General features: G+C 63.0%; 54 protein-coding genes (1 of these 54 cut by a window edge). 19 read left to right on the top strand and 35 right to left on the bottom strand.

The genetic code is table 11. The annotated features are described in order from the left end of the window. The first annotated feature begins 9 nt into the window (after positions 1–9). The 4 genes from LRP30_RS15140 (at position 10) to LRP30_RS15125 (ending at position 3580) form a co-directional block, all read left to right on the top strand. Complete coding sequence (locus LRP30_RS15140; RefSeq protein ID WP_249760845.1) at positions 10–1290, top strand: FGGY-family carbohydrate kinase; 1281 nt, start codon at positions 10–12, stop codon at positions 1288–1290. Beyond that, positions 1287–2141, top strand: a complete 855-nt coding sequence (locus LRP30_RS15135) for a TIGR01459 family HAD-type hydrolase (RefSeq protein WP_128945418.1) — start codon at positions 1287–1289, stop codon at positions 2139–2141. Before LRP30_RS15140 ends, LRP30_RS15135 begins: the two co-directional genes overlap by 4 nt. 10 nt (positions 2142–2151) lie before the next feature. Continuing rightward, a complete protein-coding gene (locus LRP30_RS15130) occupies positions 2152–3183 on the top strand; it encodes a class II aldolase/adducin family protein (RefSeq protein ID WP_249760844.1) in 1032 nt (343 codons plus the stop codon). Positions 3184–3379: 196 nt separating this feature from the next. Further along, positions 3380–3580: a hypothetical protein gene (locus tag LRP30_RS15125; RefSeq protein ID WP_249760843.1), complete on the top strand. Its 201-nt coding sequence runs from the start codon at positions 3380–3382 to the stop codon at positions 3578–3580. Between the two features lie 29 nt (positions 3581–3609). Here LRP30_RS15125 and LRP30_RS15120 read toward each other — a convergent pair whose 3' ends face one another. From LRP30_RS15120 to LRP30_RS15075, 10 genes are all read right to left on the bottom strand, one after another. Then, complete coding sequence (locus LRP30_RS15120; RefSeq protein WP_128938377.1) at positions 3610–4617, bottom strand: formate dehydrogenase subunit gamma; 1008 nt, start codon at positions 4615–4617, stop codon at positions 3610–3612. A 31-nt stretch (positions 4618–4648) separates the two neighbouring features. Continuing rightward, entirely contained in the window at positions 4649–5245 is a 597-nt protein-coding gene (gene fdh3B, locus LRP30_RS15115) for a formate dehydrogenase FDH3 subunit beta (protein WP_091887497.1), read from the bottom strand. Between the two features lie 11 nt (positions 5246–5256). Beyond that, on the bottom strand, positions 5257–8199 hold the full coding sequence (locus tag LRP30_RS15110; RefSeq protein ID WP_249760842.1) for a formate dehydrogenase subunit alpha: 2943 nt from the start codon (positions 8197–8199) through the stop codon (positions 5257–5259). A gap of 2 nt (positions 8200–8201) precedes the next feature. Further along, on the bottom strand, positions 8202–8420 hold the full coding sequence (locus LRP30_RS15105; RefSeq protein WP_091887502.1) for a twin-arginine translocation signal domain-containing protein: 219 nt from the start codon (positions 8418–8420) through the stop codon (positions 8202–8204). Between the two features lie 29 nt (positions 8421–8449). After that, the gene (locus tag LRP30_RS15100) at positions 8450–9229 is read right to left on the bottom strand and encodes a molecular chaperone TorD family protein (RefSeq protein ID WP_249760841.1); all 780 of its coding nucleotides are present in this window, start codon (positions 9227–9229) and stop codon (positions 8450–8452) included. A gap of 121 nt (positions 9230–9350) precedes the next feature. Continuing rightward, positions 9351–9977 (bottom strand): DUF3306 domain-containing protein, encoded by a 627-nt coding sequence (locus LRP30_RS15095; protein ID WP_249760840.1) that lies wholly within the window; start codon positions 9975–9977, stop codon positions 9351–9353. Continuing rightward, entirely contained in the window at positions 9974–10489 is a 516-nt protein-coding gene (locus LRP30_RS15090; protein ID WP_249760839.1) for a DUF3305 domain-containing protein, read from the bottom strand. The genes LRP30_RS15095 and LRP30_RS15090 overlap by 4 nt, the downstream gene beginning before the upstream one ends. Beyond that, positions 10486–11493 (bottom strand): DUF6352 family protein, encoded by a 1008-nt coding sequence (locus LRP30_RS15085; RefSeq protein ID WP_249760838.1) that lies wholly within the window; start codon positions 11491–11493, stop codon positions 10486–10488. Before LRP30_RS15085 ends, LRP30_RS15090 begins: the two co-directional genes overlap by 4 nt. Next, the gene (locus LRP30_RS15080) at positions 11490–12029 is read right to left on the bottom strand and encodes a DUF6505 family protein (RefSeq protein WP_128938372.1); all 540 of its coding nucleotides are present in this window, start codon (positions 12027–12029) and stop codon (positions 11490–11492) included. The genes LRP30_RS15085 and LRP30_RS15080 overlap by 4 nt, the downstream gene beginning before the upstream one ends. Continuing rightward, on the bottom strand, positions 12026–12748 hold the full coding sequence (locus tag LRP30_RS15075) for a biotin/lipoate--protein ligase family protein (RefSeq protein WP_249760837.1): 723 nt from the start codon (positions 12746–12748) through the stop codon (positions 12026–12028). Before LRP30_RS15075 ends, LRP30_RS15080 begins: the two co-directional genes overlap by 4 nt. A 183-nt stretch (positions 12749–12931) precedes the next feature. On the opposite strand from LRP30_RS15075, the gene LRP30_RS15070 reads away from it, so the two are divergent. Further along, positions 12932–14902: a 4Fe-4S binding protein gene (locus LRP30_RS15070; RefSeq protein WP_249760836.1), complete on the top strand. Its 1971-nt coding sequence runs from the start codon at positions 12932–12934 to the stop codon at positions 14900–14902. Positions 14903–14938: 36 nt separating this feature from the next. Here LRP30_RS15070 and LRP30_RS15065 read toward each other — a convergent pair whose 3' ends face one another. Further along, a complete protein-coding gene (locus tag LRP30_RS15065; RefSeq protein ID WP_249760835.1) occupies positions 14939–16228 on the bottom strand; it encodes a c-type cytochrome in 1290 nt (429 codons plus the stop codon). A gap of 485 nt (positions 16229–16713) precedes the next feature. Between LRP30_RS15065 and LRP30_RS15060 the strand changes: the two genes are divergently transcribed. The 3 genes from LRP30_RS15060 to LRP30_RS15055 all read left to right on the top strand — a co-directional run bounded on the left by LRP30_RS15060 (position 16714) and on the right by LRP30_RS15055 (position 17655). Continuing rightward, positions 16714–16950, top strand: coding sequence for a hypothetical protein (locus tag LRP30_RS15060; RefSeq protein WP_245473173.1), 237 nt, complete (start codon positions 16714–16716; stop codon positions 16948–16950). 90 nt (positions 16951–17040) lie between these two features. Beyond that, positions 17041–17163, top strand: coding sequence for a hypothetical protein (locus LRP30_RS44950; protein ID WP_256477661.1), 123 nt, complete (start codon positions 17041–17043; stop codon positions 17161–17163). A 285-nt stretch (positions 17164–17448) separates the two neighbouring features. Next, positions 17449–17655: a hypothetical protein gene (locus LRP30_RS15055; protein ID WP_128934697.1), complete on the top strand. Its 207-nt coding sequence runs from the start codon at positions 17449–17451 to the stop codon at positions 17653–17655. Between the two features lie 53 nt (positions 17656–17708). Here LRP30_RS15055 and LRP30_RS15050 read toward each other — a convergent pair whose 3' ends face one another. Beyond that, positions 17709–18512 carry a dienelactone hydrolase family protein gene (locus LRP30_RS15050; RefSeq protein ID WP_249761758.1) on the bottom strand — a complete coding sequence of 268 codons (804 nt, stop codon included), beginning with the start codon at positions 18510–18512 and terminating at the stop codon, positions 17709–17711. On the opposite strand from LRP30_RS15050, the gene LRP30_RS15045 reads away from it, so the two are divergent. Next, a complete protein-coding gene (locus LRP30_RS15045) occupies positions 18396–18767 on the top strand; it encodes a helix-turn-helix domain-containing protein (RefSeq protein WP_346016236.1) in 372 nt (123 codons plus the stop codon). The genes LRP30_RS15050 and LRP30_RS15045 overlap by 117 nt on opposite strands. A gap of 37 nt (positions 18768–18804) precedes the next feature. On the opposite strand, the gene LRP30_RS15040 is transcribed toward LRP30_RS15045, so the two are convergent. Next, on the bottom strand, positions 18805–19983 hold the full coding sequence (locus tag LRP30_RS15040; RefSeq protein ID WP_249760834.1) for an acyl-CoA dehydrogenase family protein: 1179 nt from the start codon (positions 19981–19983) through the stop codon (positions 18805–18807). A gap of 333 nt (positions 19984–20316) precedes the next feature. Between LRP30_RS15040 and LRP30_RS15035 the strand changes: the two genes are divergently transcribed. Continuing rightward, complete coding sequence (locus LRP30_RS15035) at positions 20317–20832, top strand: MarR family transcriptional regulator (RefSeq protein ID WP_128934699.1); 516 nt, start codon at positions 20317–20319, stop codon at positions 20830–20832. Between the two features lie 3 nt (positions 20833–20835). Here LRP30_RS15035 and LRP30_RS15030 read toward each other — a convergent pair whose 3' ends face one another. Genes LRP30_RS15030 through LRP30_RS15000 form a run of 7 tightly spaced genes read right to left on the bottom strand, consistent with a single transcriptional unit; the run spans position 20836 to position 28216 of the window. Further along, positions 20836–22461: an ATP-dependent acyl-CoA ligase gene (locus LRP30_RS15030; RefSeq protein ID WP_249760833.1), complete on the bottom strand. Its 1626-nt coding sequence runs from the start codon at positions 22459–22461 to the stop codon at positions 20836–20838. 42 nt (positions 22462–22503) lie between these two features. Next, entirely contained in the window at positions 22504–23661 is a 1158-nt protein-coding gene (locus LRP30_RS15025; protein ID WP_249760832.1) for an ABC transporter substrate-binding protein, read from the bottom strand. A gap of 56 nt (positions 23662–23717) precedes the next feature. After that, positions 23718–24500 carry a cyclase family protein gene (locus tag LRP30_RS15020; protein ID WP_249760831.1) on the bottom strand — a complete coding sequence of 261 codons (783 nt, stop codon included), beginning with the start codon at positions 24498–24500 and terminating at the stop codon, positions 23718–23720. A gap of 33 nt (positions 24501–24533) precedes the next feature. Further along, positions 24534–25775, bottom strand: a complete 1242-nt coding sequence (locus LRP30_RS15015) for an SDR family NAD(P)-dependent oxidoreductase (protein WP_249760830.1) — start codon at positions 25773–25775, stop codon at positions 24534–24536. Next, positions 25772–26950: a thiolase family protein gene (locus LRP30_RS15010; RefSeq protein WP_249760829.1), complete on the bottom strand. Its 1179-nt coding sequence runs from the start codon at positions 26948–26950 to the stop codon at positions 25772–25774. The genes LRP30_RS15015 and LRP30_RS15010 overlap by 4 nt, the downstream gene beginning before the upstream one ends. A gap of 25 nt (positions 26951–26975) precedes the next feature. Then, positions 26976–27404 carry an organic hydroperoxide resistance protein gene (locus LRP30_RS15005; protein ID WP_346016215.1) on the bottom strand — a complete coding sequence of 143 codons (429 nt, stop codon included), beginning with the start codon at positions 27402–27404 and terminating at the stop codon, positions 26976–26978. A 29-nt stretch (positions 27405–27433) separates the two neighbouring features. Beyond that, complete coding sequence (locus LRP30_RS15000) at positions 27434–28216, bottom strand: aspartate/glutamate racemase family protein (protein ID WP_249760828.1); 783 nt, start codon at positions 28214–28216, stop codon at positions 27434–27436. 555 nt (positions 28217–28771) lie between these two features. On the opposite strand from LRP30_RS15000, the gene LRP30_RS14995 reads away from it, so the two are divergent. Genes LRP30_RS14995 through LRP30_RS14980 form a run of 4 tightly spaced genes read left to right on the top strand, consistent with a single transcriptional unit; the run spans position 28772 to position 33483 of the window. After that, positions 28772–29920 (top strand): ABC transporter substrate-binding protein, encoded by a 1149-nt coding sequence (locus LRP30_RS14995; RefSeq protein ID WP_249760827.1) that lies wholly within the window; start codon positions 28772–28774, stop codon positions 29918–29920. Between the two features lie 43 nt (positions 29921–29963). After that, positions 29964–31007 (top strand): branched-chain amino acid ABC transporter permease, encoded by a 1044-nt coding sequence (locus LRP30_RS14990; protein ID WP_128934707.1) that lies wholly within the window; start codon positions 29964–29966, stop codon positions 31005–31007. Further along, a complete protein-coding gene (locus tag LRP30_RS14985; RefSeq protein WP_249760826.1) occupies positions 31004–32773 on the top strand; it encodes a branched-chain amino acid ABC transporter ATP-binding protein/permease in 1770 nt (589 codons plus the stop codon). The genes LRP30_RS14990 and LRP30_RS14985 overlap by 4 nt, the downstream gene beginning before the upstream one ends. Beyond that, complete coding sequence (locus tag LRP30_RS14980) at positions 32770–33483, top strand: ABC transporter ATP-binding protein (protein ID WP_249760825.1); 714 nt, start codon at positions 32770–32772, stop codon at positions 33481–33483. The genes LRP30_RS14985 and LRP30_RS14980 overlap by 4 nt, the downstream gene beginning before the upstream one ends. Positions 33484–34201: 718 nt before the next feature. Here the strand turns inward: LRP30_RS14980 and LRP30_RS14975 are convergent. The 4 genes from LRP30_RS14975 to LRP30_RS14960 form a co-directional block, all read right to left on the bottom strand. Further along, complete coding sequence (locus LRP30_RS14975; protein ID WP_249757957.1) at positions 34202–35401, bottom strand: IS91 family transposase; 1200 nt, start codon at positions 35399–35401, stop codon at positions 34202–34204. 10 nt (positions 35402–35411) lie between these two features. After that, complete coding sequence (locus LRP30_RS14970; protein ID WP_249757956.1) at positions 35412–36287, bottom strand: site-specific integrase; 876 nt, start codon at positions 36285–36287, stop codon at positions 35412–35414. Between the two features lie 260 nt (positions 36288–36547). Beyond that, positions 36548–37858: a serine hydrolase gene (locus LRP30_RS14965; protein WP_249760824.1), complete on the bottom strand. Its 1311-nt coding sequence runs from the start codon at positions 37856–37858 to the stop codon at positions 36548–36550. A 265-nt stretch (positions 37859–38123) separates the two neighbouring features. Beyond that, positions 38124–39857, bottom strand: coding sequence for an adenylate/guanylate cyclase domain-containing protein (locus LRP30_RS14960; protein WP_249760823.1), 1734 nt, complete (start codon positions 39855–39857; stop codon positions 38124–38126). 587 nt (positions 39858–40444) lie between these two features. On the opposite strand from LRP30_RS14960, the gene LRP30_RS14955 reads away from it, so the two are divergent. After that, on the top strand, positions 40445–41770 hold the full coding sequence (locus LRP30_RS14955) for an extracellular solute-binding protein (protein WP_249760822.1): 1326 nt from the start codon (positions 40445–40447) through the stop codon (positions 41768–41770). A 148-nt stretch (positions 41771–41918) separates the two neighbouring features. On the opposite strand, the gene LRP30_RS14950 is transcribed toward LRP30_RS14955, so the two are convergent. Continuing rightward, positions 41919–42326, bottom strand: coding sequence for a Rid family hydrolase (locus LRP30_RS14950; RefSeq protein WP_249760821.1), 408 nt, complete (start codon positions 42324–42326; stop codon positions 41919–41921). Between the two features lie 282 nt (positions 42327–42608). Between LRP30_RS14950 and LRP30_RS14945 the strand changes: the two genes are divergently transcribed. Continuing rightward, positions 42609–42782 carry a hypothetical protein gene (locus tag LRP30_RS14945; protein WP_249760820.1) on the top strand — a complete coding sequence of 58 codons (174 nt, stop codon included), beginning with the start codon at positions 42609–42611 and terminating at the stop codon, positions 42780–42782. 39 nt (positions 42783–42821) lie between these two features. Here the strand turns inward: LRP30_RS14945 and LRP30_RS14940 are convergent, their stop codons facing one another. The 10 genes from LRP30_RS14940 to LRP30_RS14895 form a co-directional block, all read right to left on the bottom strand. Next, the gene (locus LRP30_RS14940) at positions 42822–43946 is read right to left on the bottom strand and encodes an amidinotransferase (RefSeq protein ID WP_249760819.1); all 1125 of its coding nucleotides are present in this window, start codon (positions 43944–43946) and stop codon (positions 42822–42824) included. Between the two features lie 285 nt (positions 43947–44231). Then, complete coding sequence (locus tag LRP30_RS14935) at positions 44232–44450, bottom strand: hypothetical protein (protein ID WP_128934719.1); 219 nt, start codon at positions 44448–44450, stop codon at positions 44232–44234. A 278-nt stretch (positions 44451–44728) separates the two neighbouring features. Next, entirely contained in the window at positions 44729–45583 is an 855-nt protein-coding gene (locus tag LRP30_RS14930; protein ID WP_249760818.1) for an SDR family NAD(P)-dependent oxidoreductase, read from the bottom strand. 731 nt (positions 45584–46314) lie between these two features. Continuing rightward, positions 46315–47739, bottom strand: coding sequence for a TRAP transporter large permease subunit (locus LRP30_RS14925; RefSeq protein ID WP_249760817.1), 1425 nt, complete (start codon positions 47737–47739; stop codon positions 46315–46317). Beyond that, positions 47736–48299 (bottom strand): TRAP transporter small permease subunit, encoded by a 564-nt coding sequence (locus tag LRP30_RS14920; RefSeq protein WP_091887550.1) that lies wholly within the window; start codon positions 48297–48299, stop codon positions 47736–47738. The genes LRP30_RS14925 and LRP30_RS14920 overlap by 4 nt, the downstream gene beginning before the upstream one ends. 112 nt (positions 48300–48411) lie before the next feature. Next, a complete protein-coding gene (locus tag LRP30_RS14915) occupies positions 48412–49518 on the bottom strand; it encodes a TRAP transporter substrate-binding protein (protein ID WP_249760816.1) in 1107 nt (368 codons plus the stop codon). A gap of 329 nt (positions 49519–49847) precedes the next feature. Beyond that, positions 49848–50555, bottom strand: coding sequence for a hypothetical protein (locus LRP30_RS14910; protein ID WP_249760815.1), 708 nt, complete (start codon positions 50553–50555; stop codon positions 49848–49850). Beyond that, entirely contained in the window at positions 50552–50989 is a 438-nt protein-coding gene (locus tag LRP30_RS14905; RefSeq protein ID WP_249760814.1) for a thioesterase family protein, read from the bottom strand. The genes LRP30_RS14910 and LRP30_RS14905 overlap by 4 nt, the downstream gene beginning before the upstream one ends. Next, positions 50989–51897 (bottom strand): fumarylacetoacetate hydrolase family protein, encoded by a 909-nt coding sequence (locus LRP30_RS14900; protein WP_128945444.1) that lies wholly within the window; start codon positions 51895–51897, stop codon positions 50989–50991. Before LRP30_RS14900 ends, LRP30_RS14905 begins: the two co-directional genes overlap by 1 nt. Before the next feature lie 50 nt (positions 51898–51947). Further along, positions 51948–53054, bottom strand: coding sequence for a cupin domain-containing protein (locus LRP30_RS14895; protein ID WP_249760813.1), 1107 nt, complete (start codon positions 53052–53054; stop codon positions 51948–51950). 341 nt (positions 53055–53395) lie between these two features. On the opposite strand from LRP30_RS14895, the gene LRP30_RS14890 reads away from it, so the two are divergent. The 3 genes from LRP30_RS14890 to LRP30_RS14880 all read left to right on the top strand — a co-directional run. Next, positions 53396–55555: an indolepyruvate ferredoxin oxidoreductase subunit alpha gene (locus tag LRP30_RS14890; RefSeq protein WP_249760812.1), complete on the top strand. Its 2160-nt coding sequence runs from the start codon at positions 53396–53398 to the stop codon at positions 55553–55555. Then, positions 55552–57120, top strand: coding sequence for an indolepyruvate oxidoreductase subunit beta family protein (locus LRP30_RS14885; protein WP_249760811.1), 1569 nt, complete (start codon positions 55552–55554; stop codon positions 57118–57120). Before LRP30_RS14890 ends, LRP30_RS14885 begins: the two co-directional genes overlap by 4 nt. Positions 57121–57259: 139 nt before the next feature. Continuing rightward, positions 57260–57671: the 5' portion of a MarR family transcriptional regulator gene (locus tag LRP30_RS14880; RefSeq protein ID WP_249760810.1), read on the top strand. The gene runs 80 nt beyond the window's last position; 412 of the gene's 492 nt are visible here — the first part of the coding sequence; its start codon is at positions 57260–57262; the stop codon falls past the right edge of the window.

The following is a 57671-nucleotide window of genomic DNA, read 5'->3' as shown; positions in this document are numbered from 1 at the left end:
GGAGGTCGAATGGCAGGCGTGTTCCTCGGCATCGACGTCGGAACCGGCGGCGTTCGCGCCTGCGCCGTCGATGCGCGCGGCGCCAAGCTCGGAATGGAATCGGCGCCTCTTCCCCCGCCACGACAGAACGGCAACGCGATCGATCAGGATCCGGAACTCTGGTGGGATGCGACGGCTGTCGCGATCCGCAAGCTCGGCCGCACGATCGATCTCCAGACCGTCGAGCGCGTCAGCGTCGACGGCACGTCAGGCACGCTGCTGATGATCGACGCCGCGGGTCGGCCCTGCACGCCGGGGCTGATGTACAACGATGCGCGCGCGGGAGCGGAGGCCGCCCGCATTGCGGCCGTTGCCTCCGCGGACAGCGGTGCGCACGGCGCGAGCAGCGCGTTGGCGAAGCTGCTGTATCTGTCGGATCGCGCGGAAGCGGGCCAGGCGCGTTTTGCGGTGCATCAGGCCGATTGGATCGCAGGGCGGCTCGCCGGACGTCACGGCATCAGCGATGAGAACAACGTCCTGAAGCTCGGCTACGATCCCGTGACACGCACCTGGCCGGCCTGGCTCGACGAGCTCGGCGTATCCCGCGAGCTGCTGCCGAACGTCCTGGTGCCCGGAACTCCCTTTGCGGATATCGATCCCGAAATCGCAGCCACGCTGGGCCTGTCGCCGGCAGCGCGTATCGCGGCCGGTACCACCGATGGTGTCGCCGCTTTCATTGCGACCCGCGCCGATACACCCGGCGATGCCGTCACTTCGCTCGGAACGACGCTGGTCGTGAAGCTGCTGGCGACACGACCGATCTTCGCCGCCAATCAGGGCGTCTACTCGCACCGGCTTGGCGAGCGCTGGCTCGCAGGCGGCGCCTCCAATTCCGGCGGCGGAGCGCTGCTCGCGCATTTCACCGCCGCCGATATGGACCGATTGACACCGCAATTGCAGCCGGAGACGGCGACCGGGCTCGACTACTACCCACTGCCCAAGCCCGGCGAGCGCTTTCCAATCGCCGATCCAGCGTTGCCAGCAAGGGTCGCACCGCGCCCAGCGGACGACCACCGCTTCTTCCAGGCGCTGCTCGAAGGCATCGCGGGGATCGAAGCGCTCGCCTATCGGCGCCTGGCCGAGCTCGGAGCGCCAAGGCTGCGACGCGTCATTAGCATCGGCGGCGGGGCGAAGAACGCGGCCTGGACCGAGATCAGGCGGCGCGCCCTTGGCGTTCCCGTGAGCGTTGCCGAAGAGACGGAGGCAAGTTACGGCGCGGCGCTATTGGCACTGCGAGGCGGCCCGCCATGATCGCCAATCTCGTCGACATCGAAGGTCTCGGCACGATCGCTGACCGCTTCGATCACGTGCTGCTCGATCAATGGGGCACGCTGCACGAAGGCCAGGCCGTCTTTCCCCTAGCGCGCGACTGCGTTGTGCGGGTGCGCCAGGCCGGCAAGCGCGTCCTTGTGCTGTCGAACTCCGGCAAGCGCGCGAGCAGCAACGCCGCACGGCTTGCCTCGCTCGGCCTTCCAGCGGACGCCTATGACGGCATCCTGACGTCCGGTGAGGTCACCTGGCACGGTCTGAAGGCGCGTGTGCAGCAGCCCTTCATCGCGTTCGGCCGCACTTGCCTCCTGATCGCTCGCGGCGGCGATCATGCGATCGTCGATGGGCTCGACCTCAATCTCGTCGCAGACGTTGGCAAGGCCGACTTCATTCTGCTCGCAGGTCTCGACGACGCCGTCGCCGAGCCCGAGCACTGGCGCGCATGCCTGACTGAAGCCGCTGCACGCGGCTTGCCGATGCTGTGCGCCAATCCCGACCTCGCAATGTTCGGCGCCACTGGATTGATCCCCGCCCCCGGCGCATTGGCCCGCTTCTACGAGACGCTGGGCGGCCGTGTGACCTATGTCGGCAAGCCGCACGCGCCGATCTTTGCGGCAGCGCTCGAACGGTTGGGCCAACCGAATCCGGCGCGCGTGCTGATGATCGGTGACAGCCTTGAACACGATGTCGCCGGCGCCCGCCGCGCCGGCATGCTGACACTGCTGCTCAGGTCCGGCGTGCACCGCGATCAGACGCCGGGTGAATTGGTACGACAACCGCCCGGAGCGGATGCGCGGATGCCGCACTGGACGATGGACCATCTGGCCTGGTGAGAGGCGCGCGATGCAACAGCAACCTGCCCCGCTCCATGAGCTTCGCCGCATGTCGGCGCGCGTCGGCCGCAACATCCTCCTGGTCCAGGGCGCCGGCGGCAACTCGTCGATCAAGCATGACGACCTGCTGTGGGTAAAGGCCTCCGGCACCTGGCTTGCGGATGCCGAGCACAAGGACATCTTCGTGCCGGTCTCGCTCGGTGCTGCACGCGCGGCGCTGTCGCAAGGCGACGAACGGGTTCCCCTCGCGCCTGGCGCCGGCACGGCCCTGCGCGCCTCGATTGAGACCTCCCTCCATGCGCTCATGCCGCATCCGGTCGTGCTGCACGTCCATTCGGTCAACACCATCGCCTGGGCGGTGCGGACCGATGCGCGCGCCGAGTTCGCCGAGCGACTGGATGGACTGGCCTGGCGCTGGCTCGATTATCATCATCCGGGACTGCCACTGGCCAAGGCCGTAGACCATGCGCTGACGCAGGACAGAGTAGATGTACTGGTCCTCGGCAATCATGGCCTGGTGGTCGGCGCCAAGACCTGTGCCGGCGCAGAGGCGCTGGTCGACGAGGTCGAGAGCCGCCTCGCGCTTGCGCCGCGCTCCGCAATTGGCGCAGATGAAGACGCGCTTCGTTCAATCTGCGGCGGCACACGGTATCGGCTGCCAAAGGATCCGCGATCCCATAGCATCGCAATCGACTCTTACAGCCGCGCCATTGCGACCGACGGGTCGCTCTATCCGGACCATGTGGTCTTTCTCGGTCCGGGCCTGCCAGTTCTGAAACAAGGCCAGGATCTTCGCGCCGAGGCATCGCGGATGCAGGCGGACGGGATGCCGCAGCCGGTCGCGCTGCTCGTACCGGGTCTCGGTTGCATCGTTCGCAAGGACGCGAGCGACGGCGCCGAGGCGATGCTGAGCTGTCTCGCCCTGGTGACCGGCCGCCTACCTCTGACCGCGCAGGTTCGCTATCTGACGCGGGAGAATGAGTGCGCGCTGCTGAATTGGGATGCCGAGCGATATCGTCAGCAACTGACCGCAAATCGCTGACCGGCTGAAACGGAACAATTCCGTAACTTTGGTCGCGAAGCTTCGCGCGGTATCGGCCACTCTGCGGGCTCCTGCCCGCGCGGGCCTCGCGGCGCGCGGCCATACTATGGAACCGCTGGCTGTGAAGTGGCTCACACCGCGCAAGACGGTTGAGGTGTATCCCTCGTGTCGGGTGGAATGGCAGACGGAGATGCGCATGAAAAGTCTCATGCCCTCGCTCATCGCAGCCTTGCTTCTCGCCGGTGCCGCCAGCAGCGTGCTCAGATCGCACGTACTGCATATCGGTCAGAGCAGCATGCCATCCATCAAGGAACTGCAGACCGGTCAGGCCAGCAAGCTGCCTGAGCTGGAGATGCAGGACCGCTCTGTCCTGTTTGCGAGAGAGCCGGCTCAGTAGAACGCATCTCCGCTTTCAGGCTGTCCGCCTTACTCGGCCGCCGCGGTCGCGGGTTGAGGCTGTCCGTCGTTCGGACCCGTTCGCGCCGTCTGCTCGTCGAGCCAGAGACGGTGGTGCTCGCGGGCCCAATTGACGTCGACGTCGCCCGAGCCCATGGCCTCGAACGCACCTTCCATTCCAATGGTGCCGATATAGATGTGCGCGATCATCGCCGCGACGAACAGCACAGCCACGATGGAGTGGACGATCTGGGCCAGCTGCATGCCTTCGATCCCCGTCGTGTAGAACGGGAACATGAGGACATAGCCGCTCGCAGCGACGAGACCGCCGCCGATCACGACGATCCAGTAGATCGCCTTCTGGCCGGCGTTGAAGCGGTAGGCCGGCGGATGATCATGCCCGACGATGCCGCCGCCTCGCTTCATCCACGCGACGTCCACCTTGTTCGGAATATTGCCGCCGATCCACATCAGAAAGATCAGAACGACCCCAATGGTGAACGGGAAGCTCAGATAGTTGTGGGCGTACTTTGCCCATTGCGACCATTCGGAGAAGGCCTCGAAGCCGATCAGCGGCAATAGCAGCGGTCGCCCAAAGGTGATGTTTAGTCCGGAGATCGCCAGAATGATGAAGCAGGTGGCGGTCATCCAATGCACGAAACGCTCATAGATGTTGAAGCGCACGATGGTGCGGCCAGACCGTCCGCTTTCGAGGCGCACCATGCCGCGGGTGAGATAGAAGATCAGGATCACCGCCAGCATGCCGATGATCGCGATGCCGCCGATCCAGCGCAGGGTGACATTGTGGAACTCGCGCCATTCCCGCCCCTGCGGCTGCTCGAGAACGCCGGACCTCTGATCAGGGATGCTGACGCGGCCCTGGATCCGGTTCAGCTCCTGCAAGAGCTGCTGCTCCTTGACCGAGCTTGCGGTCGGATTGACCTGCTGGGCGCCTACCGGTGCCGGAGCTGCCACGATGAGGAGGAATAAAGCACCGGCCCCGACAGCCGCCCGAACGAGTTTTGCAAACGACACCATGAGCTCCTCCTCAATGTTCGCGCGACCGTCGTCAGGATTCGATCGTCTCGCGATAGGCCGTCTTCCACCCCCAGGCACCCGAACCGTAGCCGCGCTTCATCACACGCTCCTTGTAGATCTGCGCGATGATCTCGCCGTCGCCTGCGAGCAGCGATTTTGTCGAGCACATTTCGGCACAAAGCGGCAGCTTGCCCTCGGCCAGCCGGTTCGCGCCGTATTTCTCGTATTCCTCCTTGCTGCCGTCCGCCTCCGGACCGCCGGCGCAATAGGTGCACTTGTCCATCTTGCCGCGGGAGCCGAAATTGCCGACCTTCGGATATTGCGGCGCGCCGAACGGACAGGCGTAGAAGCAATAGCCGCAGCCGATGCAGAGATCCTTGGAGTGCAGCACCACGCCGTCAGCGGTGGTGTAGAAGCAGTTCACCGGGCACACCGCAGCGCACGGCGCATCGGTGCAATGCATGCAGGCCATCGTGACCGAGCGTTCGCCCGGCTTGCCGTCATTGATGGTCACAACGCGACGCCGGTTGATGCCCCAGGGCACCTCGTGCTCGTTCTTGCAGGCGGTGACGCAAGCGTTGCACTCGATGCAGCGATCGGCGTCGCAGAGAAATTTCATACGTGCCATCGTCGTTACTCCTAAGCCGCCGCGATTTGGCAGAGAGTGACTTTGGGCTCCTGCATGCCCGTCGCGGGGTCGTATCCGTACGTGGTGATCGTGTTGGCGCTTTCGCCGAGCACGATCGGGTCGGTGCCCTTCGGGTAATTGCCGCGAAGATCCTTGCCCGCGAACCAGCCGCCGAAGTGGAATGGCATCCAGGCGACGCCTTTGCCAACGCGCTCGGTGACGAGCGCTTTCATCTTCGCCCTGGAATTGTTCTCTGCACCCGTGACCCACACCCAGCCACCGTCCTTGACGCCGCGCTCGGCGGCATCGGCAGGATTGATCTCGATGAACATGTCTTGCTGCAATTCGGCAAGCCACGGGTTGGTGCGGGTCTCCTCGCCGCCGCCCTCATATTCGACCAGACGGCCGGACGACAGGATGAGCGGGAACTGTTTTGCAATTCCCTTCTCTACCGCTGCCTTCTGCACGGAGAACCCGATATTCGGCATCCGGAACTGCTTGGCGTCGGGCAGCGTCGGATACTTGGCGACGAGGTCGACGCGCGGCGTGTAGATCGGCTCGCGGTGAACAGGGATAGGATCGGGCAAGCCGAAGGCATTCATGCGCGCCTTGCCGTTGCCGTAGGGAACGCAGCCATGCGCCAGCGCCACACGCTGGATGCCTCCCGACAGGTCGAGCGCCCACGACACCGTGTCCGGATTGGCGGGATTGATCTTGTTGATCACGGCCATTTCCGCTTCGGTGAGCTCCGTGTCCCAGCCGAGCTTCTTCAGGCTCGCCAGCGTGAACTCCGGATAGCCGTCCTGAATTCCCGAACCCAACGAGTACGAGCCGTCCGCGAGCAGGCTCACCTTCCGCGTCGTGCCGTCCGGCAGCTTCTCCTCACGCTCGATGCCGAACCGCGGCCGGAACGTGCCGCCGCCGTCCATCACGTTCAGATTGGTGTTGTAGAGCAGCGGCGTGCCGGGATGCTTGACCTCCGGTGATCCCCAGCACGGCCAGGGCAGACCATAATAGTCGCCGCCGACCTCGGGATCGTCCTTCGGTGCCCGCATGCTCAGCATGTCGAACTTGGCTTGGTTCTTCATGTGCGCCTTGAGGCGCTCGGGCGATTGCCCGCAATAGCCAGTCGACCAGCTGCCGCGGTTCATCTCGCGCAGCACATCCTCAGCTTCAGGAAGATTGTTTTCGACCTTGATTTTCTTGAACATCTGGTCGGCGAAGCCGAGCTTCTTCGCCATCAGATAGATGACCTCAAGATCATCCTTCGATTCAAAGATCGGCTTCACGATCTGCTCGCCCCATTGCAGCGAGCGGTTGGAGGCGACGCGCGACCCCTTGCATTCGAATTGCGTGGCGACCGGCAGAATGTAGACGCCATCCTTGCGGCCCGCCTCCACGGAGAGCGAGGCCCAGGTCGTCGGATGCGGGTCGGCAATGACGAGCAGCTCGAGGGCCTTCAGACCCTTGAGGGACTCAGGAATGCGGGTGATGCTGTTGGAGGCGTGTCCCTGCACGAACACCGCCTTCACGTTGTCTTTCTGCGCGACCTGATCCTTGGGCAATGTCACTGCCTCGAACCAGCGGGTCAGCGGAATGCCGGGGGTTTCCATGATCTGCTTGGAGTCGAAGCGGGACTTCAGGAAGTCATAGTCGACCTCCCAAACCCGCGACCAATGCTTCCAGGCGCCTTCGGCGAGGCCGTAGTAGAACGGCAGCGTGACGATATCGAGCCCGACATCGGTCGCGCCCTGCACGTTGTCATGGCCACGGAAGATGTTGGCGCCTGCGCCGGCCTTCCCGACATTGCCGGTCATCAGGAGCGCAATGCAACTTGCGCGCACGTTGGCGGTGCCGACGGTCTTCTGGGTCTGGCCCATGGCCCAGATGAGGGTTGCCGGCTTCTCAGTGGCGAACATCTTGGCGACGCGCTTGAGCTGCTCGCCGGGAATACCGGTGACTCGCTCGACTTCTTCCGGAGGCCATTTCTCAACCTCCTTCTTGATGTCGTCGAAACCGTAAACGCGCTGCCGGATGAACTCCTTGTCCTCCCAGCCATTCTGGAGAATGTGCCACATCATGCCGTAGAGCACCGGGATGTCGGTGCCAGGGCGCATCCGCACATATTCGGTCGCGTGGGCCGCCGTACGCGTCAGGCGCGGATCGATGACGATAAAGTTGGCCTTTTGCAGCTCCTTGCCCTCGAGCAGGTGTTGCAGCGAGACCGGGTGCGCTTCGGCCGGATTGCCGCCCAAGATGACCTGTGTCTTCGCATTGCGGATATCATTGTAGCTGTTGGTCATCGCGCCGTAGCCCCAGGTATTGGCGACGCCGGTCACGGTGGTCGAATGGCAGATGCGAGCCTGATGATCGGTGTTGTTGGTCCCCCAGAACGCACCGAGCTTGCGGAACAGGTAGGCGCCTTCGTTGGTCATCTTGGCCGAGCCGAGCCAATAGACGGAATCGGGGCCCGACTTCTCACGTACAGCTTGAAGCTTGTCTCCGATCTCGTTGATCGCGGTATCCCAGGAGACGCGGGTCCACTGCCCATTTACCAGCTTCATCGGATAGCGCAGCCGCCGCTCGCTGTGTACGAGTTCGCGCACCGAGGCGCCCTTGGCACAATGCGAGCCGCGATTGATCGGCGAATCCCAGCTCGGCTCCTGGCCGATCCAAACGCCGTTCAAGACTTCGGCCGTCACCGTGCAGCCAACGGCGCAATGCGTGCAGATGTTCTTGCGGATGGTCGCGCCTGCGGTGAGCGGACCAGCCATTGCTGCGTCCGCTTTGCGCACGCTGCCGACCGGCAAGCTGCCGAGCGCGGCAAGCGCACCGCCGGCAAGACCGGATTTGCGCAAGAAGCTGCGGCGGTCGAGACCGCCGGCCTGCCCCGCAAGGGACTCGACAACGGAGCCGTGGCGCGGGGAATGCTGGTGTGTTCGCTTGATCAGCACGGTCAGCCTCCCTTGGCCGGATAACGATTGACGCGATAAAACGCCTTGACGTGGTCGGATTCCTTGTAGCGCGCCTTGCGCTTCTCATCGTTGGTCTCACTGTCGGCCTGCGCCGACCCGACCAACGGTGTCGCGAGTGTCGCACCGACACCGACCGTGCCGATGCTGACCTTGCGCAGGAAGTCGCGGCGTCCCACTGTGGCCTTCTTGTCTTCACTCATCGCATCTCTCCTGGACCTGCGCGTGCCGGTCAGTTGGCGAATGTGAATGCTTCCATCTCGATCTCGATAAAGGTGCGACCGAGCGCGCCGACCGCCCGATAGAAATGGGCGTTCCCGGCGCTCTCGATGTCCGCGAACAGCCGCCCCATCCAGGGCGATACGTGTTTCTCGAAGAAAGTGCACTGTGCCTCTGGCGAGGCACCGAAGTGCCCGCCGGCAAGGCCCGACATGATCTCGCAAATGATCGCGGCGTGATCCTCGGGTTCGGAATTGTTGGTCAGCCGCTCGATGCCGAGCGTCGTCAAGTCTCCTCGCAGGCGCGACAGCGGCCGTTCGTTGAGGAAGCCGGTGAGATAGTACGAGGCATAAGGCAGCAATTCGCCGCGACCGAGCCCCACGAACAGATCAAAATATTCGCGCTCGACTTTCGCTGCGACCGCGCTTGAGGCGACGTCGGCGAGCGCTGCATGCGCGCGGCCGAGTGGCGTTGCGTCGCCACTCAATGCCGCAAGCTGCTCGAGCAATCGTTTCGACGGCGGCGCGGACAGCAACGTTGCTAGCAACGCGTATTCCTGCGCGCGCGCAGCATCGACGGAATCGACAAGCTCTGCTGATACGGCTTGTTCGCTGTAGAGATCGGGCCGCAAATCGTTGCGCGGAATACCGGTCGCGGTTTCGACTGCAACCACCCGTTGTGCAGGCACGCGGGTCCAATTCGAGACGGAGGGTTGGCTGATACCGATTTTGCGCGCAAGCTGGGCAATGCCGCCTGCAGCATCGATTGCGCGATCAAGCCCGTCATCCCGCACGTGGACCTCCCATCCGAGTCCCGTCTGCTTGATTATTGCTTTTGTTACAAAGCGCTAAGGAAATCGTAACCCCGGTTCCGCGGACGGTCAATAATCCGTCCATAGCCTGAGCCTATAGCCTTTAGTCGTGCTGCTGCTCGCGCGGCAGTGCACCACCGTGATTACGGCGCCTCACGGGCTCAGCGAAATCCGCAGATCTGTCCGCGACTGTCGGTTGCACCGCAACAGAGATTGCCGGCCGTTCCGTCGCGTCCGATGTCTCGATAACGTCGGATGCGGCCGTCGCGTCGGCTTGATGCAATTCCGCCGAAGGATTCGCTGTTTCAATCGACGTCTCGGGGAGGGATTGGACCACCTCACGCACCCCCCCGACGATGCGATCGACGAGTGCGGCCAGCTGTTCCGACGAACAATCCAGCGGCCCAAAACCCGGCATTGCGGTCGGGTCGTTGAAATCCCATGCATTCTCCGCAAGCCCGACGAAGTCGCGAATGGCGGGATCGGTCGCCCAGGCGCGGCGAAGAGCCGCACGGCTCAACTCCGGTGGAATACCCTTGCTCAGGAAGGCGGTGATGTCGGTCGCAGCATTGATCTCGTCGATCGACGGCAGGCTCGAGAGATCGAACGCGCTATCATCGTCCTTGCGCTCGGGCGGCAGCGTGGGCTGCGCCGCGGCAGGCTTCGCCGGCTCCGCCCGCGCTTCGCGTTTGCGGCGGGACCAACGTGCAAGGAACTCCTCCTCACTCATTCCTGTCCGCCTTCATGGTCGCGGCGCGCCAGCGCCTCCGGATCAGCGCGGCCCCGCTTGCGTTTGACGAACTCCCGCTCGACATGGTGCTCGGCCACGAACCTTTCAATTGCTTCGCGCAACACCTCCGGCATCGGCACGGCCTCGACGAGATTGTCGGCGGCTTCGGTAAAGCCCTCGCCCTCAGCGGGGTCGGCGGTAACCGCAGTAAGGGTATAAGGCCAGGCGCCTTCCGAGGGCGACAGCACAGTCCAGATGCTCGGACTGCCGGAGGCGAGGTTGTCGCGATAGCGCGCCGTCTCGGACGGATAGAGATCCACGGTCGCGCTTCCCGCATAGAACAGGGTCGTGCCGTCCTGCTCGCGAAGCACGGTCCAGGGTTGTGCCGCCGGCTCGTCCGGCAGAACGGCAATTCCGCGCCAGACGAAGTCAACCCAGGGCGAGTCGGCCTTGCGCCGCTCGACGACGACGCCGACGGAGATGGACGCTAGTGGCGATACCGCCGGGCTCATGTCATCATCTCCAGGCGCTTCACCGGCAGGCCGGTCAGCAGATTTTGTGGCTTCATCCGGAGCTTCTGATCCTCCGTCATCGACAGGATCAGGTAGATAGGTTCGTCCCCGACATCATCATGCGCGCGGCTTGAATCCGCAAAAGTCAGCCGGAACAGCGCGAGCACTCGGTCGGCGCTGCGCTGGTCGAGTTCCTCGCCGTGCCACAGACGGTCGCCGAGCCCAGTGGCGTCGGCATCGAGTCCGACATACCAGGTGAGCTTTGCCTCCTGCAACGCACGCAGCGGCTCGATCGTGACGTCGAGGCCAAGCAGGTGGGAGATCCATCGCGTCATCGCCTGCGCCAGCGCAGCTGGTCCACGTCCGCCGGCCGTGAGGTCAAGGGCCATGTCGAATTGGTCGCTGCGCTGCCAATAGGCCCCGGCATTCTCTTCGTTCAGCACATCGAGCACCGCATCGGTGGTGGCGCCCAGCATCGACATCAGGGAGAGCACCGGGGTCGGACTCCGGCCGCCGACTATCTCCTCGTCGCCAAGCAGCAGGGCCTGCTCATGCGGCAAAATCCGTTGGACCCGGAAGAACAGCTCGGCCGCGCGCAGCACGAACGGATCGTCGCAGCCGTCGAGCGCGTTGCGCAGGATGACATGTACGAGCTGGTTGACGAACAGTGGCGGCAGGCCGTTCGCGCCTGATCGCACCGATGCAAGATAGGCGGCTTCGAGCGTCGGATGCCGCAACAGGAGATCGCGGAATGCCAGCACGAATTGCCAGTTCTCCCGTGCGTCGGCATCGGAAATTGCGGCAATTTCGTCGGCGCCGACCGCCTGACGCGGATCGGCGAGCAGTTCGCGGTGCAGCCGGCGTTCGATCGGACATGCATCGGCCGGCGGCATCAGTTCGGGACGCGCAAAATAGGCCTTGAGGAATTCGTCGGTGACGCACAGCCCACCGCCCTCGTCGCGATCGAGCAGATGATGGCCGCAGGCGATCCAGAAATCGTTCATCTGACGGTCGGCTCCCGGCCCAGATCCGCAAGCCTGAGCTCGCCGTCAGGCTGGACGTCGTCGTCCAATTCCATGAACGAGAACGCCTTGCCGTGCCCCTGCCCTTCGCGGAGCTTTAGTCGGCGAAAGGACTCGCGGACCTCGCCATCGCTTGAAGCCCGGTGCACTGCAATAAGCGAGCTGACGGGATGGGTGCACAGCGACTGCGAGAACGCCACCTCCTCTTCCGCGGCGGTCATCGCTGTCGCCATGTCCGGCGCACCGAAACGATCGACGAGCTGCCTGGCAAGGAGATCGACCAGGCTGCGGCAATCATCCTCGGTCGCCGGAACGATCTGCGCCAGCGTCGACCAGCCCCAAGATTGCACGCCGAGGAACCCGCCGCGAAACGCCGCGCGCGCCTTGCCCTCGAGCTTCGCACTATCGCAATCCCAGAAGCGGAAAGCACCGGAGACGGCCCATTCACCCGGCTCCGCCGCCACATCGAACAGGAAGGTGTCGGAGGGATCGAGCGCGATAGTACGCAAGAGCTTCACAGCCGCGGCCCTCCGAGCGCCGGATCGAGCCAGGATGGAGCCAGAAGCGCCTGCACGAGGTCGCCACGTTCGATCTCGCCCGCCCCAATCCGGCGCGTGAGGAGATCGCCGCGATCGTCGATGCGCTGGACGGTCTGCCGTTCGCGGGGCATACGGGAAAGATATTCGCGCGCGACGCCATCAAAACCGCCCGCCTGCCAGTCATCGAATGCCAGCATCAGGTGCCGGGCAAAGCTCTCCGTGATCTGCGCCGCACCAGCCTCGCCAAAGCCTTCCTGGTCGAGCGCCGCGGCGAGCGGGTGAACACCCCGCTCGTCCTCGTTCATGGCAACCGTCCGGATCATCGCGCCGAACACCAGCCATGGCGGCGGCTCCTCCTCAATGGCCGCGAGAGGCCAACCCATGCGCCCGCCGCCGACCAGCCCTCCGTCGATCCTGACGGCATCCGGCCAGCCGATCGTGATGGGCTTGCTCGGCGGTGCGTAGGCACGCAAGGCATCGATGAGCGCGACCATGCCGGCGTAGAACGCGCGCCGCGCCGTACGGAAGGGCTCGGCTGGCTCCAGCACCACGGCGAACTCCGCCAGATCAAAGCGCCCGACATAGACGAGCGTTCCGGCGCCGCTTTCCGGTGCAATGCGGCATGCGTGGGCAAAAGCGTCGCCACTCTCGCGCAGCCGCACCAATGTGAACGGCGGCGGCAGGTGGATCGGTTCCACCAGGGAAACGTGGCTGACTGGGATCGACGGCAGGCCGTCCTCCGCTTTCCTTTTCTTCCCGATGGATAATGTTCTATACGAGGCGAAGGGCCGGCGCGAGTCCGTCGTCGGTACCGGATTGGCGGAGGGGTTAACCTGGAGCAGCCATCCAAGACCGTCCTGATCTGCTCGTGCGAAGACACGATGCGTCTCGACGCGGCCGCGATTCAGCGCGGATGTCCCAACTGCGAGATCAAAAGCTTTCGCCATCTCTGCGGCGCCGAGCTCGATCACTTCCGCAGCGCAGCGGGCGCTGGAGGCGCACTGACGGTCGCCTGCACGCAGCAGGCCGCGCAATTCACTGAGGAGGCCGGCGAACGGCCTGATGCGATCAGCTTCGTCAACATCCGCGAAACCGCCGGCTGGTCTCGCGACGGCGCGCGCGCCGGCGCGAAAATGGCTGCCCTGCTCGCATCCGCCTCCATCCCGGCCCCGGACTATCCGCTCGTCACCTTGTCGAGCGAGGGCGTGGTCCTGATCTACGGGCGCGATGAGGCCGCAATCGAAGCCGGCCGCCTGCTTGCCGATCACCTCGACGTCACGGTGATGCTGAAACAGCTCGACGAGATGATGCCGTCCGCTGCAACGGTCTTCCCGATCGTGAAGGGCACGATCCGCTCCGCAAAGGGACATTTCGGCGCTTTCGAACTTGCGATCGACGATTATGCGCGTCCCCGCCCCTCCTCGCGCAATCGCTTCGTACTGGACGCGCCGCGAAGCGGGGTCACCTCGCGCTGCGATATCGTGCTCGATCTTTCCGGCGGGATGCCATTGTTTCCTGCCCACGAGCTACGCGACGGCTATCTGCGCGCAGATCCGAACGATCCCGCCGCCGTGCTCCGCGCCGTGCTGACCGCGCGAGACCTCGTCGGCAGCTTCGACAAGCCGAAATATGTCGACGTTACGCCCGCTCTTTGCGCCCATTCGCGCTCGAAGCGCACGGGCTGCCATCGCTGCCTCGATCTCTGCCCAACCGGGGCGATCACGCCCGTCGGCGATCATGTCGCAATTGATCCGAACATCTGCGCGGGATGCGGCCAATGCGCCGCTGCCTGCCCGACCGGCGCGGCATCTTATGCACTGCCGCCCGCCGATACGCAGCTTCAAAGAATTCGTGCCATGCTGCTCACTTACCATGAGGCCGGCGGCACGAATGCGGTGCTGCTCTTTCATGACAGCCCGCACGGCACGCCCCTGATCGATGCCCTGGCGCGTCATGGCGGCGGCTTGCCGGCGAACGTGCTTCCCTTCGCCGTCAACGAGATCACGCAGCTCGGGCTGGAGGCGGTCGTCGGCGCCTTTGCCTATGGCGTATCGGCGGTACGGTTCCTGCTGCGCGCAAAGCCGCGCCACGATGTGACCGGACTGTCGCAGACGATCGCCATGGCTGAAGCGATCCTTGGCGGCCTCGGCTTTGAGGGCCACCGCGTCACCACCATCGAAACGGATGATCCCGACGCGCTCGGCGAGCAGTTGGCTGCTATCGGCATGCTCGCGGCCGTCGCTGCGCCCGCGACCTTCAAGACCGTCGGCAAGCGGCGCGACCTTTTGCGGTTCGGGCTCAGCGAGTTGCATCGCCTGGCGCCGAAACCGGTCGACGTGATCGCCCTGCCGCAGGGTGCGCCTGTGGGCGCAATCAGCGTCGATACCAGCGGCTGTACCCTATGCCTCTCTTGCGTCTCGGCCTGCCCGACCGGCGCGCTTCGCGACGATCCCGAGCGGCCAGTGCTGAAGTTCGTCGAGGACGCCTGCGTGCAATGCGGCTTGTGCCAGAGCACCTGTCCGGAAAAAGTCATCAGCCTCAAGCCGCAGATCGATTTCCGCGCGGCCCGTGCCTCCGCCGTGATTATCAAGGAAGAGGAGCCCGCACTCTGCGTCCGCTGCGGCACGGCCTTCGGCGTCAAGAGCACGATCGACCGCATCGCCGCCAAGCTCGAAGGCCGGCATTGGATGTATCCGGCCGGCGACAAGCGGATCGCGGCACTCCGGATGTGCGCAGACTGCCGCGTCATCGTCATGAGCGAACAGCAATTCGATCCGTTCAAGGGCGTGCCGGAACGAACGCCACCGCGAACGACAGATGACTATCTCCGCCAGCGCGATGGCAAGGACTAGACGAAGCGGATATCTTCGCAGGATCGAAAGCGGCAATTATCGCGACGTTGCGCGGCCCAAGAAGTCGGTCAACGCACGGCGGTCCTCGGCCGAGCCGATGCGCTGCTCCGGCATCTTGGTGCCGGGGGTGTAGGCATTCGGCCCGATCTCGAACAGCTTTGCGACCGTCTCCGGCGTCCAGACGATGTCCATCGTCTTCAGCGCTTCGGAGAAACGATAGCCCGGCAGCGAAGCGATCTTGCGGCCGTATAATCCCGCAAGCGTCGGGCCCGCACGCTGAACCTCCTTGTCCGACAGCGTGTGACAGGCAACACATGCCCGAAATACATCGGCGCCAGGATCGCCGGCATAGGCGGCGAGCGGATCGGCCGGCGTTCCCGAGAGGTTCGAACCAATGGGATCGCCGGTGCGCGCATTCCAGCGCCTGATCTTGCCGTCCGCACCACCCGTCATCAGTGTCTCTCGATCCGGAAGGAAGGCGACCGACCATACCGGCAAGCCGGACACGACCAGCGTTCGTAGCAGGCTGCGCGACTTGCGATCGATGATCGCCACCGTGCCGCCGATGCCGGCCGCAGCAATCAACGTGCCGTCTCCCGATATCGTCAAGGCCACCACGGGTGTGGGACCGGCCGCGACTTCGCCGCTGACCTTGCCGTCGGTGGTCAGCATCCGCAGCATGCCATCGACCGCGCCCGTGACGATTTCACCATCCGGCGCAACAGCCACCGCGTTGAGCGGCGCCGGCAACGTTACGACTTCAGGCTGGCCATCCGGCAAACGCCAGATGCGCAACGTGAGATCATAACCGACGCTGAGGAGCGACCTGCCGTCCGGCGTGAAAGCGACGCCGTTGACGTTCTGCGAATGACCTTCGAGCACGCGCGACGCGCCGTCCGACAGCGACCAGAGCCGCACCGTCCGATCCCATGAACCGGATGCGAGAAGCGCACCATCGGGAGAAACCGCAAGCGCGACGATTGGACCTCCATGTCCCTCGAACACCCGATCCGGCCGCTGCCGGCCCGCCGTCCATACCGCAATCCGTGCATCGGCGCCGGCCGTGACCAAGCGGCCTCCGCTCAGAAAGGCGACAGCATTGACGGCGTCAGCATGATACCGCAGAACTTGCTCTGCCGTATCCGTCTTCAAAGACCAGCGAATGGCGGCAGTATCGAAGCTTCCGGACAGGAGGCCGCTCCCATCGGGGGAAATAGCGAGGGCTCGTACGGGGCCGCCATGCCCCACCATGTCGGCGTGCACGGATGATACCGCGAAAACGGCCCACAGGGCCGCGGCGCCACGCGCGCAGAAAGGTAGCCTCATTGACCCTCACCGGCCCTGGTCACGTTCGCGCCCTCAAGATTGCCAGAAGAGCCACTGGGGATGAATATCCGAACCTATCTACTTGGCTGGTGCCCTCATGCTCTTGGACGAGCCTTCCGGCGCGGCCTGCATTCCAGGCGGACTCTGACCTTGGGGACTTTCGGCGGGCGCACCACCCGACCCCGTATTGATTGGACCCGTCCAACCTTGCGGCTGTGCTTGGCCCTTCTCCTCGGGACGGGTTTGCGCCCCAGATGAGTTGGTTTGTGCGGGTTGGGCGGAGGCACTCTCGAAGAGGCAGAGTACTGCGAAGCACAAACTCGCTGTCGGCAATTTCACGTCGGATCCTCCAATGTGCGTACTAAACGGGGTGACACTGCATTCCGTTCCGGAGTGTGCGTCGCAACAGGCTGACCTTGCGCATCCCGCTTGAATGCCGGTGGTCCGGACACTAGTCTTTGTTTGGTCACGTCAAGGATGACGGCATGCAGGGGCGACCGCGGCCATTTCTGCAGATGCTGGCGCGACTGAGCGCTTTGCGCGCGCTTGGTGGATCGCAAGATCCCGATTCCCGAGACGCCTCGCCGTTCCTGATCCTCGTTGCCGTCGTACTTGCGCTTCTTCTTGCAATATTGGAAATCGACCTGAATCGCGCCGCACTTCAGTCTCTCGGCTTGATGGGTGATGCGTTTTCCGTCGATCCCATGTTCAAGAGCCCGTAGGCCGCCTGTGCCTTGATGCGATCAACGAGTTTGCTCGCGGCAAGCCGTGTCGTATAATTGGTTTGACGGTTCGATCGAGGGAGGCTGCGGATGAAGGCTTTTCTTCTTGGCTGCGTCGCGGCCGTGGTGATCGCGATTGCGGGGATGGAGATCTTGAATCAAGTTCAGGAACCCGTCGCGCAAGCGTTTGCTACGACCGGGGTACGCCTCTGAGACCACCAAATCTCAGGGCGCGAATAGGTCCTGGATCGCGAGCGGCTCCGATGCGACTCTGACGCAAGGGCGACGCGACCTTCTTCCGCCCCGCCTGCCAATCCCGGCGCCTCAGTTCGGCGGTTTGGATGATCTCGGCCCGAGCGTCGAAACTCCGACCTCGCGGCGCCTCTATGGGCCGCAGGTTCGTGTCAAAGATCTTGGCGGCTGTGAAGTACTTTACCTCCCTTTGTCCGTGGTCGAGTCTAGAATAGCGAAGGCTTCTCACTTTGAAGGAGGCAGCCGATGTTCGCGACAATCAAATGGAACTCCCGAAATAAGGCTCGCGAATGGGTGATGATGGCTGGCACGCTTGTCGTCCAACTCAGCGCCCGCAATGCGACACGACGGAAGGCTGAAACCAAACCAAGGCAGCCACTCTGGAAAGAATTCGACGACAGCCACCGTTGGGACTCAATCGCGGAAGAATGGGTCCCCAAGCGTGATCAGTGATCGCAAATTCATGCATCCTGCTGACTGAATTCCTACGCTCTCATTGGACAAGTTCATCGATGCCCAATGGTGGGGAGTACCGATTTCAGGCGCTTCTGAAAGAATGCGAGAATCTCGTCCCGGGCTGCGAGAGCCGCCTCATCGACAAGATGAACTGTGACGACGCTATGGGGCGTCTTGACGAACTGCTCGAAGAACGGTGGCTTGGGCCCGGTATTCGCGGCCGTGTCAGGCAAAACGCGACCAATGAAGCGATCGCCGAGCGCGGACTGGTAGGCAGCAAACCGTTCGGCACGGCAGAATGAATCGCCCGCAAACCGGTAGGCAAGGACGGTCAGATCTTCGCGTTCCAGCCTTGAACGGACTTGCGCCAGTTCGTCAGCAGAGCTCTCGATGCCTGCGGGATTGTCCAACGGGAGCGACGGCTGGGACAAGACAGGAGCCAGCAGTGCCGGCTCCAGCATCATGCTCAGCGCGAAGTTGCCGGTAAAGCACATGCCGATAGCACCGACTCCCGGCCCGCCACTCTCGCCATGGGCCAGCCTCGCGAGTGCCCGCAACCAGTTGGATACAGGGCTCGATGATCCGCCCCCGAGCGCTCGAAATTCAGCACTGACGCACGCGCGCCGAAAAACGCGGGCCGCAGTTTCGGCGTCGGGAACATCGCCATCCTTTCCGAAAAGCGACGGCATGTAGACGCTGAAGCCTGCGTCGCGAACCCAGCGAGCGAAACGCGCGACGTGCGGGCTAATGCCTGGCATCTCGGTCATGACGATGACAGCGGGTCCCTGGGTGCGCGTACCTTTGCGCGCCGATGCGAGCGCGCCACCGGGCTTTCGCCGGTGAGATTTGTCCAGAGGTTGCGCGTCGATAAGGCAATGGAGCTTCTGGAAACCACTCGGCTCAGCCTCGATGACATCGCCGAGAAGGTTGGGTATGCCGACCCCTCTACGCTTCGCAAGCTCTTGCATCGGGAGAAGACACCTGGCGCGCGGGCCTCGCGTGCCGCGCGCAAGCGGGACAATGGCGCTGCGCCCTCCAGGACGCGTGGAGCCCGACGACCTGACCGACCGGCGGCGCCCAAACGCAAGCGAGCGCTGGATGTGTCGTAGTGACCGCTGCCGTCACGCTCTGCGCTGAGAGCCCCCGTCAGCGCGGCTTGAGGAGTTCGCGCGCGACGATCAGCTTCTGAACCTCGGTCGCCCCTTCGTAGATGCGAAGCGCGCGGACTTCGCGATACAGGCTCTCGACGATCTCGCCCTTGCGCACGCCGCGACCGCCGAACATCTGCACCGCGCGGTCGACGACCCGTTGGGCGGTTTCGGTGGCGGCCAGTTTTGCCATTGCCGCTTCACGCGTGGTGGGAAGCTTCTGAACGTCGCGGCGCCACGCGGCGCGATAGGTCAGCAGCGCCGCAGCATCCGTTTCAGTCGCCATGTCGCCGAGTGCGGCCTGGGTCAGCTGCAGGTCCGACAGCGTCGTTCCGAACATGCGCCGTGTCTGCGCGTGCAGTCGTGCCTCCTCCAGCGCGCGTCTGGCAAAACCCAGCGCGGCTGCGGCAACCGAGGACCGGAAGATGTCGAGGGTCTGCATCGCAATCTTGAATCCACCGCCGGACGGACCGATGCGGCGGCTGATCGGGATGCGGCAGTTGTCCAGACGCAGCGTTGCGAGCGGATGCGGCGCGATGATGTCGATGCGCTCGGCCACGCTGAAGCCGGGATCATCGGGAAACACCACGAAGGCGGAGATGCCGCGCGCGCCAGGCGCCTCCCCGGTTCGCGCGAACAGCGTGTAGACGTCGGCGATCCCGCCATTCGAGATCCAGGTCTTCTCGCCTTCCAGAACGTAGCTGTCGCCGTCCACGCGCGCTATGCACGTCATGGCCGCCACATCCGAGCCCGCCGCCTGCTCCGAAAGCGCGAAGGCAGCCAGCCATTCGCCGGAACGGACTTTCGGCAGCACGGCGTTTCGCAGCTCCGCCGAGCCGGCAAGCGCGATGGCGCCGGATCCGAGGCCCTGCATTGCAAAGGCGAAATCGGCAAGACCATCGGCATAGGCCAGCGTCTCGCGCGACAGGCAGATCGAGCGGGAATCGATGCTCGCCACGTCACCGTCCGGCGCCGCAACGGCGCAGTCGAGCAGTCCCGCCGAGCCAAGCGCGCGAACGAGCTTGCGGCAGGCGCCATCGACGTCGCTGTGGTCGGCCGCCTGAAGACCACCCTGCGTGACGAAGCGGTCGAGCGCCTCGCAAATTGCGCGATGACGCGGCTCGAAGAACGGCCAATCCAGCCAGTCGCGGGAGATTGTCTTTGCCAGTGAGCTCATCTGTCGCTCCACAAGGTCGGTTGCCTGCCGGCGGCCGGCATGTTCTGTGGCGTGCCTGCGATCAAATCCGCCAATGCAGCCGGCGCCCTCGAATTGCTTTAAGCATAAACTATTTCCCTCCCTGAAGACCTTGTCAAGGCGCCGGCGCACAGACGATTTCCGGTGCTTGCCTGGCGGCGCTGACAGAAAACACGGACCAAATCCGCCCCGGATCAGGAGACGCCCTGCTCTTCCGGTCCCCGCCTTGAATTTAGTTTTGGCACGAACTATTCTGTTGCGCATCGAATGGAATTGCATTCGCCTTCAACGCGCCACGAGGCTCAGGAGATCGATTTGGCACTCGCAAAGGAGTCCTCGCCGGCGTCCACCAGGAACGCGGCCGATGCGGAGACCGAGTACAGGGCTCAGACGCGGCTCTGGCTCCGGCTGCTGGCCTGCACGACACTGATCGAGGGTGAGTTGCGGCGCCGATTTCGCGAGGAATACGATTTTACGATGCCGCGCTTCGATGTTCTCGCTCAACTCGATCGGGAGCCGAGCGGATTGGTGCTGGGAGAACTGCCCAAGCGCCTGATGGTTTCGGCCGGCAACCTGACGCCGATCGTCGATCGCCTGGTCGAAGATGGATATATCACCCGGACGCCGTCAAATCTGGACCGGCGCGTGCAGATCGTCTGCATGACGGTCGAGGGCCGAAAGACCTTCAGGCGGATGGCGAAGAGTCACGGCGCCTGGCTCGCCGAATTGCTGGCCGAATTCCCGATGGACCGTCTCGACGGCCTCGTCGGCGCGCTCGACGATGTGAAGAGCGCCGTGAGGGACGCTCTGCAGCATCGCGAGCGGACGTGAGGCTCAGCGCCGGACTCGAATGCCGGCGGCTTCGCGGTCCCAGGTATCCGTCGTCACACCGGCCTGCTGCAGCGCGCCCTTCTTGATCTTGCCGTTCTCCGTTAGCGGCATCTCGCTCACAATGCGGACATAACGCGGAATTGCGAAATAGGCGATCTGCCCCTCGCAATGCCTGACGATGTCGGCGGGCTCCAGCGACTGCCCCTGCTCCAGCAAGATCGCTGCCGCAACCTCATCCTCGCCCAGTTCGGACGGCAGCGGGTAGATCGCGCACGCGGCGACCGCCGGATGGGCAAGGATGATCTGCTCGACCTCCCAGGAGGACACGTTCTCGCCGCGCCGTCGGATCGAATCCTTCATGCGATCAACGAAGCGATAATGTCCATCCGCGTCTCGGACGACGCGATCGCCGGAATGAAACCAGAGATTTCGCCACGCTTCGACCGTCTTCTCCGGCATGCCGAAATATCCGGTGGCGAACGCAAACGGCTCCTTGGCGCGCAGGACGAGTTCGCCAGCCTGTCCGTCAGGCAGCTCTGAATCATCTTCGTCGACGATCCGGGCCTCGAAGCCTCCGGCCAGATATCCCATGGTTCCCGGACGGTCGGAGGGAATGGCGCCTGCGAACACGAAATTCGTCTCCGTCGACCCATAGCCGTCAACCAGCGGCACGCCGAACCGCTCGAGAAACGGCCGATGATTCTGCGGCGGTACGCCCCCACCCAAAGCGACGCGAACGCGATGAGCGGTGTCATCCTCTTTCCGAGGCTGGGCCAGTAGCATGGATGCCATGGCACCGAGCAGGTAAGCCACGCTCGCATTGTGGGCTCGCGCGGCCGCCCAGAAGCCTGAAGCGGAGAATTTTTGCTCGAGCACATAAGTGCATCCGTTCAGCACGGCCTGATAGAATGCATTGAGCGCGTTGGTGTGGAACAACGGCAAGGTCGTGAACAGCACGTCACCCTCGCGAATGCCGAGTGCCCGCGCCGAGCAGATGCCCCACCAGAACAGCTGCGCTTGCGGACAGCACACGCCCTTGGCCGGCCCCGTGGTGCCGGAGGTGTAGAGGACGGCAACGGTATCCCCCGGCCGCACGGCACCAGCCGGCGCCATGGATGCGAGCGCGGGCAACGGCACCGCTGCGATCCGTGGCGCCTCCACGACCTGATCGATCGTCCATACGAGCGGCGGCAGAGCGGCCTCGGTGCCAACGGTCTCGAGTGCGGCGAGAAACCCGGCTTCGGCGACGAGGAGCGCAGGACGCGAATTGCGGAAGATATGCGCGAGCTGCAGCCCCCGCAGCGCCGTGTTGATTGGCACCGTGATGGCCCCGAGCCAGGCGCAGCCGAGATAGACTTGAAGAAACTGCGGTCGGTTCGAGCACATCAACGCGACCCGGTCTCCCGGTTTGATGCCGGCCTCGATCAACGTCTGCGCCGATGCAGCCGCTATCGCCGCAGTCTGCGCATAGGTCCAGCGCGTCTGCCCAGCAACCAGCAGAACGCGATCGTCGTAGCGCTCCGCCTGCCGGGCGAGGATGGTCGAGAGCACGCGATCGCAAGGTGGAAACAGCTCGACCGCACGCGCCCAGGCCGGCGCTTCCTGCTGCCGCCCGGCGTCATCCCGCATGCAATGCTCCGTCAAATCCGGCTCGACCAGGCCCGCCCGACGTCAAGGCAGGAGCTTGTACTTCCCGTCCTCGATCTGAACGAGGACGCGCGAACGTGCATCGACGCCGTGCCGATCCGCCGGCGTGAAATTGTAGATTGCCTGCGTGCCGACGACCTCCTTGGTGGTGAACAACGCTTGGCGCAGCGCGTTGCGGAATTCCGGCGAGCCTGGCTTGGCACCGGTCGCCAACGCGCGCTTGGCTGCGTCGACGAAGACCACCCAGCCATCGAACGAGTAGGAGGAAAATCCGTCCGTCGGCTGCTCGCCGTTCGCCTTCTCGTAAGCCGCCCGGTAGGCAAAGGCGACCTTCTGAATAGGATTGCTCGACGGAAGCTGTTCGGCCGCGATCACCGGCCCCGTGGGGCAGATGATGCCGTTGGCGGTCTTGCCGGCGAGGCGAAGGAAATCGGCGCTGATCATCCCGTTATTGCCGTAGAGCGGTCCCTTGTATCCGCGCTCGGACAAGGCAATAGCGGGCAGCGCGCCCGGCGTTCCGGTGCCGCCGAGCATGATGGCGTCGGGGCGGGCCGCAAGCGCGCGCAGCACCTGCGCGGTCACCGACGAGTCGGATCTGGCGTAGCGTTCATTGGCGATGACCTTGATCTCGGCCGCCTTGGCGCTCTGCGACAGTGAGTCATACAGGAGATCGCCGAGCGCATCCGAAAACCCGATGAACGCGACTGTCTTCAAGCCGCGCGCCTTCATGTGATCAACGACGCCCTGGACCAGGAGCGGCATCGGCTGCGGGGTCTGCACGACCCAGGGGCCGCCCTCGCCGGCCGGAACCGATGCGATCGGAGAGACAGCGATCATCGGCACTTTCATCTCGATCGCGGCGGTGGCCATCGCCAGCGTCTGCGGCGCCCCCGACGTCCCCATCAGGATGTCGACCTTCTCCTGCTCGACGAGCTTGCGCGCGTTGCGCGCCGAGGCGGTGGCATCGGAGGCGTCGTCGAGCTGGATGAGACGCACCTTCTCGCCGCCGATCTCGCCGACATACGTCTCTCCCGCGGCGATCCCCTTCGCGTTCGGAATGCCGATCGAGGATACCGGCCCGCTGAGACCGGTGACGAAGCCGACGAGGATGTCGGCTCGCGCTCCCTGAGGAACGGCCAGAAGCAGCAGCGCGGAGCCGAGCAGTGATTTCATCGAGATCATGGCACCTGTCTTTCGTTTCGTGTGTATCGATGTCGGGCAAGCGCCATGCGCGCGTTTCACGTCGAGGAGACCAGCGCGATCACGCGTAGCGGACTGCCCGAACCGTTCTTGATCTTCAGCGGAGAGGCCACGATGATCGCCCCAGTGGCGGGGAGCTGATCCAGGTTGCACAGGCACTGCAAGCCATAGCGGCCCGCGCCATGGAGGAAGTGATGCGCGGGATAAGGCGGCTCGAAATGCCCAGCCTGCCCTGCATCGGTGCCGATCGTCTCGGTGCCGAATCCGATGATGCCGCGCTCCTCCACCAGCCATTTCATCACCGCCGGATTCGGGCCCGGCGTGTGAGCGCCGTCATCCCGGAGGTTGGAATAGTCGCGCCACCCCTTCTTCGACCAGTCGGTCCGCAGCAGCACCCAGTGCCGGGAAGGAATCCGTCCGTGCCGAGCCTCCCAGGCCTCGACGATCGGCACCGTGAGCACGAAGTCGGGATCCTGCGCCGCCTGCGCGGAGCAGTCGATGACGCAGGCGGGCGCGATCATGTCCTTGGCCGGCATAGTATCAACCGCATTGTTGGCGAGATCCTTGCCGGTGAACCAGTGAATCGGTGCGTCGAAATGCGTGCCGGTATGCTCGCCGAAGGTCACATTGTTCCAGTACCAGGCCGGACCACGCGCGTCATAACGTGAAATCTCCTGGATGCGCACCGGCGCCGCCTGGCCGAATTCGGGCGGCAACACGATCACCGGAAAGTCGGGGCTGAGCGTGAAGCTCAGATCAATGACGCGCACCGCGTCCGAAGCGATCGCATCCGCCAGTTCCAGAAGAGCCCTGCCTTGCATCGTCGCGTCCTCCAGCTTGATCGAATTGGCCGTTCAGCGGTCGAGCTCGCGCTCGAGTGCTTTTGGATTGGCCGCAAGGCGCTGCCGGATCTCCTCGGCGACGTCTCCGACATACATCTCTTCAAGTCCGCCCCTGAGCCCGGCGACGACCGCCTGCGCGACGGCGCGCGGCGCCACCTTCGGCGGAGGCACGCTCTGAAACCACTCGGTGTCGACTGGCCCCGTGAAGACGTTCATCAACTTGATGCCGCCCGGCCGGAGTTCGGCGCGAAGACAATGCGAAAGCGACAGGCACGCGGCCTGCGAGGCGGAGTAAGCGCCGAAGGCGCGCCAGTTTGCCAACGCATGGACGGAGAGGATGTTGACCCAGGCGACGCTGTTGTTGATGCCGTCCGCGCCCCGCATCCGCATGACGGGCCCGAAGGCCTGCGCGAGATTGATGAAGCCGAGATAGGCCTGGTCGATCTCGTCGCGTGCAATGCTGGTGCCCTTGCGGTCCAGTAGGCCACCGGGCCTCACATACTCCGTCGTATTCACGAGGATGTCGACCTTGCCGCCGATGTCGGCGGCGAGATCGCCAACTGACTTTTCATCGGCGGCGTCGAGGGGCACGAGTTCGATGCCGTCCTGCCCTCGCAACAGCTCTTCGCCGGCAAACGGCCGCCACCGCTCCGCGATGCCGACGAACACCGTCTTGGTCCCCGCGGCCTTCAACGCCAAGGCAGCTTCCCGACCGATAGCGCTGCGGCCGTTGGTCACGAGCACGCGTCGAAACTTGGGATCGGCGGTCATTTCACGCCACTGCCTGTCGTCAGCCATGTCGGGGGTCTCCCCTTCGGGTCGGGCAAAGGCCACCGCCTGACCGCTCTTGTCGAGCTGGAACGACATGCGGACGGGGGCGCCTTCGATACAGTCGGCATGGAGATGCGCCACGATGGTCGGCCCGCAATCCATCTTGACGAGGCCGACGCGCCAGGGCGCCCGCTCGCGGAAATAGACGTCACTCGGCACGCGCGCCGTGGTCTCGGCAAGCAGCAAGCCGCGAGCCGGCGCGTCGACGAAAGCGAGCGCGGCCGACAGGCATGAGGGGCACGCCTCTCGCGCCGGATAGGTGAAGGTGCCGCAGCCCTCGCAGCGCTGCAGCATGAAGCGACCTTCCGCGGCGGCGCGCGTGAAGCCGTGCGACGTCCTGCTGCGCGCGCGCGACGGCGCAGTCGGCAGGCGCGTCCGCAGCAGCGGATTCTTGCGTCGTGGCGGTTCAATCGGATCGATCATCGCGAAGGCCCGGCAAAGATCGCGGCGCCGGAGGCAAGTCCGCGATCATAATTGATCATACCGAAGCCCGAGGCCAGGCCGAGGCTTGCATCCCTGACCTGTGTCGGGCCCGCAACTCCCAGAACCTGCCGCAGCCCTTCGACGAGACCGAGATAGGCGCCGCCTGCTCCGGCCTGTCCGACCGAGAGTTGTCCGCCGGATGTGTTGTGCGGAAAGTCCCCGTCGATGGCGAGATCGTGCTGGCGCACGAACTCGGCTCCCTCGCCCTTCCCGCAGAAGCCGAGATCCTCGAACTGCATCATCGAGATGACGGGATAATCGTCGTAGGTCTGGACGATGTCCAGATCGTCGGGCTTGACGCCGGCCATCGCATAGAGCTCACCGACGTCCATCGCCCAGCCGCCACGAACCTGCATCGGATCATCAGCAAAGGCATTGTGGCGCTCGATCGTCGACAGCAGCCTTGCCGCCGGCAGCCGCAGCGAGGCGGCCGTTTCCTCCCGCATCACGAGGAAGGCCTCGGCGCCGGCGCAAGGCATCACGCAGTCGAACAGGTGAATGGGATCGGAGATGGGGCGCGCCGCCAAATACTGCTCGATCGACAACGGCGTCTTCATCAGCGCGTGCGGATTGCGCAAGGCGTTGGCGCGTTGGGCGACCGCGATCCTGCCGACATCCTCACGCGTGACTCCGAAACTCCGCATGTAGTTGCGTGCAATGAGAGCGAAGCTCGAATTCGCGCCGCCCGCGCCGTAAGGATAGACCGCATCCTGATTGAAGCGGGAGAAATTCTCGAGCGTCAAGCGGAAGGAATCGACGTGGTTGGTGTCGCCGGCGATGCATGCCACGATATCGGCATCGCGCGCCTGAACCGCGCGCGCCGCCTTTCGCAGCGCGGCGATGGCGCTGGCGCCACCGAGCGGAATCGTATCCAACCATCGCACGCAGAGTCCGAAATGCTGCGTCAGGCCGATGCCGCTGTCCGTGCCCATGGTGAAACTGGAGACGCACAGACCATCGATATCGGAGACCTTGATGCCGGACTCGGTGACGAGCGAGCGCAAGGCGCGACCTATCCACCACTGCGCGCTTTCGATGGAGTAGCGCACATAGGGTATCGTGACGGGAGCTGCCATCACGATGCCGTCATAGGGTATGCGCAGCGAATTCGTCACCGGCCGCCTGTCCTGTCCATCCGCCTCAGACCACCGTCAGCTTCACATCGATATTGCCGCGCGTCGCGTTCGAATAGGGACAGCGCTCGTGCGCGCCCGCAACGATGGCTTCCGCCACCGAAGTCTCGACACCGGGCAGCCTGACCTTCAGCTCGACGGCGAGCGCATAACCAACCGGCACGGGGCCCATCGCGACCTTCGCCGTCACCGAAGGCTCCGCGGCCGGCACGACCTTCCTGGTGCGCGCGACGAGCTTGACCGCACCGAGAAAGCACGCGGCATAGCCGGCCGCAAAGAGCTGCTCGGGATTCGTGCCCTCGCCTCCGGGACCGCCCAGCGCTGTCGGCAATGACAGCGACACCGATAGCAATCCGTCGGAGCTCGCTGCCTGACCGTCACGGCCTCCGGTGGCCGTGACTTCGGTTTCGTATAGGATCTTGTCAGGCGTCATCATGTCGTCTTCTCCAAACGCTGCAGCGAGCCCTAACGTCGGTTGCGCGCGAGCATCGCGCGGAAATCGTCACGAGCAAGCGCGCTGGCGCGCTTGAAGCTCGGCCCGCGGCTCGGCTCGGTACCATTGAGGCGCCTGAGCTGCACCCACATCTCGGCGCTCTTCAGCGCCACCGCGGCGCAGTTGACCACCGGGGCGTGCCCAACCTTGAGACCATGTTCCCGGCCGATCAGCAGGCCCGGCAGCACGCCGGCGGGAATCACGACATCGGCGCCGCGCTCGACGAGCGGCAGCGCGCAGGCGACGAAATCCTCGACCATGCGCCGGTGCGCGGCTTGATCGCCCGCGAAGGCATCTGCGAAATCCTCGGGCTTGCAGTCGAGGCCCGTCACGTGAACGACGCGATCGCCGAGGCCATAACGCTCGGCCTGCTCGTAGTGCCAGACCTCGAAGACGGTATCGAGCGTAACGAGGCCGAGCCGCCGACCAAGCTGCGAGGAGGCAAGCAGCGTCGCCTCGCCGGTACCGATCACGGGAATATCGAGCGTCGCGCGAAGCTCGTACAGACCGGGATCCTGGAAGTGCCCCATGACGAATGCATCGAAGCCTTGCTCCTCCGCTGCGATACCATTGTCGATCGCCTGGACGGCGCAGCGCAGCTCAGCAAGACGCCCGAACTCCCGATCCGGCGGCGAAATGCCCTCGACATGGACCGTCGTACCCGGCGCAGCGATGTTGTTGAGATACTCGGACAGCAGCGCCATGTACGGCGCGTTCAGGCTCGCATCAACGAAGCTCTGCCAGAAGATGCGCATCGTCCTTCTCCTCGAGCGGGTATGGGAGGATCGGTCGCGGGACTGTCGACGCGAATATTTCAACCATAAACTAATTGGCGCGTCAAATGTGTGCGGCGCATCGAAGATTGTGGTCCGAGGCGCCACCGCCGCCGCGCCCATTTCGGGCGAACAGGAGGCGCGAGTTTTGGCTGCCGGTGCCGGAATTGTATGCAGCAGCATTTTTTGAAGACAGCCGCCCCATGCTGTTGACGCCTCCGCGGAATATACTTTAGGCTTTAAGTAATACTTCGCCGACCGGCGCTGGGGCGGCGTAACAATAGTGTTGCAGGGCACCGTTCTTGAGAGACTCGATCGTGTGGACAGTCTTCGAACCTGAACGACGCGCGACAGAGCGCGGCTGCGCTAACCTGCAGCGGCAAGCCCGGGCATGATTGCGCCGCCCGCAAGGCAAGGTCTTTTCAGTCGCGCCGACATTCGGCGCTGCAGCATCGCTTTCGATCAATTCGTTCGAAGTTTGGGCTCGGGCCCGGCAGCATCCAGTCACTCACATCCCTATCGAAGCAGGAGAAGGCAATGCGCAAGACCGTGAGCTTACTTGCACTTGTGGCTGGAATTGTCGCTGCACCAGCCGCGCAGGCCGACATCACCATCGGCTTTGTCACCTCGCTGAGCGGCAACGGCTCCTCGATCGGGATCCCCTACGGGCGCGGTATCAACGCCGCCTACGAATACAGGAAGTCGGTCAATGGCGAGACCATTCGCCTGATCCAGCTCGACGACGGCTCCGATCCGTCGGCTGCGACGCGCAACGCGCGCAAGCTGGTGGAAGAAGAGAAGGTGGACCTGCTGATCGGCACCGCAACCGCACCATCGACGATCGCGATGGCGGCAGTGGCGAGCGAATTGAAAGTGCCGATGATCGCGGTCTCGCCGATCGTCAAGCTGCCCGACACGCCGGAGCAGTGGGTGGTCTCGGTACCGCAGCCGGCGTCGCTGCTCGTCAAGATCATCGCCGATCGCATGAAGCGCGATGGCAAGAAGAATATCGGCTATATCGGCTTCTCGGATGCATGGGGCGACCTCGTCTACAACGGCGCCAAGGCAGCCGAGGCGACTGACGATCTCAAGATCCAGACCAACGAGCGCTATGCCCGCACCGACACGTCGGTCACCGCGCAGATCCTCAAGGTGATGGCCGCACGGCCCGACGCCGTGCTAATTGGAGGCTCTGGCACGCAAGGTGCGCTGCCGCTGCTCAGCCTTGCCGAGCGCGGCTTCAAGGGCAACACCTACGGCACGGTGGCGCTGGTCAATCCGGACTTCGTCAATGTTGGCGGCAAGGCGGCGGACGGAATTCAAGTCTCGGCCGGGCCCGTGATCGTCGCCGAACAGCTGCCCGAGGAGCACTTCGCCAAGAAGATCGCGCTGGATTTCCGCAGCGTCTACCAGAAGACCCACAACATTCCGACCACGGACGGTTTCTCGGCCTATTCCTTCGACGCCTGGCTGATCTTCGCCAATGCCGCCGAGCGGGCGCTCAAGACCGCGAAACCCGGCACGGTCGAATTCCGCGCTGCCCTGCGCGATGCGATCCTCAGCACCAAGGAGCTTCCGGGCGTACATGCAGTCTACAACTTCAAGCCGGGCGCCGTGACTGGTGTCGACGAGCGCTCCCTCGTCGTCGTTCGCCTCACCGGCGGCGCCTGGAAGTACGCGCCGTAAAGAAGGACCAAGGGGCGGCAATCAGAAGGGGGACAGCGTCTCAATGACGAGCGATATCGCGGCCATACTCGCGATCGATGGTATCGCCACCGGCGCGGTCTATGCGCTCGTGGCGATCGGGACCGTGCTCATATTCACCGTGACGCGGGTCATCTTCGTCCCCTTCGGCGACATCGCGGCGTTCACTGCGCTGACGCTGGCCGCCCTTGATGCGAAGCGCTTTCCGGGGACGGGCGCGCTGGTCGTGGTGCTGGCCTGCCTCGCAACCCTGATCGAGATCGTTTCGTTGACGCGCTCTGGCGAGCTTCGTCTCGCTCCGCGCGCCCTGCTCTTCTATCTCGTGCTCCCCTTGGCTGTGGTCGGTAGCGCCTGGCTTGCCATGCGCCTCGACCCGCCCCTCGCCGTCAGGCTCGTGCTCGCACTGATGTTGATCACGCCGATCTCGCCGCTGCTCGATCGCATCGTGTTCCGCCCGATCGCGGACGGCACGGTGCTGCTGCTGCTGACGGTGTCGGTGGCCCTGCATTTTGCGCTGGTGGGGCTGGGCCTATTGTTTTTCGGCCCCGAGGGTGTCCGCACCGAGCCGCTGACCTCGCTCTCGATGGAGCTCGCCGGCGTGCTGATCTCAGGCCAGACCATGCTGATCGTCATCGCAGCGCTCGTGTTCAGCGGCCTGCTCTATCTCTTCTTCGACTTCTCGCTGGTCGGCAAATCCCTGCGCGCCACCGCCGTGAACCGGACCGGCTCGCGGCTGATGGGAATACGACCGGCGCGCGCCGGCACGATCGCCTATCTCCTCGGCTCTCTCATGGCCGGCGTATCGGGCATCCTGATCGCGCCCGTCAACACGGTGTTCTACGATTCCGGCTTCCTGATCGGCCTCAAGGCGTTCGTCGGCGCCATCATCGGCAGCATGACGAGCTATCCGGGCGCGGCGATCGGTGCCGTCGGCGTCGGCATCCTCGAAAGCTTCGCATCCTTCGAGAGCAGCGCACTGAAGGACGTCATCGTGTTCTCGCTGCTGATCCCGGTGCTGATCTGGCGATCCCTCGCATCGCTGCATTCCGAGGAGGAGATCGAGGAATGACGCGCCTTCACGTTCAGATCGCCGCTGGCGCCGCCGTCCTGTGCCTCGCTGCGGCTCCCTTCGTCCTCGGCCCGTTCAGCATCACGCTGATGAACTACATCGGCATCTATTCGCTGGTCGCCATCGGGCTCGCGCTCCTCACCGGCGTCGGCGGCATTGTGTCGTTCGGACAGGCGGCCTTCGTCGGGGTCGCGGCCTATGCCACCGCCTGGGTCTCGGCATTGAATGGCCATTCGCCCTGGCTCGGCCTGCTGTTCGGTGTGGCCCTGACCTGCGGCGTTGCGACCATTCTCGGCCTCGTCACGCTTCGGCTCCAGGGCCACTTCCTCTCGCTCAGCACCATGGCCTGGGGTCTGGCGATCGGCTTCCTGTTCGGCAATGTCGAGGGGCTCGGCCGGTTCAACGGCATCTCGTCGATCCCGCCGATCAGCTTCGGATCGTTCGCCCTCGTCTCCAGCGCGCAGATCTATTTCCTGATCTGGGGCATCGTGACCGCCATCCTCTTGCTCGGCTACAACCTGCTGGACTCCCGGCTCGGCCGCGCCATGCGCGCGCTGCGCGGCGGCAACATGCTGGTCGAAAGCCTCGGCATCAACGCGTTCCGGATCAAGCTCGTGACTTTCGTGATCGCGGCCTTCCTGGCCTCGCTGTCGGGATGGCTGTATGCCCATATGAGCCGTTTCATCAGCCCCGGCCCGTTCGATGCCGGCATGGGCATCGAATATCTGATGATGTCGATGGTCGGAGGTGCCGGCAGCCTTCTCGGCGGCGTCGTCGGCGCCGCCATCGTGACGCTGCTGAAGAACAGCGTGCAGGACTATCTGCCCTTGATCGCCAAGGGCGCCTCCGGACAGCTCGAGATCGTCGCCTTCTCGGCTCTCTTCATCCTGTTCCTGCAATGGGCCCGACAGGGCATTGTGCCGTTCATCGCGCGCTACCTGCCGAAACTGCAGCACGAGCGGCCGCAACCGGCATCGCCCCTGCCCCGCCGTTCGCAACCGAAGCCCGGTGAGCTGCTCTTGAAGGTGGACGGCGCCGAGCGCCGGTTCGGCGGACTGATTGCCGTCAACAATGTCAGCTTCGAAGTGCGGTCGGGTGAAATCCTCGCCGTGATCGGTCCGAACGGAGCCGGCAAGAGCACGATGTTCAATTGCCTGACCGGCGCGCTGCGGGTCAACAAGGGCGAGATCGTCTTTGCCGGACGCCCGATCACACGTGACGAGCAGTCGCGTATCGCCAAGGCCGGAATCGCGCGCACGTTCCAGCACGTCAAGCTGCGGCCGCGCATGAGCCTTTTGGAGAACGTGATGCTCGGTACCTATGGCCGCACCAGTGCAGGTCTGTTCGCCGGCGCCTTCCGGCTCAACCGGCGCGAGGAAGCGAGCGCGCGTCATGAGGCGCTGATGCAGCTCGAACGCGTCGGTCTCGCCGAGAAGCCGTTCGAACTCGCCGGCAACCTGCCGCTCGGGAATCAGCGCATCCTGGAGATCGCGCGCGCGCTTGCCGCAGACCCGACCCTCCTGGTGCTGGACGAGCCCGCGGCAGGCCTGCGCCGCCAGGAGAAGCTCAGGCTGGCCGAGCTGCTGCGCTCGCTCCGGGCGGACCACCTGACCATCCTGATCGTCGAGCACGACATGGAGTTCGTGATGTCGCTGGTCGACCGCATCGTCGTGCTGGATTTCGGCTCGAAGCTCTGCGAGGGCGCGCCGGCTGCTATCCGCAGCGACGCTAGGGTGCAAGAGGCATATCTCGGAGGCGTCGCGTGAGCTCGATGTTTTCCCTGTCGGACGTCACGGTCTGCTATGACAATGTCGAAGCGGTCCGCAACGTCTCGCTGTCGGTCGAGGAAGGACAAATCGTCACCGTCATCGGCCCGAACGGCGCCGGCAAGACCACGCTGCTGATGGCCGCGATCGGACTGCTCTCCTCGAGAGGCCGCATGGTCTTTCAGGGCAGCGACATCGGCAGGATGTCGGTCGAGGATCGCGTCGAACGCAGATTGTGTCTGGTACCGGAGAAGCGCGAGCTGTTCTCCGACATGTCGGTTGCCGACAATCTCCTGCTGGGATCCTACAGCCTGTGCGACCGCACCAGTGTCCAGAAGACGCTCGATGAGGTTTATGATCGCTTCCCCCGGTTGAAGGAGCGGCAGCGCCAGGCCGCCGGCACGCTCTCCGGCGGCGAGCGCCAGATGCTCGCACTTGGACGCGCGCTGATGGCGAGGCCCAAGCTGCTCATGCTGGACGAGCCGAGCCTCGGCCTTGCGCCCCTGATCGTGCGCGAGATCTTCCGCACCATCGCATCGCTCCGCGATCTCGGCGTGTCGATCCTGCTGGTCGAGCAGAACGCCCGCGCCGCACTGGAGACGGCCGACTACGGCTACGTTCTGGAGACCGGCGAGATCGTGCAGTCAGGACCCGCCAAGGATCTCATCCACGATCCCCGACTGATCACGGCCTATCTCGGCGGACATTAGCGGCGGCCGCGATCAGGCGCGGCGGAGCTCTTGGGGGCCGCACAACAAAAAGTCAAAAAACAACCCCATGCACAGTAGCCGGTGATCACGATATCAATGGCTTAGCAAACTGACGCAGCATATTCTGATTTTTCGAATACAAGGTTGACGCGTCGGGCAAAACAGTGGCATAGTGTCATCATCGCAGGGCCTTGCGACAGTCTTTCAACCGGCGTCCTGGAACACTCTCGGATCTCTCCGCAATCGTTAAGCGGATATGCCGCAGAAATGTCCAAGCCGATGCGACTGCGTCGAAGCAGACGTATCTTTCGGTGAAGGCGAGATCGGCTTTAGACCGGTAGCAGAGCTATCGAATGCGGCTGGTCGAGGGCCGCTTTTGTGAAGGGTTTCGGATGCCGGCCCAATGATTGACGGTGCCGCGGGCTCCGAGGGTCGGCGTCCGAAAGCCTCCAAGGGAGGAAACCGCGGGAGGGGATACGTTGGTGGTGCGGCGTGCGCTATGGGGATTTGAGCGCCGCGGGCGGAGCGTGCGATTGGGATCGAGCCGACGCAGCAAGCTGGCTGACGATGCCGCGGCTGATGGAAGAGCGACAGATTGCGTCGAACGCAGCAAATTGTCGGGCGATTTTAGACGACAGCTTTACATCTGAGTGCACTCTGCCGTGGCCGGTCGAGAGCCGGCGCGTGTAACGAGCAGATTTGTAGGACTTTGACGCGGTCATGAGGTGTCGATCCTGATGACGCTCTGAGGACCTGTTGGCTGGTACCGTGACGTTGCACCGCGCGCGAAGACCTCGATGACGATCATGCGACCGCCGCAGCACGGACAGCTCGGCTTGCTGGGATCGATGGCGGCAGCGGTGGGCTCATCTTGAGGTTTTGCAACGGCGAGCAGCTCACGGGCGCGGGCGATGTTATCGGCGCAAGCGCCTTTGGCGAACAGGCCGTAGTGGCGGATGCGGTGGAAGCCGCGTGGCAGCACGTGGATGAGGAAGCGGCGGATGAACTCGAAGGTCCCGAGCGTCATCTGCTTGTAGCGATCACGGCCCTCGATGCGATAGTCCTTCCACTTGAAGGTGACGCCACGCTGGTCGCAGGCAATCAGGCGGCTGTTGGCGATGGCAACACGGTGGGTGTAGCGCGACAGATAGGCCAGCACTGCCTCGGGACCGCCGAACGGCCGCTTGGCGTAGACGACCCACTCGGCCTTGCGCAGCGGGGTGAGGTAAGCTGCGAAGGATTGCGCCTCGGCGAGGTGGGCGTAATCGCCGAAGAAGCTGAGGCGGCCGGCTTGGTGGGCAGCGACGAGCTTCTCCAGGAACACGCGCCGGAACAGGCGGGAGAGTACGCGCACCGGCAGCAAGAAGCCCGGCCGGCACGATATCCAGCGCTTATTGTCCAGCGAGATGCCGCCGCCCGGCACGATCATGTGCACATGCGGGTGATGGGTGAGCGCCGAGCCCCAGGTGTGCAGCACGGAGGTAATGCCGATCCTGGCCCCCAAATGCTTCGGATCGGCGGCGATCGTCAGCATGGTCTCGGCCGAGACCTTGAACAAGAGGTCGTAGAGGACGGTCTTGTTCTGGTAAGCGATGTCGGCGATGGCCGCCGGCAGCGTGAACACCACATGATAGTACGGCACCGGCAGCAGCTCGGCCGCGCGGTCGGCAAGCCATTCCTTCGCGGCGGCGCCCTGGCACTTCGGGCAGTGCCGGTTGCGGCAGGAGTTGTAGGCGATGGTCGTATAGGCGCAGTCCTCACAGCGCGCGACATGGCCGCCGAGGGCTGCCGTGCGGCAGCGCTCGATCGCCGACATCACCTTGAGCTGGTGGAGGCTGACATGGCCGGCATGGGCCTTGCGCCATGCCGGGCCATGGTCGCGGAAGATATCCGCAACCTCCAAAGCCGGGCGCGACACCGCTTTGGCGTCAGCCGGGCGGCCGGATCTCCTTGAGTTTGAGCGCGATGTGCTCCAGCGGGCTCATGACCTCGCTGATCGTCTTGGTCGCGACGCGGGTATACAGCGCCGTGGTGTCGAGCTTGGCATGACCGAGCAGCACCTGGATCACGCGGACATCGATGTTCTGCTCCAGGAGGTGGGTAGCGAAGCTGTGCCGCAAGGTGTGCAGCGAGACGCGCTTGTTGATCTCCGCCATTTGCGCAGCGGCGTGACAGGCGCGATTGAGCTGGCGCGTGGTCATCGGCTGCGCCGGATCGCGTCCCGGGAACAGCCAACCCTGCGGACGCGCCGCCTTCCACCAGGCCCGCAGCAGGTCCAGCAGGCTCGGCGATAGCATGACGTGACGGTCCTTGCCGCCCTTGCCCTGCTCGACGCGGATGATCATGCGCTTGCTGTCGATATCGGAGACCTTGAGCGAGACCACTTCAGTGGCGCGCAGGCCAGCGCCGTAGGCCACGCTCAAGGCCGCCTTGTACTTCAGCCCCGGCGCGGCATCGAGCAGCCGCGCCACTTCCTCGACGCTGAGCACCACCGGCAGCTTGCGCGGCTCGTGAATGACATGGGTGTGTTCGACGATCTCGTGGCGCTTGAGCGTGACCCGAAAGAAGAACCGCAGCGTCGAGACGGTCTGGTTGATGGTCGGCACGCCAACGCCGCTTGCCGTCAGATGTAGCTGATAGCGGCGCACGTCCTCGAAGGTCGCCGTATCCGGCGAGCGCCCGAGAAACGCGGCGAAGTTCTTGATTCTTTGCACGTAGTCATGTTGGGTCTTCGGCGCGAGCTTGCGGATCGTCATGTCCTCGATCATGCGCCGGCGCAACGGGCTCATTGCCTCGTCGGTCATGGGGATGCTCCTGTCTTGGATGAAGGTTGCGAACCCCTCATCTCAAGACAGGACGCCCCGTCGCGCTATCGTCTTGGCTGTGTCGCCAGCCCCGGGGTCCTACCGCGCGAGCGGTTTAGTCCTCTGGCCCTAAAGCGAAGGTACGGCGCCAGGCGCTGAGGTCGGCTCACGGTGACACAACGGACGGGATTTGCTTGGTCGGAGTTCTTCGCAGTTTGACCTGAGCGGCCGATGCGCAGCTTCGTGCTGAGCAAAAAGTTTTAGCTTAGCTGATCGACCAGCGAAGACCATAGGACCCATGGCTCGTCTCCATATGCAGGGTCCTCAATTGCAGTATGGACCATGACGATCTTTGAGGCAGGATCAACGCAAATATATTGGCCCTTGTATCCCAGAAGTGCGAACTGACGCCTGTCGCCAGGAAACAGCCACAAGAAGTAGCCGTATCCAAATCTTTTCGTCGCCCTTCCAGGGAGAAGATAGCCATCCGAAGCTCGAACCGTCGTCGCGTCGATGATCCATTGCGCCGGCACGATTTGCTTGCCCTCCCATGTACCATCATGCGCTAGCAAACGTCCGAGACGGGCGTAGTCGCGCAGCACGGCATTGAAGCCGAAGTGACTGAGTTCAAATCCTTCCGCGTCTATCAACCAACTAGCATCTGCTTCTGTGCCAATCGGGTCCCACACCTTCTCTCGCAAATAGTCGGATGCCGGTTTGTCGACCGCGTGGTGAAGCACCATACCGAGCACATCGGGTTCCACGCTGGCGTAGTAAAACCTTGTCCCTGCTGGTGCGATGCGACGATTGAATTGCATGATGCTTTCCACCGTGCCGATCTTGGTGCCTGAAAAGGCAATCCCCATCCCGTTCCACAGGCGATTTAGATCACGACCTCCATCTCTCGTTTCGCCAAAATCAACACCTGAGGACATGTGCAGAAGATCGCGGATTGGCGTCCTGCCGTATTCGCTGCCCTTGAAGCCCGGCACATAGGTCTCGGGGATATCATCGACTGACTTGATGGCGCCCTCGGAGATGGCGACGCCGATCAACAGGCTGGTTATGGACTTGACCATCGATTGCGATACGAACCGATCTTGATCAGTTCGCGCGTACTGATAGCGTTCGAAGATTATCTCGTCGTCCTTGGCGATGAGCAGGCCAGTGACCGGATTGCGTGACATATAGTCGAGCGGCGAAAACCGGCTTCCCTGAAAGTTGTAGTAGACGTCTGCCCTTGAACACTTGAACTTCCACGGCGTAACAGCTCGCTTGATGAGTCGAGTTCGATAAATTTGATCGATATGAGTGAATGCAGCGACGCGGTATTTTGGCTCCCAAGGGTCGCCGTGTCTTCGCGCCTCCAAAATGTCGGGAAGCGGATAGTCATCGCTCGCGCCGTAAAGCTCCGCGTTTGGACCTGTTGGGGAGAAGATCGGACCGGGGCAGTCCTGCGTCCCGCCAGGAGAAACTGGCTCTGCGGTTGCGGGGATACAACCGGCTACCGTACATGCGACTGTAGCGGCCAGCGATGAAAGAGCCTTACGACGCGAATATTGCTGTGACATGAAGTCTCGCACAGGAACCGCCCATAAGTAGAAACCTAATTGGGGAAAAACTTCAAGGAGTATGTCTCTTGTTGGCCCATACCGGCGAAATTCGACGTTCGTTCATCTGTCGGCTGGCGCGGGTAAACCGGACCTGACCAAGCAGCGACCGATCGACGTGAATGACCCCGAATCGGACGTTTGGCAATCCGACAAGAGACGTCGTGCGGGAAACGTCGAACAACTCGCTGCAAACAGAAGGGATGGCCCGCAGTTCAATGCAGCCTCACCCCCTCCATCCGGCCTTACTCAGACCGTCGACGAGATGCGCGTGGTCTTCTGGACGAAACCACGGGGCTCTGTTGCGGACATACATATCTAAGGCCCCCGGTGCGCGCGAGACGGCCTTTTCCAGTTCTTCCTTCGCTTCCGCTGTGCGGCCAAGCTGGCCCAGCGCCGCCGCGGACCAGCGGTAGATCATCGGAAAATTCGGATACGACCGGATCAGACGTTTTGCGGCCTCGATCGAAGCCTCGTATTCGCCGCAGAAATATAAACCGCACGCAATGTGCAACAAGCGGACTGCCAGATAGGGATCGCGGGGATCGAGCCTGATACACACGTTGAGAGACGTGACCCCCTCCTTGTGCCGTCCGGCAAAGATCAGCGTCGCGCCTCGATGGCCATGCGCGATCGCCAGATTTGGACTCATAGAGAGAGCTCGCTCGATCTCCGCCAACGCATCGTCAGCCTCGCCGCGTGCTTGCAAGGCCCAGCCAAGGCACGAACGGGCTTCGGCATCGGCACCATCGAGCGCGACCGCCCGGCGGGCCAAGGCCTCCGCCGAGTGTTGCGCGTCTCGCAGGCCAATCTTCTGGTAGAGCGCGGCCGCTTGCAGCTGGTACAGAGCGAGCGCGCTGTAGCTGCCGCTGAAGGTCGGGTCGAGATCGATCGCCTGTCTGAAGAATTTCTCGGCGCTCTCATCGTCCTCTGCGGTCGCTTTGCTCAGATGCCACAGGCCGCGCTGATAGGCGGCCCAGGCATCAAGGCTGCCCGGCGGCCTGCGCATGGCGCGTCGGAGCTCGGCGTCTGCAATGGCGGGGGCGAGCGCAGTCGTCAGCGCTTCGGTAAGCTCATCCTGCACGGCGAAAATATCTGCGAGGTCGCGGTCGTAGCGCTCGGCCCATACATGATTGCTGGTCGCCGCCTCTATGAGCTGCGCGGTCACGCGGATCCGGCTGCCGGCCTTGCGCACGCTACCTTCAAGCACGTAGCGGACGCCGAGCTCGCGCCCGACCTGTCTCACATCAACCGCTCGCCCTTTGTAAGTGAACGACGAGTTCCGTGCGATGACGAACAATGAGGGATAACGCGATAACGCCGTGATCACATCTTCGGCGATACCGTCGGAGACGAATTCCTGCTCGGGGTCGCCGCTCATATTGGTCAGCGGCAGCACGGCGACAGACGGCTTGTCAGGCAACGCGAGCGCCGGAATCTCGCGTTTGGGCGTCGCAGTCCGCGGGCCCGGGTCGATGATGATGCGGTAAACGTGGACGGGCCGGGCGATGTTCTTCAGAGTTTGCTCACCCGCTTCCTCAACGTCGAACGGCACCTTGTCGCGCGCGTGATTGAAGACAGTCTGAGAGATACAGATGCCGCCGGGTTCGGCGATGCTCTCGAGCCGGGCCGCAATGTTGACGCCGTCTCCAAAGATGTCATGGGCTTCGACGATGATATCACCGATATTGAGCCCCACACGGAAGAGAATGCGCCTGTCTTCCGCGTCGTCGCAGGTAAGTTCGTTGATGCGGGACTGAAACTGCATGGCAGCCCGCACCGCTTCGACCGCACTTGGAAACTCAGCCAAAAACCCGTCGCCGGTGTTCTTCACGATGCGGCCGCCGTGCTGCGCAATTGCGGGCTCGACACCTCCGGCGAGAAGGGCCGTCAGCTTGGCGTGTGTCGCCTCTTCGTCATTGTGCATGAGCCGAGAATAGCCGGCCACGTCGGCGGCCAAGATCGCTGATAATCTTCGCTCGACTCGGACCCGCTCTTGCACCATGGCCGCACCAGGCCCCACCAACCCACCATACTCTAAACGGATCAGAGCGCAGCGCCAAACGCGCTTTGACGTTTCGGTCATGCGCTAAGTTGAAACGTCAACTGTGCTGACCCGGGGTGCGCCTGAGCTGACCCGCGGTGCGTACCAAATAGAGATCGAGTCCGGGCCGCCAATGTCGCCTTCTGGACCCGTAGCCGACATTGCGCGGCCCCTGAAGCAGTGATTCCGGCCCGGCCGAAGACCGGGGACAGTATGGCTGCAGCGTGGTATCATTCCCACTGGTAGGCAGCTCTCGGGGGCGAGGCACATGCCAGCCAGGGTCGGACGACGGGAATTGATAGCCGCGCTTGGGGCCATCACTTGGCCAGTGACCGCGCGGGTCAGCAACCTATGCCAGTGATCGGTGTGTGTAGCTCCAGGCGTGGGGAAAGCACGCCTTGCTTATCGGACGCGGAGACCATCCGTTGCAGCGACCTTGCCAGAGGCGGGAAGGTCAAGGTGCTTCCTCAGTAACGCTTATTGCGCAGAGAGAGGAGAGCGTCGTGGCGGGCATCAGTCGGCGAGAACTATTCAAGATTTCCGGCGCGGGTCTTATGGAGGCAAGGTTCGGCGGCCTCGCAGCGCTCCTAGCTTCGGGAGGCGCCCCCGCCTACGCGCAGGAGAGGACCGTCCATTGGCTTCGCCCGTCCAGTTTCGTGCCGGCGGCGGACGTGCTCTTAAAAGGTGAAATCACGAGAGAATGTCAGAAGGCGCTTGGGATCAAGCTCACGGTCGAGACGATTAACGCGAATGACGTCCAGGCGCGCATCACTTCCTCGATCCAAACGGGATCGGGCCCCGACATCGTACTCGTAGTTAATAATTGGGCGCATTTGTATTCCGAGAGCCTGGCCGAAGTCGACGACGTGGCGGAGGAACTTGGCAAGTCTCAAGGCGGCTTTTACGAGACCTCTCGCTTAGCTGCATACGACGGTAAGCGCTGGCTCGCCATTCCTTTCAACATCACCGGCATTCAAATAGCCTACCGGAAATCGTGGTTTGCCGAGGCCGGTTATGCGAAGTTCCCGGAGACGTGGGAGCGGTATCGCGAAGCTGGCAAGAAGCTCAAGGCTAACGGCCGTCCTATTGGTCAGACGCTCGGTCACGCCTTCGCAGACGCCCCGAATTTTGTCTATCCATACCTCTGGTCTTGGGGTGGCAAGGAGGTCGAGCCGGACGGCAAGACGGTCTCGCTCAATAGCAAGGAGACGCTCGAAGCTGTCAAGTTCATGGTGGCGTTCTGGAAGGACGCCCACGACGAGGGCGGACTTGCCTGGGACGACACGAGCAACAACCGCGCCTTCCTCGGTGGCACAATCTGCGCGACGAATAATGCCGCTTCCATTTACCTTGAAGCTTTACGCAAACCGGATGCGTATCAGACCGAGGCCGGCAGGCCGATCAAGGACGACATCCAGCACGCACCGCTGCCGGCAGGTCCAGCTGGGCAGTTCAGCTTCCATACCCCCGCCTCTAACATCGTACTGCGTTATTCGAGCAATCAGAAGCCGGCCAAGGAGTTCATGCGCTGGATGAGTTCCAAACCGATCTTTGAAAAGTACTTCATTACGCAACAGGGCTTCAGTGTCGGCCCCACGACTGATTGGGAGAAGCATCCGCTGTGGGACAAGGATCCGGTCATGCTTCCGTTCCGGTCGGCAGCACGAACTGGCCGGCTAATGGGCTATGCGGGGCCATCAAGCCGTCAGGCGGCGGAGGTGCTGAACAAGTACATTATTATCGATATGTTCGCGAAGGCCGTGCAAGGGATGCCAGCCGAAGATGCGGTGAAGTGGGCTGAAGCTGAATGCCTGAAGGCATATGCCTAGCCCTTGACTACACCGCTGACCTGAATGCCCGCTTCTGGCCCCAAGCTGAACAAAGAACGAGCCACCGCCATGTCGGCTGTCTGCGGGAGGCCGGACGTTGCACGGAGGTTGCGGTGACCGCCGCTCATGACCCCGATTGTGCCTGTAGTCATACCGTTCGGGGCAGGAATACAACCGACGGCTCGATCTCGATAAGGAACTCGTCCCTGGCGAGGCTCGTTACTCCGATCCAAGTTGTGCACGGTGGATTGTCACCAAATACAGCCTTGAGCGCGCGAGATATGGTGTCACCTTGGTGCAGGTGGGTTTGCCTAATATAAATCCGTAGCGATCCCACATCATCAAGTCTGGCACCAACGGAAGCTAGGGCCACGCTGAGGTTTTCCAAACTCTTTTCTAATTGGCGTCCAATGTCGCCAGTACCGACGATGTTTCCATTCGAATCCCACGCGACTTGACCGGAAATGTGTATCGCGTGCCCTAAGGGCGTGGAAGTAACGGCCACCTGAGCAAAACCGAATTTCCGACTGTCAAAAAGCTCGGTTGGAATTTTCATAGATCGGGTCATTACAGCTCCCTAGTTGGGTCAGATCACGGCGTTGTAGCCGACAATTCTAACCAACGCTTGCTCAGGGAGCACTTCCGTTTGTGGCCCGTGGCTGACTTCCGCTCTCGGCCTCTCAGGGGCCGCTTCCGAGGGCTGAGCGGAAAGCCATCGTCGAGACGCCGAGGGCAGCCTTTGACCCGAAGCCGACTGTTCCTCAAATTTTAGCATTTCGCCGAGTGTACAGTTGACTTGACCAGCGTACGATAGGCTGCGGTTTGCAGCGAGTCACCGATGCCAGTTTGTACACTCGGCACACGTATCGCCGACGCAAAGACCAAGGACGCCATTGCCTTTGCGAAGTCCTTCGACCGATGTATCGAAGTGATTTTCGATGTGGTGGATTGCGTCGTCTTCCCACCCGTACGGGTCATCGCGCAACGGGAGCTGCCGAAGGGTATTCCCTAGGTTCACGACTGCACCGTCAACCGGACGGAACGTCGGCGCTCAAAAATAACTCTGCAACGTGCCGCACCGCCGGATGTCGAGGGTGGCGCAATGGAAGGCTCCGCCAAATGCGGCATAGTGCAAGAACTCGCAGGGAATGGGCTCGAATCCCCAATTCTCCAACGCACGCATCGTTGCGGTATGATGCGGATCGACGATGACTCGCTTCTCGTCCACCATCAGCACGTTCATGTTGAGCCATTTCCCACATAGCGAGGTAATCCTGAGCATAGGATCGGTTATCAGCTCGGGCTCCGGGGCCACGAGGATGTCCCATTTTTTCAAGACGGCCGGAAGTTGGTCGGCGTCAATGTATTCGGGATTGATCAGAATCTTGCCGGGGCCAAGCGGCAGAATGGTGGTATCGATGTGCATCGGAGTGGGACAGCGACTCTTGATTTCATGAATGCGATAGCCGTCGCCAAGATGCCGACGCAGCCATTCAATGCCGGACGCATTGGTTACGTTGCTGCGGGTCACGAACAGGTCGCGCCCGCAGCGAAAGAAATCGGCGGCGTCAAAGACCGGTTCAAATTCGGTGAGGATGTACGAGATCGGCTCGCCTTTCTCGGGCACGTGAAACTCTGGATCGAACAGCTCGTTCGTCAGCTGCGGCCTGGGCGCGGCGGTCCAGCGCGCGCCACGTCGGAAATAGTCCTTCAGGATCGGACGATAGGAGTGCGTTTCGAAGTAGCGACATGGCCAAACCATCGGCGTTTCAATGATCTCCCCGCCAATCACAAGCAGGCTGTCGCGCGGGCAGGAATTGCAGAAGCCCCACGAGGACCATTCCGGCGTGCCGAAGCGCTTCTTGTGGTCGACCGCTTCCGGCCGCTTTACCACGATGCCCAGCGATTGTAGCAGAGCGACAAAGTGGTCAAGCTCGCGCTGCGCAGGTTCAATCATGATCTTTGGGTAATGGAAGCCTGCGAGCAGCGACTGCGCTCGCGCAGCCATGCCCGGAATGTTGCAGGTGACAACCGGATGGTCGGAGGGGATTGCCGCACCCTCGAGCCTTCCGACTATCACTTCCTCTAGCGGGTCCCACTCGTTGTGTGAGTTCACCGGAGCAGCTCGGCTCGCTGGGTCGGCATCCGCACTGTCAACGCGCGTGACCATGTCCATGCATAAGGCCCTCGTGCGCTACAACAGCCGCTGGCCCCAGAGGTTCCGAAGGTCGGACCACCGTGTGCCGGTCAATGGCAGAATCCCGGATGTCGCCTATGGCCCGTAGCTGACTTATTCCTTGCCTTTGAGCTAGGACCGCCTTTGAACCCGAGCCGAACAACGCTGAAGCTATTGTGATGTCAGCTGTCGACGGTAAACGGGACGCGGGGCCGCGGTTACCTCGACGGCCGCTCGTGACGCCACCAAGACTTCGGCGCGGAGCTTTTGTCTCGCATCTTGCGTTTAGGACCGCGGCGGCCCTTCGCTCGGCCCGGCTGCCTCGTCATGGATCGTGACACCCGCCGACCGCAACCCGGTCAGCAGTACAGTTCTTACAAAGGCAGGATCGAATCCAATATCCTTGGCGTTTGGTGGATGCGCCTCGCTGCCCTTCAATCGGAGCGCCAAGTGCAATTGCTCGCAAAGGTGCTGAACGACAAGATTGACCTGATCGTCAGTCATGATCTGCTTTTCCCGCTACCATTTTGCTACCCAACTAGATAGCACAGATGGAAATAGAGCGGTACGCGATTGGACCGTCCCAAGGATCAACCCCACGAGACTGCCCATGGCCGGGCTCCAAAATCGTCCGCCGATCGGCGCAGACCGGAAGTGACTAGCGGGCAGCTAGGCGTGTACCCATAAACCCAGCGGCGTGGTGCGAAGGCAAGTCTGCTTTGCCCCTATAGCGGCCGAAGTTGTGCGGCACCGCAAAAAGTAGCGATGAGCAGATGCGAGAGCTAGCGTCGCGGCGTTCGTCCGCGTATACGGTCGAAGCCCTGCTTGATCGCTGCGAAGCGCTTGTCGATGAACGGTTCGTGCTCAGTATCGGTGAAAATATAGGGCCAGTCGTTTTCGATGGCCTCGCGAACCAGTTCGCCCACATAGAGCGGATCAATGCCGTTGTTGATCCGTTCCTGCAATGCCCTGATGAACTCGGCGCGGGGTCCTTCTGTCGGCGGAGGATTGCCGACAGCTCCAGCAAATCGCTGCGGCACATTGCGCCGAGAGTTCATGATCTGCGTGCGGATGACGCCCGGACACAGAACGGATACCCCAATCTTCCTCGGCGCGAGCACGTTACGCATCCCCTCGGACAGCGCCACCACTCCATATTTGCTCACATCGTACGCCGGACTTGGTCCCGTAATCAGTCCGGCGACGGACGCCGTGGAAACAACCTGCCCTCCTTCGCCGTGCGCTTCGATCAGCGGACCGAAAATCTCGAAGCCCCAGATCACCGACATCAGGTTGACGCCGAGGACCCAGTTCCAGCCAGCATCAGTCCACTCACCATAGGTGCCGCCGCCGCCCACGCCCGCATTGTTGACCAATATGTGGATTCTGCCATACCGCGCGACGGTCGCGTCCGCTGCCGCCTGAAGTTCGCCTTTGAGCGAGACGTCAGCTTTCACGCCATCGACATCGACGTTGGTCCGTGTCTTCAGGTCCGCGACCGCTTTTTTCAGCGCCTCTTCCTCGATATCGCAGAGCATGACCTTCACGCCCGCCTGTGACAGCGCGGTCGCGATCCCCAGTCCGATCCCCGAGGCAGCGCCTGTCACGAATGCGGTCTGTCCAGCCAAGTCTCTCATGCGCTTTCCACCTTGCTTTCACTCAACAAATTCGCCCGCCACACGGCGGCGCCGAGTGCCACAATGAACTCGCGTCGTCTCACGTCCCGCGCCCCTGCGCCAAGCCTAGAAATAACCGATCGCTAGTTTCAAACTAACACATTGGAAATCGGCTGTGGCTGAGAGTCCGCGTCCTAGAACGATGCTTTTGACCCAGAGCCAGGCCTTTGACAGAGAGCCCACCTTCTGAGGGTTACGGCCCATGGCCCAGCTACGGCTCATGGCTCTCGAGCTTGCAGTCATCTTCGAGATCGACGCCGCACTGCTCCCACACGTGGGACTCTTGAACGTTTGCCGTTGGTTCTTTCCAACGCCTTCTGCACCCGAGCGCTAAGGGTTCGAAGCTCCGCAAGTTGAGAATTGAGCGACCAGACACGTTGGTGCAGAATGACCATGCGGTCGCAGACCCCATCACGACTACTCATTTACGAGCCCCTAGAACTACAATTGCCAAAAAATGCTGACGTTGGGCCGGAAATAAACGGGACTTTCAGGCCAACGGTAGCATCGTTTCGCGTACAAGATGTGAAACGGTACACACACGACAGAAAATGTACTCCACGCTCGGATACCGACCGATATGGCCCCCTTCTTCTGCCAAGTGTTCAATTCGCATGGGGGATGAGATGGATCGACATCCCCCCGTCATAAATCCGTAATCCTCGAGCAGCGCAGCGCACGCAGACGTCCGGCTACTTCTTTTTTGGGGTCAACCAATCCTCGTCTTCCAGGGACGGTGCTTGCTTCTGCTGCTCCAGGATTTCCCTGTACTCCTCGGGGATGACCTGACTGCGCGACGTCTCGTGCAGCGTCTGCGGGAACCAGGTCGCAATGCCGGGGAAAGCGATCATAAGCGCAACGCATAATACCTGCAGGATCATGAACTGGAACATGCCGGCATAAATCGTCGCGAGACTCCAGCCCCTGACCACCTGCTTGAGATAGTAGGCCGACATGGCGACCGGCGGCGACAGAAAGGCGGTTTGCAGCACCACCGCGACCAACGCGCCGAACCATATGAGGTCGATGCCCATGCCCTTCACAACGGGATAGAAGATCGGCAGGAACACCAGGACGATGGCTGGCCACTCAAACGGCCAACCCAGCAGAAAAATGAGAAAGAGCACGACAATCAGCATGAAGCTCGGCGGCAACTGCAGGCCGAGCATCGTCTCGGTGATCCAGTTCGCCGAGCCGAGGCGAGCGAACACCGCACCGAAGATGTTCGATGTGACCGCCAGCAACAGGACCATGCTCGACGTCGCCATCGTCGAGGTCAGCGCGCGCTGCAGTCCGGCGAACGAGAACCTGCCATATGCGATGGCCAGCACCAGAGCGCCGACGCTGCCGATGCCAGCGGCCTCTGTCGGCGTCGCAAGGCCCCCGATGATCGAGCCGAGCGTCGCCGTGATGAGCCCGAGCAGCGGCAGCGTGCCGACGACCACCTCGCGCGCAATGTAGCCAACGGAGTAGATCCGCTCATCCTTTGGCACCGGCGGCCCTAGTTTGGGATTCAGGAAGGCGCGGCCCATCAGATAGACGATGTAGATGCCGGCCAGCAGGAAGCCCGGCCCGAAGGCTGCAGCATAGAGATCGGCGACCGACACCCCGAGCACCGGGCCCATCACGATCAGCATGACCGACGGGGGAATGAGAATGCCGAGCGTGCCGCCCGCCGTGATGGTGCCCGCTGAAAGCTTGGCGTCATAACCCGCCTTGGTCATGATCGGCGAGGCCATGATGCCAAGAACGGTGACGGCTGCGCCGACGATGCCTGTCGCCATCGCGAACACGGTCGAGGTCAGGATGACGACGAGGAAGAGTGCGCCGCGCACCGGCGCGAGCATCATGCGGAACGCCGTAAAAAGGCGTTCCATGAGCCCCGCCTGCTCGGTGATGAAGCCCATGAAGATGAACAGCGGCACAGCGGCGAGGAGTTCTTCCTTCATCATGCCGATGGTCTGGAAGTAACCAAGCTCGAAGACCGTCGCTCCCATGCCCCAGTAGCCGAACGAAAAGGCGAGAAAAAGCAACGTGAATGAGATCGGCACACCGATGAAGATCGCGCCGAGCAGCACCAGCAGCATGACGACGCCGATGAGCGCTTCTGCGGTCATATCTCGACCTTCTCCTTGTGCTCGAGCTCGACGCCGGTGCGCGCCATGTAGATGCTCTTGATCAGTTCGGACACGCCCTGAATCAGCAGCAGGAGGCAGGCGAACGGCACGATGAACTTGAACGGCCACAGCACGGGCCGCCACGGCGTCTGGTCCGAAGTCTCGTTGATCAGCCAGGCGTAGTGAAATTCGTTCCAGCTGATCAGGAACAGCATGATCAGGCTCGGGAAGAAGAAGACGACATAGGAGATCGTATCGATCCAGCCCTTCCTGCGGATCGAGAACTTCTCCCAGAAGAAGTCGGTGCGGATATGAGCGCCCTTGTGCAGCGCGTAGGCGGCGCCAAGCATGAATAGCGAGCCGTACAGCATGTATGTTGCGTCGTAGACCCATATGGTCGGCGCGTTGAACAGGTAACGCGCCCCAACCTCGTAAGCGACGGCCAGGACCAGCGGCACCGACAGCCACGAGATGATCGTGCCGGTCCGGTCCGTGAAGCCGTCGATGATCCTGATTATGGCCAGCAATGCCGGCGGCTGCCTGCCTGTTATCTCAGCCATCCCTCGCCCCTTCCCTTGACCGTCCGGGCGGCGCATTTGCGGCGCGACGCAGAGCGGGCGCATGAGCCGCATCAATGGAGGGCGGCCTGAGCGGCCGCTCTCGGAGGAAGCTCTATTTCTCGAGAGGGAAGTAGTAGTTCGCCATGAAGGAGTACGGCGGGAAATAGGACCGCTTGTACGGCACCACGGCGCTGGCATAGGCCTTCTGCGAGTCGTGCACCTTCTTGAAGAACGGGTTCTTGGCGCTCTCGGCCGCCGCGATCTCGTCCCACTTCTTGATGAAGGCCAGCAGGATCTCCGTCGGCGTGCGCAGGATCTGCACGCCGTGCTTCTGCTGCATCTCGATCAGCGCATCGGCGTTCTGGCGCTGCCACTTGGTCCACCAGACCAGGAATGTCTCGTTGGCCGCCGACTTGATGATCTCCCGATGCTGCGGGCTGAGCTCCTTCCACACATCGCCGTTGATGACGATTTCGCCGATCGTCACGTTCTCATGCAAGCCAGGCGAATAATGGTACTTCCAGACGTTGTGGAAGCCGAGCTGCAGGTCCTCGATGCCGCCGACCCATTCTGCGCAATCGATCACGCCGCGTTGCGCAGAGGGAATGATTTCTCCGCCCGGCATGTTGACCACCGTGAAGCCGAGGGCCTGCCACACTTCGCCGGCCATGCCAGTCTGGCGGCATTTCATGCCCTTCATGTCCTCGACCGTCTGGATCGGCTTCTTGAACCAGCCGAACGCCTGCGGCCCCGCAGGCAGGATGGGGAACACGACGAGGTTGAGCTTGAGCTCCTTCTGATAGAACTCATTGTATAGGTCGAGGCCGCCGCCGTGATAGAGCCAACCCATCACGTCCATGAAGTCCATGCCGAAGGTGCCGCCGGGACCGCCGGTGAACAGGATCGCGGCCTTGTTCTTGCCGGTCCAGTAGCCGGCCCACGCATGCGCTCCGTCGAGCACCCTCTTGTGGGTTGCATCCAGCACCTCGAACGCCGGCACGACCTGGCCAGCGGGCATTGCCTCGATCTTCAGCGCGCCAGCCGACAGCTTGTTCACCCGGTCGGCGAAATAGGTGAAGTTGTCATAGAGCGTGAGCGACGCCGGCCATGTGGCCTGCATCTTCAACACTTTCGTCTGTGCGATGACTGCAGTGGTGGATACGACAAACGCCGAAGCGATCAGGGCAACGGCGACTAACCCCAGAAACATGCGTTTCATGAGCCATCTCCTCCCTTGGACGACGTGACCGGGGCGATCGCTTTTTCTTCGTTGTTCTTGGTCGCCTAACTTCAAACCACGTCTGCCACCATTCTGCCACCATGGCAGCAAGTTGTCATCTTGCTTTCTAGCCGCAGCAAGCGTCAGGTTACCGCAGCGTGGCGCCTTCTTGCGTCGGCCGCGCCGACGGACGTACCGCTGCTTGTTGCACCGTGGCCGATATTCATGCCGACGAAGCCTTGAATGATGATCTCGGAGTCTCTCGGGCGGAGCTGCCTGCTCTATTTGTATGTTGTCCGCCGATGTCCGCTTTGCGTGCGCTCTCGGCTCTAAGATTGAGATGCAACCGTTCGCGTCAGCATCGGAAAATGCTTGTTGCCGCCTGCGAACGGCGGAAACTGAACGAAGTCCGCGCGCATGCGCTTGATCACGTCGGAGCTTAGCGCGCGCGAGAGGGCCGCCGGGCTGTCGAACACCAGCTTGTTTCGCTGCATGTGCTCGACCCGCCGCGACGGCAGCCGGTCGACCCAATCGATCCGGGTATAGATCTCGATCTGGCGGACGTCCGGGAAGGTCCGCATGATCGACGGGTGATGCTCGAGATAGTGCAGATGCCAGGCGTTGATGTCGTCCGCCGGCCCGGGATAGTGCACGAGGTAGCTGCACGGGGTGGTCGTGCCGGGGGGATGCGCGGCGACATCGACCGGAAAGGGGCGTGTCAGCATCACTTGGTGTGTGACCTCCAATCCGGTGAGGCTCGATAGTCCGCCGCCGGTTGCGAGGCTGGCGAGCGCTCCGTCGCGCCCCAGCGCAGCTTCGCAAGCGAACAGATCCGGAAACCGCAATTGCAGCGCGAAGGTTGGCCCCGGACCGTCGGCCTTGTAGGGATGATCGACCGACTGCTGCAGCGGCGTGAACAGCAGGCCCTCGGTCATCTCGGTGACTGCGCCGACCAGTACTGCGACGGCATCCAGTGCGTCTGATGCGACGCGCCGTCCGCCCGTCGGGTCGACGAATGTCATGAACAAGGAGATCATGATGGCGCTGCTTCAATTTCCTCATCGACATTCAGATGCGCGACAAGCGCAGCCCGAACATCGTCGGGCCACGGAATGGCGTGGTGATCCACCAGCGAGGTTGCGGCAAGGATCTGACGGGCACGCCAGCGCATGCCATCCGAGCCCGAGACGACATGAGCCAAATGCAGCGATGATCCGCCCACCCGGCCGATGCGCAGCTTGAACGTCAAGAGATCGCCGAACATCGATGGGCGGGAGAAATCGCAGGTGAGATGCACCGTGGGCGTGCCGATCAAGCGGAGCCTGATCAATCCGGGCCAGGGAAATCCGATCGCCTCCCAGAAATCTTCGACGACTCCGTTGAGCATGTTCAGATAGGCCGGGAAGTAGGCGATTCCGGAGGGATCGCAGTCCGCGAACCGCAGCTTGCGGTCGAACGAGAACGCCGTCATCAGATCGCGACGACGGGGTGCCGGATGACACCGACGCCGTCGACCCCGGCCTCCACCACGTCGCCCGGCCACAGCCATTCCTGCGGAGTCATGCCTGCGCCCACCCCTTCCGGCGTTCCCGTCGCGATGATGTCGCCCGGCTCCAGCGTCATTCCGGACGAAATGTCGGCAATCAGGGCCGGAACATCGAAGATCATGTACTTGGTGTTGGAGTCCTGCTTCGTGACCCCGTTCTTCGTCAGCCACAGCCGCAGGTCATGTGGATCGGCAATCTCGTCCGCCGTCACGATGCAGGGGCCGAACGGCGCATAGGTGTCCATGCCCTTGGAAAAGATCCACTGCCCAGCCCGACGATTGTCGCGCGCGGAAATGTCGATCATCACCGAATAGCCGAACACGTGGTCCATCGCCTTCTCGGCCGCGATGCGCGTCGCGGTCCTGCCGATGATGACGGCAAGCTCGACCTCCCAGTCGAGCTGCTGCGTCATCTTCGCATTGTGCTGGATCGCCGCGCCCGGACCGATCACGGAGGTCGGCGGCTTGGAGAACACGACCGGCTGTTTCGGCAGATCCTTGTCCGTGTCCAGGCTCTTGGCGGACTCCGCGACATGCGCGCGATAATTCAGCCCGATGCCGAAGATGTTCTTGCGGGGCCGCAGGATTGGCGCCTGCAGCCTCACGTCCTCGAGGGGAACGGCAGCGCCGGCCGGCAGGCGCCCATTGGCGCTTTCGAGGCCATCCTTGAGCGCCGGCAACAGCGTCGCGTTGTTGTCGATGAATGAGAGCATGTCGTTCGGCCATGCCAGACCGCACGATGCGCCGAGGCGCTCGACATCGACGACCAGCCCGTTGACGAGCACTCCAAGGCGGGTACCGCCGGAGCCGAAGGTATAGGTCACGAGACGCATGGAAGCTTGATCCGACTCTTTCCGTTGAAATTCTGGGCGAGCACGTGACGTCAGGCGGCTGCCGGCTGATGGCCGGCATTGTCGCCATAGGCTTCTTCCCGATAGAGCCCGAGACCTTCGATCACAGGCAGGTCATTGAAGCAGAACAGGCAGGCGTCCTCGCTCGCGGAGGCATTGCCGTGCTCATGCCAGGCCCAGGACGGAACGCAGAAGATATCGCGCTCCTGCCATTCGAAGCGCTTGCCTGCGATGACGGAATAGCCGCTGCCCTTGGCGACCTGGTAGATGAAGCTGCCGGTGTGCCGGTGCGATGTCGTCGTCTCGCCCGGCCGCAGCATCTGCATGCTCGCGCCGATCGTCTGCATCACGTGCCCGCCGGTGACCGGATTGACATAATTCATGAGGATGCCGTCGTAAGGCGAGCCGTCGGTCGCAGCCGCATATTTCTGCAGGGCTTCGTAGGTCGGCTCCCACTCATATTTGAACATCGGCGAATAGCCCTTCGACCACGGCGCGTTCACCGGGCGAAGCCCGGGGTTGCCCCAGGTCTTAGTCATGTCGTCGACGGGATAGCCGGACTCTTCCTGCTGGATGTTGGGATGCACCACGAAGAAATTGGCTTCGAGCGCGTTGACGAGCGGGATGTCGAGCCCGTCCTGCCAGATGCACACCGAGCCGCCGGCGTCGACTCCGTGCTCGTGCCAGGTGCCGTTTGGTGTGAGCACGAAATCGCGGGCTCCTAACGTCATCTTGTGGCCGTCGACGACGGTGTAGGCACCTGAGCCTTCCATGATGAAGCGCAGGGCCGAAGCCGAATGCGCGTGGGCGGAGGCGACCTCGCCGGGATGCATGACCTGCAAGCCCGAATAAAGCCAGCCGACCGCTGCCGATACGTCGCGACGACCGGGATTGTTGAGATAGATCACCCGGCGCCCGGCTTTTTCGGGAGAGACCAGCTCGACCGATCGCAGCACATGTTCGCGCAGATCGCCGTACCGCCAGAGCACGGGAACGGACGCCGATTGCGGCTGCCATGGCTCGATCTTGTTGGCGACCGTCCACAAAGCACCAGCTTCGTATTTCTCGAGATCTTTGTAGTAGGCCTTGAGCTCCGGAGTGTCCTCGACATTGGCCCGGCCGATCACGTTGTCCCGCATCTCATCCTCCAAGTCCTGTGGCGTCTTAGGGCGTTCGTTGGATCGAAGCGTGCCATCCATTGATGGCCGTCGCCAGGGATCGACCATCCAGTTCCAAAGGGAGATGGCCGGGAACATCGTCGTGGAAGGCCAACGAGATTTGCGCCGGCTTGTCGGCCATTGCGCTCGCGCTAAGATGCCGAGATGAAGCCTGCATGGCGGCAGCCTTGACGCGAGGCAGCTTGAGCATCGGCCCTACCCTGTCACTGGTCACGACCGCGCCCGAACTGGGATGGCGGCATGTCCGGCGTTGACTTACTTCATATGTAAAATTATGGTAATGCATATTTCTGGAGGACGCAATGGCTGAACGGTCTTTCGCTCGCGAGGTCGAAGATCTCCGGCTCGGCGCGGGCGACATCTTCCGCGGCGAAGGCATCCTCGCCATCACCAAGGCGCTGCTGCAATCCGGTGTGGCCTATGTCGGCGGCTACCAGGGCTCGCCGATCTCGCATCTGATGGACGTGCTGGCCGACGCCAAGGACGTGCTCGACGATCTCGGCGTCGTGTTCCAGAGCTCGGCCAACGAGGCGGCCGCCGCGGCGATGCTTTCGGCATCGGTGATGTATCCGCTGCGGGGTGCGGTGGCCTGGAAGTCAACGGTCGGCACCAATGTCGCCTCCGATGCGCTCGCCAATCTCGCCTCCGGCGGCGTCACCGGCGGCACCATGATCATCGTCGGCGAAGATTACGGCGAAGGCTCCTCCATCATGCAGGAGCGCACCCACGCCTTCGCCATGAAATCGCAGATGTGGCTGCTCGATCCGCGGCCCGACCACGAATGCATCGTCAACCTGATCGAGAAGGGTTTCGAGCTCTCGGAATGCTCGAACACGCCCGTGATGCTGGAAGTTCGCGTTCGCGCCTGCCACATGCATGGGAGCTTTGCCTGCAAGGACAATGTCAGGCCGGCGCACACGATCAAGGACGCGCTCAATAATCCCAAGCGCGACGTCGGCCGCATCGTGCTGCCGCCGGCGGCCTATGAGCATGAGCAGGAGAAGATCAAGACGCGCATGCCCGCGGCGATCGGCTTCATCCGCGACAACAAGCTAAACGAATGGATGGGACCGAAGCGCGGCAAGGTCGGCATCATCATGCAGGGCGGCATGTACAACAATGTCATCCGCGCGCTGCAATATCTCGGGCTCTCGGATGCCTATGGCAATACGCAGATCCCGCTTTACGTCATGAACGTCACCTACCCCGTGATCGACACGGAAGTTGCGGAGTTCTGCCTCGACAAGGACGCCGTCCTGATCGTCGAGGAAGGCCAGCCGGAATATCTGGAGCAGGCGATCAATACCGTGCTGCGGCGCAAGGACATCCAGGCGCGCGTCCACGGCAAGGACGTGCTGCCGATGGGCGGGGACTACACCGCGCAGGTGCTGCTCGGCGGTGTCAGGGAATTCCTCGAGAAGACGGAGCCGAGATTGCTCGGCAACAGGCCGCCGGCACCGGATGCCGTTCCGGTGCTCAATCATCCGGCGGTCGAGAAGCTCAAGCAGGTCGTGCCGGCCCGGCCGCCGGGCCTGTGCACCGGCTGCCCGGAACGGCCGATCTTCGCCGCGATGAAGCTGGTGGAAGAAGAACTCGGCGAGCACCACGTCTCGGCCGACATCGGCTGCCATCTGTTCTCGATCCTGCCGCCCTTCAACATCGGTGCGACGACGATGGGCTTCGGCCTCGGTCCGGCCTCGACCTCCGCATTCAACGTCAAGGCCGATAAGCGCTCGATCGCGGTCATGGGCGACGGCGGTTTCTGGCACAACGGGCTGACCAGCGGCATCGGCAACGCCGTCTTCAACAAGCATGACGGTGTATTCGTCATCGTCGACAATTTTTACACCTCGGCAACCGGCGGCCAGGACATCCTGTCGTCCCGCGCGGTCAACAAGCGGCGCAAGACCAACAATTCGATCGTGCAGGCCGTGAAAGGCATCGGTGCCCAATGGGTGCGGCAGATCGACCGCACCTATGACGTCGGCAGGATGCGCGACACGCTGAAGGAGGCGCTGACGACGAAGGATGAGGGTCCCAAGGTCATCGTCGCCTCGTCCGAATGCATGCTGAATAAGCAGCGGCGCGTGAAGCCGCAGACGAGCAAGGCGATCAAGGACGGGCTGCGTATCGTCAAGGAGCGCTTCGGTGTCGATGAAGACGTCTGCACGGGCGACCACGCCTGCATCCGCCTGTCGGGCTGCCCATCCCTCTCGGTGAAACAGCTCGACGACCCCCTGCGCGACGATCCGGTCGCCGCGATCGACAATTCCTGTGTCGGCTGCGGCAATTGCGGCGAGGTCGCCGAGGCCGCCGTGCTGTGTCCCTCGTTCTACCGCGCCGACGTCATTCACAATCCGACCCGCTGGGACAGGTTCAAGTCGAACATCGCGATGACGGTGATCGGCTGGCTGCAACGGCGGCGCGAACGCCGCCGACCGGCGCTCGAGGCGCTGACATGAGAGACGAGACGGTTCGACTTGCGCTCCCCGCGGCCGGCGAAGCGACCGAGCGCCCGATCTCGATCGCGATCCTCGCCATGGGCGGCCAGGGTGGCGGCGTGCTGACCGACTGGATCGTCCAGCTCGCGGAGAACCACGGCTGGGTCGCGCAGTCGACCTCGGTGCCCGGCGTCGCGCAGCGGACCGGCGCCACGATCTACTACATCGAGGCGATGCCGCCGCTCGATGGGCGCAAGCCGATCCTGTCGCTGATGCCGACACCCGGCGACGTCGACGTCGTGATGGCGGCCGAATTCATGGAAGCTGGACGCTCGATCCTGCGCGGGCTGGTGACGCCGGACCGCACCACCCTGATCGCCTCCAATCACCGGTCCTTTGCCATCGACGAGAAGATCGCGCCGGGCGACGGCATCGCCGACGACGGGGCCGTGCGAGGGGCGATCGGTGTTGCCGCCAAGAGCGAAATCATCTTCGACATGAACGCCCTGGCCATCGCACATGGCAGCGTCATTTCCGCTGCGATGTTCGGCGCGCTCGCCGCCACAAGCGTGCTGCCGTTCGACCGCGACAGCTATCTCGCGGTAATTCGCGCCGGCGAGAAGGGGGCCAAGGCGAGCGTTGACACCTTCGAAGCCGCTTTTGATCGCGTCCGCATCGGGGCGCCCGATGTCGCCGCAGCCCCCCGGCCTGAGAAAAACAAGCAAAGCCCCTCGCCTGCGCCCTTCGATCCCCGGCTGGCCAAACTACTCGAACGGCTCAAACACGAGCTGCCGCAGCCCGCACGCGACCTGGCCCACGCCGGCCTGAAAAAGGTGGTCGACTTCCAGGACATCGCGTACGGCGCCGAATATCTCGACATTCTCAGTGGGCTGCACGCCGCCGATCGCAGCGCCGGTGGCGCGGACAGAGGCTTTGCCTTCACACGGATGGCTGCAAAGTACCTCGCCAATGCCATGACCTATGACGATGTCATTCGCGTTGCCGACCTCAAGACACGCTCGGCGCGCCGCGCGCGGATCGAGGGCGAGCTGGAACTGGCGCAAGGTCAGGTGCTGCAGACCACCGAATTCATGCACCCCCGCATGGAGGAGGTCATGGGGGTACTGCCCGCGGGCTTTGGTCGCTGGCTCGAGACCAAGCCGCGCCTGATGGGATGGCTCGATCGCCGCGTCAACAAGGGACGCCGGGTGCGGACCTATTCGCTGCCCTGGTTTCTCGCGCTCTATGTCGTGGGCGGTCTCCGGGGCCTGCGCCGCCGCTCGCGCCGCCACGCCATTGAGACGGCGCATCGCGACGAATGGCTCAAGGCTGCCACCGAGTCGGTCCGCACCAATTACCAGCTCGGCGTCGAGATCCTGCAATGCCGCCGGCTGGTCAAGGGCTATTCCGATACCCACAGCCGCGGCCTGTCGAAGTTCGACAGAACGCTGGCTGCGATCACGCTGGTTGCGCAGCGCGAGGACGCCGCCGACTGGGCGCGCCGCCTGCGGGAGGCGGCGCTGAAGGACGGCCCGGGCAAGCAGCTCGACGGCGTGATCCAGACCATCAAGAGCTTCGCCTCATGAGATTGACCTTAGCGCCGGATTGCCGTTCAAGCTGACGCGGGTCAGAATCGAGCTGCTTGACTGCGATTCCCGGTGCGCTAATCGGGGCTGACGATCTTCGGAATACCTCCGCCAGACGAACCGGACCCCTGGTCACGCAATGCCGGCAGCACTGAAAGAGAACACCGTTCCCCTCGGGCAGATCGAGACCCGGCTCTGGCTGCAGCTGCTGTCGCTACACGGTGACATCTTCGCGTCGCTGAACGCGCTCCTGAACTCGGAGTTCGGCTTGTCACTGGCGAAGTTCGACGTGCTGGCCCAACTCGACCGCGACAGGAACGGCCTTGCGCTCGGGCAGTTGTCGCAGAACCTGAAGGTTTCCGGCGGAAACGTCTCGGGTTTGGTGCAGCGTCTCCTGGCCGACGATCTCATCAGCAGGGAAATGTCCAGCGAGGACCGCCGGTCCTTCATCGTCCGCCTCACGCCGAAGGGCGAAGCCCTGTTCCGGAAGGCCGCCGACATGCACAAGAGACATCTCAGCCAAAGGCTCGAGACCATTTCGGCCGGCGAAC

Origin of the sequence: Bradyrhizobium sp. C-145, from assembly GCF_023375135.1 — a bacterium.
GTDB lineage: Bacteria > Pseudomonadota > Alphaproteobacteria > Rhizobiales > Xanthobacteraceae > Bradyrhizobium > Bradyrhizobium zhanjiangense.
This window is presented reverse-complemented; position numbering and strand designations above follow the sequence as displayed.

Excerpts from the sequence above, each read along its gene's own strand:
- LRP30_RS15140 (WP_249760845.1), top strand. The coding sequence starts at position 10 with ATGGCAGGCGTGTTCCTCGGCATCGACGTCGGAACCGGCGGCGTTCGC.
- LRP30_RS15135 (WP_128945418.1), top strand. The coding sequence starts at position 1,287 with ATGATCGCCAATCTCGTCGACATCGAAGGTCTCGGCACGATCGCTGAC.
- LRP30_RS15130 (WP_249760844.1), top strand. The coding sequence starts at position 2,152 with ATGCAACAGCAACCTGCCCCGCTCCATGAGCTTCGCCGCATGTCGGCG.
- LRP30_RS15125 (WP_249760843.1), top strand. The coding sequence starts at position 3,380 with ATGAAAAGTCTCATGCCCTCGCTCATCGCAGCCTTGCTTCTCGCCGGT.
- LRP30_RS15120 (WP_128938377.1), bottom strand. The coding sequence starts at position 4,617 with ATGGTGTCGTTTGCAAAACTCGTTCGGGCGGCTGTCGGGGCCGGTGCT.
- fdh3B (WP_091887497.1), bottom strand. The coding sequence starts at position 5,245 with ATGGCACGTATGAAATTTCTCTGCGACGCCGATCGCTGCATCGAGTGC.
- LRP30_RS15105 (WP_091887502.1), bottom strand. The coding sequence starts at position 8,420 with ATGAGTGAAGACAAGAAGGCCACAGTGGGACGCCGCGACTTCCTGCGC.
- LRP30_RS15095 (WP_249760840.1), bottom strand. The coding sequence starts at position 9,977 with ATGAGTGAGGAGGAGTTCCTTGCACGTTGGTCCCGCCGCAAACGCGAA.
- LRP30_RS15090 (WP_249760839.1), bottom strand. The coding sequence starts at position 10,489 with ATGAGCCCGGCGGTATCGCCACTAGCGTCCATCTCCGTCGGCGTCGTC.
- LRP30_RS15085 (WP_249760838.1), bottom strand. The coding sequence starts at position 11,493 with ATGAACGATTTCTGGATCGCCTGCGGCCATCATCTGCTCGATCGCGAC.
- LRP30_RS15070 (WP_249760836.1), top strand. The coding sequence starts at position 12,932 with ATGCGTCTCGACGCGGCCGCGATTCAGCGCGGATGTCCCAACTGCGAG.
- LRP30_RS15065 (WP_249760835.1), bottom strand. The coding sequence starts at position 16,228 with ATGAGGCTACCTTTCTGCGCGCGTGGCGCCGCGGCCCTGTGGGCCGTT.
- LRP30_RS15060 (WP_245473173.1), top strand. The coding sequence starts at position 16,714 with ATGCAGGGGCGACCGCGGCCATTTCTGCAGATGCTGGCGCGACTGAGC.
- LRP30_RS44950 (WP_256477661.1), top strand. The coding sequence starts at position 17,041 with ATGAAGGCTTTTCTTCTTGGCTGCGTCGCGGCCGTGGTGATCGCGATT.
- LRP30_RS15055 (WP_128934697.1), top strand. The coding sequence starts at position 17,449 with ATGTTCGCGACAATCAAATGGAACTCCCGAAATAAGGCTCGCGAATGG.
- LRP30_RS15040 (WP_249760834.1), bottom strand. The coding sequence starts at position 19,983 with ATGAGCTCACTGGCAAAGACAATCTCCCGCGACTGGCTGGATTGGCCG.
- LRP30_RS15030 (WP_249760833.1), bottom strand. The coding sequence starts at position 22,461 with ATGCGGGATGACGCCGGGCGGCAGCAGGAAGCGCCGGCCTGGGCGCGT.
- LRP30_RS15025 (WP_249760832.1), bottom strand. The coding sequence starts at position 23,661 with ATGATCTCGATGAAATCACTGCTCGGCTCCGCGCTGCTGCTTCTGGCC.
- LRP30_RS15020 (WP_249760831.1), bottom strand. The coding sequence starts at position 24,500 with ATGCAAGGCAGGGCTCTTCTGGAACTGGCGGATGCGATCGCTTCGGAC.
- LRP30_RS15015 (WP_249760830.1), bottom strand. The coding sequence starts at position 25,775 with ATGATCGATCCGATTGAACCGCCACGACGCAAGAATCCGCTGCTGCGG.
- LRP30_RS15005 (WP_346016215.1), bottom strand. The coding sequence starts at position 27,404 with ATGATGACGCCTGACAAGATCCTATACGAAACCGAAGTCACGGCCACC.
- LRP30_RS15000 (WP_249760828.1), bottom strand. The coding sequence starts at position 28,216 with ATGCGCATCTTCTGGCAGAGCTTCGTTGATGCGAGCCTGAACGCGCCG.
- LRP30_RS14995 (WP_249760827.1), top strand. The coding sequence starts at position 28,772 with ATGCGCAAGACCGTGAGCTTACTTGCACTTGTGGCTGGAATTGTCGCT.
- LRP30_RS14990 (WP_128934707.1), top strand. The coding sequence starts at position 29,964 with ATGACGAGCGATATCGCGGCCATACTCGCGATCGATGGTATCGCCACC.
- LRP30_RS14985 (WP_249760826.1), top strand. The coding sequence starts at position 31,004 with ATGACGCGCCTTCACGTTCAGATCGCCGCTGGCGCCGCCGTCCTGTGC.
- LRP30_RS14970 (WP_249757956.1), bottom strand. The coding sequence starts at position 36,287 with ATGACCGACGAGGCAATGAGCCCGTTGCGCCGGCGCATGATCGAGGAC.
- LRP30_RS14965 (WP_249760824.1), bottom strand. The coding sequence starts at position 37,858 with ATGTCACAGCAATATTCGCGTCGTAAGGCTCTTTCATCGCTGGCCGCT.
- LRP30_RS14950 (WP_249760821.1), bottom strand. The coding sequence starts at position 42,326 with ATGAAAATTCCAACCGAGCTTTTTGACAGTCGGAAATTCGGTTTTGCT.
- LRP30_RS14945 (WP_249760820.1), top strand. The coding sequence starts at position 42,609 with ATGCCAGTTTGTACACTCGGCACACGTATCGCCGACGCAAAGACCAAG.
- LRP30_RS14940 (WP_249760819.1), bottom strand. The coding sequence starts at position 43,946 with ATGGACATGGTCACGCGCGTTGACAGTGCGGATGCCGACCCAGCGAGC.
- LRP30_RS14935 (WP_128934719.1), bottom strand. The coding sequence starts at position 44,450 with ATGACTGACGATCAGGTCAATCTTGTCGTTCAGCACCTTTGCGAGCAA.
- LRP30_RS14930 (WP_249760818.1), bottom strand. The coding sequence starts at position 45,583 with ATGAGAGACTTGGCTGGACAGACCGCATTCGTGACAGGCGCTGCCTCG.
- LRP30_RS14925 (WP_249760817.1), bottom strand. The coding sequence starts at position 47,739 with ATGACCGCAGAAGCGCTCATCGGCGTCGTCATGCTGCTGGTGCTGCTC.
- LRP30_RS14920 (WP_091887550.1), bottom strand. The coding sequence starts at position 48,299 with ATGGCTGAGATAACAGGCAGGCAGCCGCCGGCATTGCTGGCCATAATC.
- LRP30_RS14915 (WP_249760816.1), bottom strand. The coding sequence starts at position 49,518 with ATGAAACGCATGTTTCTGGGGTTAGTCGCCGTTGCCCTGATCGCTTCG.
- LRP30_RS14910 (WP_249760815.1), bottom strand. The coding sequence starts at position 50,555 with ATGATCTCCTTGTTCATGACATTCGTCGACCCGACGGGCGGACGGCGC.
- LRP30_RS14905 (WP_249760814.1), bottom strand. The coding sequence starts at position 50,989 with ATGACGGCGTTCTCGTTCGACCGCAAGCTGCGGTTCGCGGACTGCGAT.
- LRP30_RS14900 (WP_128945444.1), bottom strand. The coding sequence starts at position 51,897 with ATGCGTCTCGTGACCTATACCTTCGGCTCCGGCGGTACCCGCCTTGGA.
- LRP30_RS14895 (WP_249760813.1), bottom strand. The coding sequence starts at position 53,054 with ATGCGGGACAACGTGATCGGCCGGGCCAATGTCGAGGACACTCCGGAG.
- LRP30_RS14890 (WP_249760812.1), top strand. The coding sequence starts at position 53,396 with ATGGCTGAACGGTCTTTCGCTCGCGAGGTCGAAGATCTCCGGCTCGGC.
- LRP30_RS14885 (WP_249760811.1), top strand. The coding sequence starts at position 55,552 with ATGAGAGACGAGACGGTTCGACTTGCGCTCCCCGCGGCCGGCGAAGCG.